The organism is Cyclobacterium roseum (assembly GCF_010119225.1).
GTDB classification, from domain to species: domain Bacteria; phylum Bacteroidota; class Bacteroidia; order Cytophagales; family Cyclobacteriaceae; genus Cyclobacterium; species Cyclobacterium roseum.
Genome location: NZ_WNKF01000001.1, coordinates 1 through 57,671, shown reverse-complemented (window position 1 = coordinate 57,671; position 57,671 = coordinate 1). Strand labels below are relative to the sequence as shown.

The window sequence follows — 57,671 nt, the reverse complement described above, 5'->3', positions numbered from 1 at the left end:
CCGAAAGCTTCTTCCCTGCGAAATTCTTGCGATAAACACGCCTGTAAAAGGAGCCCATGATAGCCAGAACGCCCAATAAAAGAAGGTCCAATCCATCAAAAAGGTATCCGGTACTTCCATCTTACCCATGTTCAGACTCATCGGAAAAAAATCGTACATATAAGCAACCAGTGCCTGTATAAAATTACCTGCCATTTGTCCGGTATTTCCGGCTAACAAGGTGACTAAAACTAAAAACAAGGCGGTGGCGATGTTAAAACGAGATACGTTTCGTATCCCTTTACTTAGTCCGGAAAAGGCTGAAATCGTGGCCAGGGACCCCAGAAAAAGAACGACATAGGCATTATTGGAATAACTCATTTCTACTTGCATAAAGAGCTGACTAAAGCCAGCCAGTAGCTGCCGACTTCCCAGCCCAACCGCCCCAACCACTCCAAATAAGGTGCTGAGAATGGTGATCACGTCTATCGGAACGATCAGCCAGGACCGCTGGTATCGCTCATTCAAAATGGAAGAACTAAGCATCTTACGGGACCGGCCGTATACCAGGTAGCCAATGATCAATCCAAACATCCCATAAAACGCCCAAGGTGTCAGGCCCCAATGAAAAAAGGTATACTCCAAAGCAAAGATATCGGCCGCCCAGTTCGAACTCCGCGGAGGCTGGGTATAATAGAAAGTGGGCTCCTGCACGGCCCGCAGCATCAGCCCTGCTCCCATGCCGGTACTGTAAAGCATGGCTACCCAAGAAAACCAACCATAGGTTACCGGACCCTCTCCCAACGTCTTTTTTCCCCAGGGAGAAAGGGCGATGCCCAACAGTACCAGGACCATAAATAGCCCCAGATACAAATAGAAGTTTCCGAAATAGTACAGCGTTAAGGAAGAGAAATCTTCAAGCCAATCCTTTAACCCAGTGGGAAATTGAAAAGCGACCACCAGAAAGAGCAGGCAGGTCAAAACAGTGGCCAGAAAAGTTGGTTGCGCTTTTAGTGTCACGGTAGTAAACTATTATTTCGCTGAATATACCAATCTATTACTTCCTTAGCTGTTATTTGGTTGTTTTTTTTTCTGATAAATCTTAATTTTCAGGATCAATGGAAAATCCAAGCTTTTCCAGCCCCCTGTTCACTTCTGGTGCCTGCATAAACAATTTCCATCCCAACCCGCTGCGGTGATTTTCAATCATCGCAACGAAACCATCGAGAATAAATGCCTCAATTCGATCGACACTTTCGTCACTTAGTTCTAAATGTGCCGTTTCTAAAAGCTTAGCCCTAAATAACCCAAATAGATAAAAGGAAAGCCTTCAGTTACCGGGAAAACCACCTGCTAAACAAATTATTTTTCCACCTCTTGGGCTTTACCCAATCTTCTTCCATTTCATACGGGAGTTTCCACACATTGCCATCGCTATCTCCAAAATACAGTCGGCTTTGACTGAATTCATTCGGGTCACCATCTGCCCAGAAATAATAGAAAGGATCCGAACCATTCACGACTCTGCGGATGTAGTTATGGTTTCGTTTACTCCCCTTTGTCAACTGCCGACTCATTTCCCAGGTTTTACCCTGGTCATTACTTTTCCATAGCTGCACTTCTCCACCAGCACCCCAAGCTTGCGGACGATTGGCCGTCGGGCCTATTACCGTCCATTCATTTTCTTCGACCCAGAGGCTCCCCATATCGTAATTTTGATCCGACTGAGTAATCAGGTGGTCTTGCCAACTGTTACCATCCCAATGCACCACATGCCAGGATCTGGGACCGTTTTCCGGGCCGGGCTGATGTCCGATTCCTTCCACATACAAACCAATTGGATTCCCATCCGCATCGAAATTCACATCCTTCAGATATACATTTCGTTTTTGACTAAAGTATTCCCTCACCAACCCCGAAGAGGTTAAATTTAAGACCGGAATTTCCACTTCATTCCCCTCACTATCGGTCCATGTTTGTCCAAAATCAGTGGTTTGGAAATAATACAAATTGGTTCGTAAATCCACATTTCCATTGGGATGCCAATTGCAAAAAAAACCGATTTTATTTCCTTGCTGCCCGGACACCTGATAATGACCGCTGTTCGGGTCTCCGTTACGTTTGATAGCTACTACCTTTTGATCAGGGCTCCATTCCAAGCCATCGGGACTTGTTTCCATGTATAACTCCCGAACGCCGGTGTATTTGGTGAACAAATTCAAAAAACCCTTCCCCGGTATAAATTTCGGTTGTGGGTAGGTCATTTCCTCCTCACTAATCAAATCAAAAGAATCAACACGGTAGGGTTCGCTGCTCCGGTATTTATACCCCATCCTTCTTCTACCCCTGCCACTTACAAAAACCCAGATATACCCTTGCTCATCAATGGCCAGGCTGGGGTTGTCATGCGGATCATCCACCCCCTCTTTATCATGGACCACTACTGGCTTCGACACCATTCCTGTTTCATGATCAAAAACCCCTATCATGCACAACAAATGCTTCTCTTCCGGAGAGCGGGTTCCCCCATAGACAAAAAAGGTTCGGTTAACTTCCGGTGCATGGATGGCCAGGGGGACGTGTTTGGCGGTATAGGTTCCCAGACCACCTGAATACTTGTCTCCAAAATCGGAAAACTGCCCCAAGGTAAACCAGATGCCCTTGTACCCATCGGCGGTGGGAAATTTCTCTTGGGCAAACAATTGTTGCCCAAAAGAACTAAAAATAAGAAATAAGCTGGAAAGGATAATTTGTTGCGATCGTTTCATACGTATTACTCTGATGAAACAACAATAATAGGGAAATATTCGCGCTTTAAATAAATCAAAACCCGAACAATTAAGGGGTCAAAGGTTAAATTTTTCTTTTAGTTGAATAAAATCCTGAATACTAAAGGGCTTTACCCAGAAATCTACAATTCTCGGGTAACTCTCTGCATGCTTCTTATCAGCCGCTTCTATGGACGAGGTAATGATAATCACTTTCAGGTCTTTGGGAACATTCATTTCACTGAGAGTATCCAGCACATCCCAGCCGGATAAACCTGGCATATTTATATCCAGAAACATCAAATGCGGTTCTTCAGGGGAACCATTTTTAGCTAAAAACTGCAGCGCGTCCTCCCCATTATTAAATGAATCAACCTGATGGGTAATCCCTGCTTTTTCCATCAGCTTTTTTTGTAATAATATGACGATAGGGTCATCGTCTACCAATAATATTTTCACCTGATACCAATTAATGTTGTCAATTTAAATCCAAAAAAAACAATCAAGTCCAATCGGGATTGAAACAAACAGACTTGAAAAATGGTATTTTTTTAACATGCATATTTGTATATATAAAATACATTTTTTCAAATGTAAACTAAGTGAAAGAAATTAAAAAATATTGATTGGTTTTTTTCGTAAAATTTTCCGGATTTCGAATATTGTACTAAAAAATATAGGTTCGGTTATAAATAAATTAAAAGTCGTTCCATTAATAACTTATTAACGATAGGTTACCATTGACCAGAGCTGTTGTCTTGTCGATTAGCTTTCAACGAAACTTTCATAATGAGGGCTATTGGCGAGAATACCGCCACTTTTTTGATAAAATTCCTCACCGGTGGGATAAACCCCCTCCCGGGTATGGACCCAGGCTGCCTCAGACATGGGGTGGTAACTAAGCATTTTATCCCAGTTTTTGTAATACTGGTGCCCGTTCGTTTCCTGCAATCCAATATTCATATCCGGAAACGGAGCTAACCGCGCAGCCACGTTTTTATTCCAGTCCACCAAAATGGGATTCACCGTTAAGTCTGCACAAAAACAGGGCACGTTTCGTTCGTAAGCCGCCTGCGCTATCTTCATGGTCATGCTCATGGTTTTAGCAATGGCCTTCACGGCTATTGCACCGTATCCCTGCTCTATCCGAGTCAATGCATCCTCTACCGTGTGAGCACTCTCATCAGCTGCAATGCGGACCCCCAGGTCCCCGACAAAGGTTTCATTGGCTTCACCAAACGGTTCCTCAATGACCGCAATCTGATCGAAGGCTCCGATTTTTTTGGCATGGTCCAGAAACCGCTCCAGGGTTTCCTTTTTCTCATACCGCTCGTTCACATCAAAATAGTACGGGATTTTCCCATTTTTGGTATAGGAAGTCTCCCGATTTCCCAGGGTCTTGTGAACTGCCGTCAAAAATTCTATGTCCTTTTCCAGCATTTCCCTCTGGGTACCCGGAGAGCCCGTTTTCAATTTCATAATGAAATGACCTTTGTCCGCGGCATCCTTTATGTCATTAATCGATGCACCCACACTGAACGAAGGAATACTGGCCACTTTATCGTGCTTATGAGACAGTCCCGGACGGTAGGCCTCCGGGATCATCTCATCAAAGGTCTGCAAGCCATTCTCCTCTCCGAATAACAACCAGGCTGCATTGTCTACGGGTACCAGGGCATTTAAGGCAAAGGTCTTTTTAAGATCCGGGTTTCCGGTAATTTTTACGCCATAGGCATAAACTTCCGGCAAAATATCTTCCAACAAGGTTACCGGATCGACAAAGTGGGTACCTTTGATGATTTGCAAGGCTCTCTCTGTCATGGCATACATCAGGGCATTACCTGCTGTAGTGGAATGGGCTTGAAACACCGCCTTATCGGACCATAAAGTCCCCTGGGTGCCGATACCAATTTTATGCCTGCCACTTTCGGCTTTCATCAAGGCCACCGTTTGCCAGGCTTCCGTAATGGCACTTCCCTTAAACCGATACGGAAATAGGGGTTCCCTTTCAAAATTTGAATCGGTATGGGTGATTTTGATTTTTTTATTCATGTTTGGTTCGATTGATGCACCGGCAAACCCGGAATGGGGAAGTCCAGCCATGCTTCCCAGGGCCATGACAGTCCCTGACCGTTGTAAAAAAGTCCTGCGACTCCACTCTTTTTTAGTATTATTTTTCATGGTACCGGTTTAGTTTGGAATGTTATTAAGCGTATACCAGGCCTCTGAAGACCACAGCGAACTACCCGTTTGACTTTTCAAATCCTCGGATAATTTAAAATAAATAACGTGCTTTTCAAGCAATCCCGGGATGGTTACTAGAAGCCTTTTCCCATCTCCGGATAGTTGCATGGATTCGGGAATTAGCTGCGTTAGATCCAACTTGGGACCACCGTAGGAAGCCGTGGGCTCGTACCGCCACTGCTGAATTTCCAGCAAGGCCGGATCCAGTACCTCTGCTGCTATTGGCTCGGTGAATTCTATTTCAAACCCATCCGGTTTTGCACGTATGGCCAGCATTTCAAAGGTGCTATCGCCGTTGTACATTATTTTTTCCAGGCCATATTGGTTTCCTTTCCAGCTCCAGCCACCTACCATTCCGACTTCTCCCACGTATAAGGCACCATCCGGTCCCCAAACCAGTCGATTGACCCCTGCTGTAAAGCCCTGAGAAAACCGGAATACGGCACCTTGGTAGGCACCGTTTACCTTTTCCAAAAAATCCCGCTTGATTCCCCCATTGGTTACATCTCCATGTAATAGCTGCCCCTGATAGGGCCCGTCTTTCATCAGAATAGGCTCAGAAGGAGAGTTTCCGATTTCTTTGTCCGGAAGCCAAATGGCAGGTGGAACCATGGCAGGAGGGTCCAACTCTTGTTCCGCCGAAAGCCCCCAGGCCATGCCATTATACGCTCCCTTTTGAACATGAATCAGTTTGTTTGCCGGTAGCCACTGCCCTTGATTATCGGTCACAAATAACTCCTCATCCATACCCACACCGATTCCATTGGGGGTTCGCAATCCATAATCAACCCATTCGTAATGACCGTCCCGATCGATCTTCAGGGTTCTGCCGCGGTCCGGGAGCTGCCGCTCGTTAGCCATCAGCCGCATGGCCATGGACAAGGTGATGTAAAAGTGATCTTCTTTATAAACCAGGCCAAAGGCAAACTCATGGAAATCATCCCGTACTCCCCATTCGTCACAGACTACCCGGTACTCATCGATCACATCATCACCGTCGTGATCGATTAACTGGGTCAACTCATGTTTTTGTAACACAAATATTTCTCCATCCACCACTTCCAAACCCAAGGGTTCTGCCAGTCCAGCTGCAATGCGCTTTACCGATACCGGATCCCTGTCCCCTTCCAGGATATTATCAACCAAATACAGGCCTCCTATGGAATCCCAGGTACTGACCAATAGCCTACCGTCTGGCAAAAAATCCAGCCCGCCGACCCTTGGCTGAAAAGATTCAGTATGTAAGGTCGTCAGATCGTAACTCGGATGCACTCCTTCCAATGCTGCACCATGGCCGGGCTTCGGAGATGGAGATTCTGTTTCAATTTCGGTAGCTGGCTTCTTTACATTTGCCTGACTTTCCCTGGTAAGGGTCGACTCCTTCGGTTTGTGGGTAAAAATATAATCCAGCATGGTTTTGATCTCGGCCGTAGACAAATCCGGATGCGGGTTCATGGGCGTATCTCCCCATACTCCGTTTCCCCCCTCTTTTATTTTGCCAGTCAACAAAGAGTAGCTCTCCCGATTTTTCGGGTACCGAGTGGCAATTTGCTCAAACGAAGGGCCAACGGTAGCGTTCTTTTCTTCATGGCAGGTGTAGCAGTCGCTATTTTCCATCCACAAAATGCCCAGGTGATCGTAACTATCCCCAATGGCAGGCGGAGATTGCTCCGGAAGTTGCTGAAAATAGTCAGCAGCCAAAAGATCTCCGGAAAGTGTCACCTGCACGTTATCATTTGCCGACCGCAGGGAAACTTCCAATCCCGCTGGAATGTCAGACCCAGCAAAGGAACGTTCGAAACCCGGTTGATCCTGTACATTCCGGACAAATTCCGGACGCTCGTTAATCTTAATCCGTGTTCCGTCTTCCAAAACCAGTTCAAACCTAATGGTGATGCGATTATCCTCCAAAACGTAGCCTTTGTACTGCATTTCGAAGGGAAGTTTTTCTCCATTTTTGGACACCGACCAGCGATTAGGCAGGGAATCCTCTCCATAATACGATGTCCCCCAGGAGCTGGGTTGAATATTTTTCTTATTGGTGAAAACCGTTCCTTCCCGAAGGACTCCCCCCTTCCACACCTTGTAGAGCTGTCCTTTGCCCAAATCATACGCGGCAAAACAGGCCGTATCCAGGGCCAGCGTCAACATTCGAGGGTGTTTATCCAATACGGAGCGAAATGCCCAGGGATCCATCGGTCGGGAGGGAATATCTTCCGGTTCGGAGTTACAGGAAATACCCATTATCAAAACTGCGGCCATGCCGAAAAGCACTCCTTTGACGCGTTTGACAAAATCCGTTATCGCCATCCTTGGGGTATCCATTAAAAGGGTCCTTTATTCGTAGTTGTCAATGCATCCGGTCCTCCCGGCATTTGCCCACGGGTCCTTTCTATGTCCAGGGCTTTTCCAGTTTCCTTATCGTACCAATCCTCCGTCAAATCACTCGGAACCGTATCATCGGTTTCTTCACTCCATTTCTCCAGTATTGCCCGCAGGTAATCCAGCATCCCTGTGCCGTCCCCTAAGGTGGCTCTGTTCAGAATCTGGTATTCATCCTCCTCAACCAGATAAAACTCTTCTGCGGGCCTTGGTGCCGCAAATACGTCTGCCTGTGCCGGATTGAGACTCCCCTCGTCTCGCACCCGTTTTAAATCCGCAAAGGCCTCTGAGGCATTCGAATCGGCAGGTCCCGGATTGCTGAATCCGGGCCGGTTGTTTTTAATGTACAGGTAATTTTTAGTCCGTACCATTCGGGCATGGGCCTCGTGGTCGTGCCAATTGTGTTCGGCGAATACAAATTTGCGAAAGGGCAGGCCCGGATTTTCTAACACCGCCCTGAAACTTTTCCCCTGAAAGGAATCAGGAGGGATCAATCCGGCAAGTTCCAGAAAAGTAGGTGCCAGATCGATGCTGCTCAGCATGCTTTCCGAAATGCTTCCTGCTTTGGAAATTCCCTCGGGCCATTTTACGATCAGCGGAGACTTGATCCCAGAATCAATTAAGCGCGTTTTACTTCTGGGGAAGGGCCTGCCGTTATCCGATAAGACCAGGATGATGGTGTTTTCCAACACCCCTTGCCGGTCCAATTCAGCTTCTACCTCTCCGATAAAGAAATCAAATCGGGAAATTTCGTCGTAGTAGCGTGCCAGATCTGTTTTGGTGGGCATTTCATCTGCGAGAAAAGGAGGCACCTGTACCGACTCCGGCGTATGGGTTCCTGAAAAAGAATTAGTACCCCAGGGTCTATGGGCATCCAGAGAGGCCAGCCAGAGGAAAAAAGGCTTGTCTTTGGGTCGCTCTTCCAGTAGGGGAACCCAGCTATCCTCTCCCCCATCACCCATCGTGGGGCCTTTATCGTAAATCACATCAAACCCCCTTCGTGGAGCGGGGCCCATGTGCCATTTTCCTGCCTGTCCGGTAAAATACCCGGCCTCCTTTAACAACTCCGGAAAAATAGTGATGGACTCCGGAAGTGTAGTATGTAATTCCGCCGCCCCGGTATTGTGTGGGTAGCGTCCGGAGATCATGCTGCACCGGCTGGGACTGCAGGAACTGGTAGTTAGATAGAAATTGGTAAAACGGAGTCCTTCCGCAGCAAAACGATCAATGATTGGGGTCTTTACCTGGGTATTCCCGTAAACCCCAATATCCTCATATCCAATATCATCTGCGATAATCATGACGATATTGGGCCGGGTATCCTGAGCCCAACCCGGGCTAATTCCTGTCAGCAATAAGACACTGAGGACAAACCAAAAACGCCATCTTCTTTTCATTCCTTAAAATCAGTTTCATAATCCGTATCGTTCACCCATCCGGTATTAAAGGATTCCCCCTCCATAAAACGCGTGTAAAAATCCCGTTGGCTCTCCTGAGCATACTCATAGGAATCAAAAACGTCTCCATTCCCGAACATTCGTGGATCTTCCTGTGCTTCCAACTGCTGGAATAACGCTTCCTTTAGGTTTTCTTTAATGGCCTGGTATTCGGGATGCAGGGCCAGATTATTCAGTCCTTCCGGGTCTTTTTGCCTGTCATAAAGCTCTTCCTGAGGCCGCTTGCCAAAGGAAAGATTCCAGAAATGAGTATTACCGTCTACCCTTCGCTGATTTAAAATAACCGTCTTGGTTGGGCTTCCATCGGTATTAAGGTAACCGGTTTCCGGATTTCCCGCCGGCCAGCGATCTGTTTCAAAGTTGTGAATGTAGGTAAAATCCTCCGTAACAATACCCCGAATCGGATAGCCCTGATCATTTGGCCTCCCGATATCGTGACGCTCTTTTCCTATTAATACGGCATTCCGTGTAGGATCTGTTTTGCCCGCTTGATCGGTTAGAAATATCGGTACTAAACTTTTTCCAGTCATGGGGGCCATACCGGAACCGTCCGCATCTATTTTTGCCAATTCCAGAAATGTAGGAGCAAAATCGGTGAAATTGACAAAATCATCGATGACCCTCCCGGGATTTTGGATGTTCGTGCCCCACATTATTGCCAGGGGCAGATGGTTAGAATACTCGTAGGCCTGCCCTTTGACGCGCGGAAATGGCATGCCATTGTCCGAGGTTACAACGACTACCGTATTCTCCAATTCGCCCCGTTTTTCCAGTTCCTGAAGCATGACCATCAGGTGTTGGTCAAAATATTCGACCTCATAGGCATAATCCAGCAAATCGTTTCTTACCGAATCATTATCTGGCCAGAACGCCGGAACATGGTCAATACTCTCAATGGATTTACCAGCGAGTTCCGCCCCGGAACCATAGGCATAGGCTCTATGGGGTTCGGTAGCACCATACCAAAAATAAAAGGGAGTCTCTTCCGGTTTTTCATCCAGAAACTGGCTGAAATTGGCTGCGTAATCTACCTTGCTTATCTGCTCTGTGGGAGGATCCAATTGGATATCACTGTACCGGGGCCCGGTAAGCATTCTGGGTTTTCCGTTCCGCTGACCGGGATTTCCGGGTGCCCAACCCTTTCCGGTAAAACCGGTGAAATAGCCATTTTCTCCCAGGATTTCTACATGGGAGGCAAAATTTTCCGGAAAAAACGGAACGTGATTGGCGGCTTCTTCCAGCTGCCAGGAGTTCCTTCCGGTAAGAATAATGGATCGCGAAGGAGAGCATTTTGCATTCGGAGTGTAAGCCCGGGAAAACAGCAAGCCTTCCCTAGCCACCCGGTCAAAAGCCGGTGTCTGAATCCAGTCAATACCGTAGACTCCCATATGCGGATAGGACAAATCATCTGCTATGGCAAACAGGATATTGGGTCTTCGGGAGCTTTCTGCTACTTTTTCCTGACAAGAAAATAGGAAACAGCAACCGAAAACATACAATAATAATAGGTTATTTTGGGCAGCCATACGTCTCGTTTAATTGGAGGATACACAACGGAATCCGGTATGCTCCAGTCCGGTATCTGCGGATGACTTCATCTTGGCACTCACCCGGTATCCCTCACAGTAAGAAACATTGCAGAGAAAAGAACCCCCTTTGACAACTTTCTTGGGAACAGTGGGCTCTTGCGGGTCATAGCTATCGGATGGGCCTTGTGGGTTTTCCTGGACTTCGTCGTTCAAGCGGGAATAGTAGTCTTCCCGGTACCAATCGTTGGTCCATTCCCAAACATTGCCGGCCATGTCGTACAAGCCATGGGGATTGGGCTCAAATGATTTAACCGGTGCCAGGCCTTGAAAACCGTCCTCGCCTTTATCCGTCACCGGAAACTCTCCCTGCCAGATATTGGCCATAAAACCACTTTTTTCTACCGGGTCGTCTCCCCAGGGAAAGGACTTTTCTTCCAAGCCTCCTCTGGCGGCAAATTCCCATTCTGCTTCTGTCGGTAGTCGCTTTCCTGCCCATTTGGCATAAGCCACGGCATCGTCCCAGGCTACGTGCACCACCGGATAATCTTCTTTGCCCTCAATGCTGCTTCCGGGACCTTGTGGCTGTCGCCAATTGGCTTCTGGTGTCCACTCCCACCAATGGGAGGCATTGTTTAAGGGAACCGACTGGTCAGGCGATCGGAACGTAAGGGAAGCCGCTACCAGTACTTCATCCGGTGGTTTGGGAGTGCCGGGTGGCAGTTGTTTTTTAATTTCTTCCCAATCTGGTTTTTTCTCCGCCACGGTTACGTAACCGGTAGCCTCCACAAATGCTGCAAATTCCCGGTTGGTCACTTCGGTTTCATCCATCCAGAAGCCATCAACTTTAACCGTGTGGGCAGGAAGTTCATCCTTTCTGCCCCGGCCATCCGTGGCACCTCGGGTAAAGGTTCCACCTTCTATCCAAATCATTCCTTCATGTGATTCCGGAGCATCTCGCTCAGGAATAGCATTTTCCGTAGCAGCATTGCCTGCGGAAAACCGGTCCGGGATGGTGCCATGGCAGTCCGTCATGTCTTCTGCGGTCTCTTCGTTTTCAGAAGAATCGGAAGAAGACGAGCAGGAAACTTGCCCTATTAAAATTAGTATTAGAAAAGGCCAAAGCCTAAAACGCATATTCATGTGAGTTGTATTTGTTTATCGGTTTCAATTTAATGAAGTTAGCCAAAAAGCCCTATGGATCGTATCAATTTTTGATGAACGCACCTTTCTTTCCATAAATCAGCCGTTTTACCAGGTGCCTTTGAGGTAAGCGAGTCTTCGCTCCACCTCCGGATTGGAAGCCCTAACGACCAGATCACCCGGATCAGACTGTGGCCTAAACCGGCTGTGATCAAGGAAATACACCAGTGTATTCAGGCCGATCAATGCTTCTACCGGATCCCGCGTACCCTGTATCCAGGAAAACAGGGCCGGAAAAGGATTGTCTATTTCAAGGATTCCCATCAACTCGATCGCCCGTAACTGCACCATGGCTTGCTCCTCTTCCCTCCAATCCGGGAATGACCCGTACGACGAGGCAATGCTTTTTCCAAAAGTTGCGGCCACCATATAGGCCCAGTACCTTTCCAGGTAGGAACCCGATTGCAGGGTCTGGAAGATGTTTTCCCGAACTTCCCTCCATGGTTGGGTCGCCCAGTCTGAAATACGGATCAATTTTACCAACTCCGGATGAAAAGCCTTTCCATAAACCACCGGATTATCCATGGCCTCGTTCACAAGCAGGTTTTCAGGTAAGAACCCCAGGTCGTTATGAGCGGAAAGCCATTGGTTTAAGCCTTCTCTCATTTCGTTCAGGACTGATATTCTTGCAGGATCTACGGCGAGATTTTTCGTTTCAAAAGGATCCTGCTCCAGATCGTAAAGCATTTCAACCGGCTTGGCTTCAAAAAAAGCTCCTTCGATTTCGTCCAGTTTTCCCTGTTCGTGTAAGGTTCTCCATTCTGCGAAAGCCATCATTTTGTACCGGTAATTATTTTGCAAGCCATCCGGATACCAGGGCTGGTAATGGCGGATGTATTTCCATTTGCCCTTGCGAAAGGAACGAACCATTTCGTACTTTTCATCAAACCGGTCCGCATGCCCGTAAGCCTCGTCCCTGGATTCCAGTTCGTCCTGGGCCAAACCCTCACCCAGAAAAGGCTTCCCATCCATGGGTTCCGGAATTTCTATTCCGGCCAGGCGAAGAACGGTGGGGGCAAAATCAATAAAACTAACGAAGGCTTCGGGTGAATCTCCTTTTTGATAGGGAACCAAATGGCTCCAGTTTTCAGGTATGCGAATCACCAAGGGTACGCTGAGGCCTGTTTCGTACAAATACCCCTTACTACCTGGCAAAACGCCTCCATGGTCACCAAAGTAAAAAACGAAGGTATCTTCCAATATGCCTGCCTCCTCCAGCTCCTTGATTTTCTGGGCCACCCAGTCATCAATTTCCCGAATTTTATCTCGATGGTAAGCCGTGGTATAACGAAATAAGGGTGTATCTGGAAAATGGGGAAATAGCTTAACCTGAGCCGGATCGTCCGTAGGAAGGTAGCTATTCATCCGTTCCTTGTCAAAATGCAAGCGACTTTCGTGAGATCCGGTAAAGGTTTCCTGATGAAAAAAGGGCATTTCCGCCTGGGGCTTGTTTTGCCAGGAAGCCAGTTTGGAAGACAGATCCCAAACCCCTTCGCCCTCCTGGGCATTGTAGTCCTTTTTAGCATTGTTGGTGGTATAATACCCCGCTTCTCGCAAATAGGCCGGAAACATTTCCAAGCCATCGGGCATGGGAGCAGACTTTATCTTCCGGTGAAGGTGAATTCCCGTTCTCGTGGCCAGGGTGCCCGTGATAAGCGTGCTTCGGGCCACCGAACATACCGGCGAATTCGAAAACGCGTGCCCGTAGCTCAGCCCGTGGTTTGCCATTTCTTCAATAGCCGGTGCGGACACTCCGTTTGGGTCAAAAAGCTTCATGAAGTGTTTTGAATTGTCCTCCGATATCAAAAAGACGATGTTTGGCTTAGCCGCCCTTCTTGACGGTTCTTTTTTGCCAAAAACCGTCAAAAAAGGAACATAAAAACACAAAAGGGTGATAAATAGATAACGAAAGGAAGGTAGCGAAAGGAAGGTAATGGGCATATTTGCGAATTTCAAGTGATTTGTAACGTTTGATGAAAAGGTGTAAACCCAGTTAGAAAAACAGTCGGAGCATCCTGTTTTGGTAAAGCTCCCCTTAGTTGCACCCAGCGGTGCTGATGCTGGCCAGGGCCAAAGTGAATGGCCGAACCAGCATGGGAGTATTTCCCCACCCCTTCTTTCAGATAATACGTGTCCTCCAGTTCTTCGTGAGGAACCGTCCCCACAAAGGTGCCCCCGGGTCTGAAAATAAGTTCCAGTGCCACCGGCACCCGCTCGGTGCCCTCAATGCTGATCTCCAACGAAAACCCCTGCTCCACTTCGCGAATGGTAACCCGACTGTAGAGTTCCTGGACTTCGGATTGAGGTCGTTCCGATCGGGGCATTTTAGACCAATCCCCATCCCCGGGGATTTTGTCCTTTGGAAAGGGCTGGTAATAGGGTCCTCTCAAATAGCTGCTGAGAATATAGCTGCTATTTTCTTCTTCCAGACTTTCCGATACAAATTGCCCTTTTCCGAAAAAAGCACTGGCAAACCGGATTCCCTGAAGTGCCAGCGAAGATTTGTGAAAGGTGAAAAACACCGGGCTACCCATCAGGATGGACGCATCGTAGTTCCCTCTACGTATTCGGGCCAGATTTGAATGTCGAAATACCCTGGCATAAGAAATTGGCAGTGGTTTCGGTTCCGGCAACTCTTTCCACAAGTCCTTGTCTTCCAGAAAATAATATAAGAATCCGGTAGTTTTCTCGAAAGCGGTCGCTTCAATAAGTCTACAGGCGGCCGCATATTGTCCGTTCCCATCCTTGAGTGCCATGTACCGATACGGATAATAATATTTTTCAAGCGTTCCAATAATAGAATTATCCTGCCTTCCGGAAGCTTCGGTGACAATCTCCCCGTTCGGGTGCAGGTAATAAAAATTCATGTCCAGATTTCGGCGCACATAGGCATACAGTTCCGGCTTATCGAATCCCCGTGCCGTGCTAATTAACACCCGGTTACTGAGAGATGAATAAATATAGCTGCTTTTTTCCTCATACTGACCGTCTGCATCCATATCAATTCCCTCGGAAAGCCAACGTTCGGCACGGGCCAAATAGGCCGGATCCTGCTCGATTTTGTATAATTCCGCTAGTGCCGAACACACTACCCAGCGATGGTTGGGGGTATGAATGCCGCCTACCTTTAGTGCCTCTCCAGCCTGCAACAGAAATTGCTTGAGGGGAACGGTGATGGTACTTTTTTCCGGCACGGAACTATTTTCCAGCAAACGCCAGACAGGTGCCAGCCATTTGACAATAAACCCGGTATCGGGAGTGGAATGAAAATTGGTTGACAGCAAATCAATGGTCCCGTCTTCATGCTGCAAACCGAAAAGAAATTCAGCTGCATGGCTCAACCTTTCCACCAGCCCGGCATCGGCATGGTAGGCAGATTCGGGACTTATCAGGGCGCAAATACCCGTTTTCAGAAAGCTTGTAGCGGCATGAGGCGAGGGCATTCCATACCCATCCAAAACGTCCCCGTAATGGGGAGAGTCCGGATCCGATACATACCGTTGCTGTACCCTTTCCAGGGAAGCGTCGTTATTGACGATCATTTTCTGGAGCCATTCCGGCTTTTCATCAGGCTGATTCCCTGCAGTAAAAAGGGAAGGTAAAGCGGCGGGTACCAAAGGAGCCAACAGGGCCACTTGTCCGTTTTTACGAATAAACGTTCTCCGTTTCATGAAACGAGGTTATTTTTGGGTATTTACCAAGATTTGAATATACCAATTTTTGCCTTCTGAAAAAGAAAGCTTTTCAAAAAATTATGGATAGGCCCAGCTTACCTGATCCCAGATTTCAGGGCCGTCGTTTTTTTGCTTCGGACCCGGTGTACTTCTACCCATTTTTATTAATGTAATCAGTTCTTGTTTTAAGTCCTCCACTCTCTCAGGATACCGATCCACCAGGTTATTTTCTTCTCCGGGATCGGTAGCCAGGTTGTATAGCTGAAAATCCGGTAAGTCTTCCAGGCCGTTTCTGGTAAGCGGTTCGGTCCAGCCCCCGGAACCGGGCCAACAAATCAGTTTCCAGTCCCCTCTGCGAATCGCAAAACGGCCTTCGATGGAATGGTGGACGATAGAAGTCCTTTCGGAATCCGAATTTCCCTGCATGAGGGTAGGGAAAAAGCTAAAGCTATCTTCACCTGCATTTTCCGGAAGTGGCTTCCCCAACATTTCGGCCGCTGTAGCCATTAGGTCGGTGGTGCAGATAAGCTGATCTGAAGTGCCGCCGGCAGCAATTTTCTCCGGCCAGTGCACCAAAAAGGGTACCCGGTGGCCTCCTTCGTATATATCCGCCTTGTGGCCCCGCCAGCCATTGCTGGGATCGTGCCCGACCTGCGCCAATTCGGGGTAATCTGCCCGTGGGGAGCAGCCATTATCCGAGGTGAAAATAATCATCGTATTCTCCAGCACCCCTTTTTCCTCCAGAGCCCCAATGATCTGTCCGACCACATCGTCTACCTGCAACATAAAATCACCGTACATATTCGAGTTGCTTTTACCCATAAATTCGGTAAGGGGTAATATTGGGGTATGTGGTGCAGGTAGTGCGAAATAAAGGAAGAACGGATCAGCCGAACTTGCCTGCCGGTCAATGTAGCTTACTGCTTTTTCAGTCAGGTGCGACAACGTTAACGTATGGTCAAAATCCGAACCGGTGGGTCCATCTCTCCAAAAGCCCTTTTCGTCTGCATTGACGGTTCTTCGGTCGGGCAGGGCGGTCACCCGATCGTTTTCCAGGTAGACGTAAGGAGGAATATCCAGCGAACTGCTGATACCATAGGAATAAATAAATCCCCTGTCGTTTGGACCATTTTGGATGGGCTGGGTATAATCCACCTCCAGGATCTTATTCAGGTTGTTTATATGCTCATATTCTTGTTTGAAGGACCAGTCCCATCCCAGGTGCCATTTTCCCACGAAGGCGGTATGGTAGCCAGCCTCCTGCAGGTAATCCCCTACTGTGAGCCGCTCATTTGAAATCAGGGGAGCCGAAAATCCACCCAACACCCCGTTTTTCAATTCCGAACGCCAGTTGTACCGGCCGGTCAGGATTCCATACCGGGTCGGCGTGCATACCGCAGAGCTGGTATGTGCATCCGTAAATTTCAACCCCTCACTTGCCAGGCGATCAATATTCGGCGTGGTAAAAGCGGCATCGGAGTTGTAACAGGAGGCATCGCCGATACCCATGTCGTCAGCAAGGATATAAACAATATTAGGTCGGGTGTTTTCCTGCGCCATGGCCTTAATGGCCAAACAAAAACAAAAAACGATAAGATACCTGAAATGCATCATGCTTTAATTGGTTTCAATAGAATGTACTCTCAATTAGAAAGAAAGATAGCCGATTACTTTTCCCAAATCAACCGGTTGTCCCGAATGTAGGAAAAAATTTCCCGGTACAGGACCAGTTGAATGTCCAGTAGTTCCTCGTAGTTGGTGCCGTCTTCCAGGGTTCCGTGTGGGCTTTCGAAGGTAAAGGCCATGGTTCCACTGGCATGGTGCAGGGCACTTACCAGGTTAAAGGAGGCCCTTGGAGGAAATTTCGGATCGTCGTCTTCCAGACTCAGTCCCCAGTTTTCGGGCCTGTGGGGCAGGTCGCCGGCAATAAAAGCCTGGTTCAGTTGTTGGGCAAAATCGGCAATCCGCTTTTTCATAAAAAGAGGGGCATGACTGTTCTGGATTACAAAAGGAGTGCAGGAGCAGGAGTGCAGGGAAACACTCAGGTCGGGGACCTCCTCTTTGGCCAACTGCATGATAGCTTTGGTTTCCGCGGCCATGGGATCAAAAAAATCGTCGTGCATGATATTGATGCCGTTGTCATTAAAGTAGGCACCCAAAATACCCAAATCTCCTTTCATGGGATGCAGTGATTTGGCTCCTGGCCAGCGCCAGAGTGTACCGTCCTGCCGGGTACCCTGCCCGTATTTGGTCATGATTTCTTCAGGGAGTCCTTTAAAGGTATCGTAGGGATTTCTTCTCCTTCCATCCGGATTGCCACTGGGAACGATGATTACCCGAAACTCGTCAAAGAAGGCCTGCAGCTCCGGCCATTCCCTGCCCCGGTAATCACTGCCCGTTTCGGCGATATGCAACAAGTTAACCAGACCGGAAATTCCTTCCCCTTCCTGCCCGTGAACCGGGCCGATAAAGTAAACCACCGGTTTGGTATCTGAGCTCTTTTCGGCAAAAAAGGCCGGATTCCGCGCCGCTACTGCCGAGTTATAATTCGCCTGACTACGAAAATCCTCCTTTTCTCCATAGAAAACGGCGTACAGGGGTAAGCCTCCTGCCGAGTAGGCAATGCGTTCGACTTTTCCTTTTTCGAGCAGCGCCAGTTCCGTTTCGATATCCGACAAGCGGGATTTATAAAAGTCGGGTATATCCGAAGGGTTTTCCGGATCTCCGGGCTCGGGTAAGGGCTGGGAGAACGTACTTCCGGCCAAAAAGCAGAAAGTCAACAGGAGAGCTGACAAAGAAAAGGCTGTGTTCATTGGGTTGGGTTTTAACATTCAAACAGTTAATTTCAAGGCAATTTATAGAAATATAAAGAGAACACCCCTAATAATACGTGGAATAGGTTTCGTATTAGACCTGACAGGTTTTAAAAACCTGTCAGGTCTATTCACGCTTGTTGACTACTATCCTTAGGGTTTTTTCCCTTCTAGCATATCCAGCATTATGGCTACCGCCTCCTTTGCAAAAGCCACATCATTAACCGGCAAGGCTACAGGGATGCATTCTATTTCCGGATCCAGATGGGTTTTCAGGGCCTTTTCAAAGGCCTTTACGCACTTTTCATCGTGAAAATAATTTCCCGGAGCATCCAACTGGGAAAAGCCTTTTGACGGAATGAGCACTTTTGTCTTTGCTTTGTTTTTGCTCCTATTAAGTTTTTCCGCGATCACTTTCCCGAGGGTAAAGTTCTCTTCTTCGTTGGTCCGCATCAACGTCACATCAGGTGCCCATTGGTAGAAAAGCCTGTCCTTGTAGGTTTCAGGAACGCTTTCCCTAGGGCCAAAATTGACCATGTCCAGACAACCGGGAGCCAGCAGGTTGGGAATACCCATTTCAGCTGCAGCCCTCAGTCGATCCGGTCCGGCACTTAAGATCCCGCCACACCGTTCGTCTGCCAATTCGGTAGTGGTTAGATCCAGTACCGCATCAAATACTCCTTCACGGATTAAGGCTTCCATGGCCTTCCCCCCCACTCCGTTAGCATGGAAAGCCATCACCTCATACCCCTTCTCTTGCAGCATCCGGGTGCATTCATTTACGCAGTCGGTGGTATTTCCAAACATGCTGATGGCGAGGGTTCCTTTGCCAGTGGTTTTCCTTTGCTTCGGAACCTTCGACATGGCAGACAGGGCGGCCGCTGCCTGATCGATGATTGGACGGATAATCGCATTCAAGCCCGCCACATCCACCACCGAAGGCATCAATACAATATCCTTCACTCCTACCAAATGCGATACATCCCGGGTAGCCAGGGTGGAAATGCAGATTTTGGGCAGGCCGAGGGGCAAGACCTGCATGGCTTTGAGTAACAGGTAGGTCCCTCCACCGCCTCCCATTCCGATAACGCCCTTGATTTGCCCCGGAAAACTGCGGAAAAGTTCACCGGCTCCCCGGGCCATCACCTCCAATGCAAGACCACGGTCATTTTTTTCACGGAGATCGTGAAGCGAGCTTCCTGCTAGATTGGCCAGGTAATCGGCTTCCACATCCACCGGAAACAAATCGGTACTGCCGAAAATTCCTGCGTTGATACAAAGGACGGATTCACCCCTTGCCAGAAGTTGTTCGCGCAAATGTGCAAATACTTCTCCTTTGGTATCAAAACATCCCAAAACGAAAAAGGCAGGAAAGGAAGGCGGCATAGGGCTAGGTTTTATTGCTTATCACATGAATATAGGAATAAAAATACATTCGAAAAAATCGGGTTCAAGTACATTTTATCCGGTAAGCAAAGCCTTCCATCGAATTTGTAACGGTTCTGTATTTTCATTCCATGCTGCCATCTGTTATATTTAAGTTTCCTATTTATTCACCAACCAGTCAACAAAAACATGGCCACGGACAACCCACTATTTAAAAAAACCAACGAGGACCTGAAATTTCTGACTCGCTGCTTCCAAAAAGTATTGCACCAACTTGGCGAATTTGAGCTGGAAAAGATCCTTACCCAAAAGCCCGAACTCCCCGAAATCAATTGGGAGGCGGGTGAGTTGGAAGAAAAGCACATACAGGTATTAAGTATCTACCTGCAATTAATGAATCTGATCGAAGAAAATGCCGCCGTGCAGGGCAGAAGAAATAGGATCAATGAAAAGGGTGTTGACTCTATTCGCGGATCCTGGGGCGAAACCCTGGCAAGATGGCAGGACCAGGGATGGACGGAAACCCAGATGCTGGATTGCATTAAAAACACCCAGGTTTATCCGGTTTTAACAGCCCATCCCACAGAGGCAAAGCGAAAATCCATTCTGGAACTACACCGGGAAATCTATCTGAATCTGGTGAAATTGGAGAACAACTCCTATTCCCGGCTGGAGAAGCAAGGGCTGGAAAGGGAAATCATGGCCTTACTGGAGCGCTGGTGGCGATCGGGAGAAGTATACCTGGAAAAGCCTACCCTGGAAATGGAGCGGAATAATGTGATGCATTATTTTTCAAGGGTTTTCCCCCGGGCTTTGCAGCAAGCTGACCAGCAACTTATGGAAAGCTGGATAGCGATGGGGTTTGACCCTGGCCGATTTGATACGGCAGCTTCTTTTCCTGACTTTCAACTGGGAAGTTGGGTCGGTGGGGATCGGGATGGACATCCCTATGTTACGGCTGACTTTACCAGAAGTACGCTGCTGGAACATCGCCAAACTGCTCTTGCACTGGTGAAAGAAAAATTGCAGCACCTGGGGGCCCAGATGAGCTTCTCGGATATCCGAAATCCGGTACCCCAGGGATTCAGGGAACAGATACGTGGCAAAGCCGAATTCCTCGGCGATGAAAGCGAATCTGCTTTGAAACGAAATCCGCGGGAACCCTGGAGGCAATTCATTAACCTGATGTTGGTACAAATGGAGCATACGATTCAGGAAAACGGGCAACCAGTGTATGCCGATTCCAAAGAGTTGATAAGCGATCTTCAAATTCTGCGAGAAAGCCTTCTTGAAATCGATGCAAGCAGCATTGTACAGCAATTTTTATTGCCGGTCGAAAGACACGTTGCCTGCTTTGGTTTTCACCTGGCCAGACTGGATATCCGGCAAAACAGCACCTTTCATGAAAAAGCCATCGATCAGATTCTGGCAGGTACGTTTTCCGAATTAACCCCTTATTCCACCTGGTCTGAACAAGAGCGGGTAGCATTTATTACTGAAGAACTCAAAAGCAACCGTCCTTTTGCCTTTTCTGGCAAAACCTTCGGGCCGGAGGCAGATAAGGTATTGGCGAGTTTTCAGTGTGTCAAAAATCACATCGATCAGTATGGAGACGAGGGCATCGGTTCCTTTATTGTCAGCATGACCCGCTCCCTGAGTGACCTCTCATTGGTATACCTCTTTTTGAGGGAAGCCGGTTTAGACCGAAACAGGTATCAGGTAGTCCCGCTTTTTGAAACCATTGAAGATCTGCAGCGATCGGACAGCGTTCTTGGGGAATTCCTTTCCCATGAATCCTACCCGGGAAATTTTTCCTTTCAGGAGGTAATGCTGGGATACAGCGATAGTAATAAGGACGGTGGGATCACGGCAAGCAGGTGGAACATCTATCAGGCCGAACAAAAACTTACCGACCTGGCCAAATCCCATGGTACGCGGCTGCGGTTTTTTCATGGAATCGGGGGAACCATCAGTCGCGGAGGAGGAAAATACCACCGTTTTTTGGAAAGCATGCCTCAGGGTAGCCTGCAGGGGTCCATCAAAATTACGGTTCAAGGAGAAACGATCTCCCAGCAATTTGCCAACCTGCTAACGGCTGGCTACAACCTGGAAATGCTGTTTTCAGGCACGGCCCTGCAGACGGGCTATTCCTTATTTCCGAGGGAAATTCCGGATTTCCCCATTGATGCGCTGCAGCAACTATCTGAATTTGCCCAAAATCACTATCAGCAATTAATACGCCATCCGGATTTTCTGGAATTTTATGGAGAGGCCACCCCTATTGATGTATTGGAACTTAGTAAAATCGGCTCGCGGCCAGCGCGAAGAACGGGCAAACGATCCCTGGAGGACCTTCGGGCCATTCCCTGGGTCTTTAGCTGGAGCCAATCCCGATTCAACCTCACCGGATGGTACGGCATTGGAAGTGCCATCAAAACCATAAGCGCGTCGCATCCGGACCTGTACCAAAAATTACAGGATACTACCCAATCCTGGCCGCTTCTGCGATACATCCTGATTCAGGTAGAAACAAACCTGCTGAATGCGGACCAGGAAATCATGAACCTGTATGCCTCCCTGGTTCAAAACCGGGATACCGGTGTGACCTTTACCAAATGGATTATGGACGAACACCAGCTAAGCCTGGAAGAAATCGGTAAACTCCTGGGCAACGAAAGGGAAAGCCGAAGAATAGGCTTGCTGGACAGCATCAACCGCAGGAAAAATGCGCTTCACGGATTGCACCAGTTGCAGTTAAAAAACCTGAAACTTTGGCGGGCATCCAAAGAACCGGATTCTCCCCTGGTAACACGCTTACTTAAAATTACTACTGCCCTTGCAAGCGGGTTAAAGAATACGGGCTGATGAATGCTAAAAAAGTGAAACCAATGCAGTATTTGAACAATAATTGAGTGTCCTTTATTAGGACGAGTTGCCTTCCCCGTTCTCTCAGGGGGCAGAGAGCTGGTCCAAACCAGAGTCGGGAGGAATTTTTCCGAATATTTTAAATTTATAATACCTTGTATTACTGGTTGCTGAAAATGGGATTTTTTGCTGAAATTGGGTAATGCAATCGGTCTAATAAACGCCAAGGTTTTTAAATTCCGTAAGCCCGAACGTGCACAAATCCCCCTTATCAAGGGGGCAAGGGGGATTTTTTCGTGCCCATACCATTTATACGCTTACTGATTTCTGTAAATTTCCGTTATGGCTAACGATAAATAAAATTTAAATCTGTAAACTTTTTTCAGGACGGGGCAATTTTCGTCTTTAAATCCCCCAGCCCCCTTTGGGAAAGGGGGATTTAGTTTCTGTCGGTTTGGCGTATACGTTCTAGGCTTTGTATATAGTTGGCCCGGTTGAATGATACCCAACTCCAGGGTTCGGCCTTAATCACGCATTTATCCTTATAATCGTAATATTCCGGATTAATTTCCCCATCCTTGCGGATATAGGGTAAGCCATCATCTTTTTCCGGGTCCGGCCACCAGTAGGTACCCATGCTAATATAATCGTGTTTGTCACCACTGGGTGGCACTTGTGTTTTATTTACCACAGAAAAGGGTCCCTCCGTCAGCTTTTCATTAGCCCGGTCCATCAGTTGTTTTAATTCAACCGGAAAAGCTTTATCCTGTTCTGAAGCTAATTTTTGTTTAACTCCCTTGAGCACATCTGCTTCAAGGATAATGAGTTGCTCTAGCCCTGGACTTTGTGAAATCCCCGGAAAAGGCGTGAAAAGGAGCATCCAAAAGACTACAATTCTTTTAACGATTGCATCATATTACTTTTTACCAATGCCCAAAACAATGAAACAGCATGATATAACGATTCTATTCGACATACTATTTCAGAAAAGAAAATTACAATGGATTTCAAAGGTGAAGCCCCATAGCTGGACTATTTTTTATCTCGGAAAGTCAGTACCAAACCAATAATCAGCAGTACGACGCTAACAATCACAGGTGTCCAATTGGCCGAGCTGACGGCAATATCCAAACCCAGTAGACTGAAACTTTCTGAGTCTTGCATCGCCTGGATGCCAAATACGATGGTGCCAACGGCCCCTAAAATCAATAAAATGATGCCTGCGGTTTTCATAGTGTTGGGTTAACCGGTAAATTATGTAAATAAGAAGAAAATAATTAACTATCAATTTAAAAAATTCCGTTGATAATTGGTACTATTTGATTATAAAGAATTTGAAAGCATACTATCCAATCAATGATAAATCTACGATCATAAAATCTGATAATGAAAATTATCAAAAACTAATCCAGATCTTTAAATACATATTCCAGATCAAGTCGGAATTCAGGGATACTATTGGATTCAATAACATCCCCTGAAGTGAAAAGCCGGGATGGAATATATTTCCCTGTGGTAAGGGTATAAGTCATGACGGTCTGCTCGTCAGGATGGATAATCCAATATTCCTTCACTCCACTTTCTTCAAATACTTCATATTTGTTTTTCAGTTCTTTTTTATTGCTTCCGGGAGATAAAATCTCTACAATCAAGTCTGGGGCACCGATGCATCCCATAACATCTAATTTGCTTTTATCACATATTACGCAAATGTCTGGTTGGACCACGGTATCAATGTCCTCATTTTTCTTTGATTTTACGGGCAACCTTACATCAAATGGCGCTTCGTAAACCTTGCAGGGATGCTTCTCCAGAAAATTAAACAACTTATTAAAAATCTTTCCGGAGATCTCCTGATGAATCCTTCTTGGCGCAGCCGCAGCAGACCTGAATACCTTGCCTTTAATCAATTCTACCATTTCATCCAGCTGCCAGGTCAGGTAATCGGCATAAGTATACCTACCATAATCGGTAAATGGTTCGTTGATTTTATTTTTGGTTTCCTTCCGCTCCATTTTACCAAAATACAAAAAAAGACCGAATTAAAATAGCCAATCCATTTCCAGCTAAGGGTTCAATTTGCCAGAAAATAAGTTTATCCGAGAAAGGTATATCCGTACCTATCATTTCGCTGAATCCAATGGTTTTACTAGGAACCAAAGTTCGATCTATTTTACGTAATAAGGTTCAACCCCTTCCGGGGTTGGAGGTTCGTTTTTGTTAGCTTTTTCCGTGGGTTGCACCCACGGTTATTGTTGTTCAGGCCCTTCAGGCCTGCTTTTACTGAGAGAATCATCAGCAGCCTAAATTGGTATCTATAGAAACTTCTTCCCTTTAGTCTAATCACATTATAATGAGGTCCCATATCACTTCCCAAGAAACAAGCTCCTACTCGACGTCGAAGCCTGGAGGGCTTTAACAAGAATAACCCCGGGCGAAACCCGGGGTATATGAGCGTATCTATCCTTCCAGCAACCCCGGAGAGGGTTGAACATTTTTTCCAAAAAAGCCCGGAATCAAGTACAAAACCGTTCAAACGAACCAAATTGCCATCTATTAAAATCGAACTCAGGTTAGGAATACCACATACCTAATCCAAATCCTCAAAAAGCTCCCTTACATCTAGGTGAAAACCTGCAATGCAGCTGGAAGATACGATATCTCCTACCGTAAAAAGTCTGGAAGGCACATATTTTCCCTCCCTGAGGCTGTATACCAATAAAGTCTGCTCCGAAGGATGAATGACCCAATATTCCTTAACACCAGATTCTTCATACACGTTGAATTTGTTATGGATTTCTTTCCTGTTGTTACCCGGAGAGAGTATCTCGACTATCAGATCTGGTGCCCCTATACATCCCGCCTCATCCAGCTTTGTCCTGTCACATACCACGCAGATGTCGGGTTGCACTACCGTGAAGATGTCTTCATTTTTTTCCGAATGAGCAGGTAGCCGAACATCAAACGGGGCCTCGAAAACCTTGCATGTCTTATTTTTCAACAAATAGTACAGCTGGGAAGCTATTTTCAGGGAGACTTCCTGGTGCTTTCTTCCCGGTGCGGCAGCTGCTTTAAATACTTTACCTTTAATCAACTCCACCATTTCATCTATCTGCCAGGTCAGGTAATCGGCATAGGAATACGTTCCATAATCGGTAAAGGGTTCCTTAATTTCATTTTTCGCTTCTTCCTGCTTCATCTGACTAAAATACAAAAAAGAATCAAGTACCTAAAATCCGCAAACCTGTACCGTTTTTCAACCAACAAGAAGCTTTGACTAGAAGAAACCTGACCGGTTTTACCGATTCTTAACCAATTGAATATGGGATTATACCAGGCCCGTTCTTATTCCGCATTCGGATATACCGGAACCATATGATTTTAAAATTTGACTGATTATTCCCAACTAACCGTGACACTTTTTTCAAAAAAACCATGCCCATAACTCAGCTTGAGCTGATCATTTTCCTCCAGTGGAAGTACGTGAGCTCCTATGCTAATTTCGGAATCCTGTATTTTTACCCTTCCCTCCACTGCCAGGGAAAAGGGAGCGGCTTCTTTCAATTCCACTGGGATGCTTTTACCGGCTTTATTGGTAAGCCAAACCCTGGCATGCTCCTCCTTATCCGGGTAAAAATTTATCGGAGCCTCCAAACGGATGATCAGGTCACCAGCATCGCTTTGCCTGCATTCCAGACGGGTATAATAATTGGCCATGTAAGCCATGCTCAAATTGAAAGCCGTATTGAATTGAACCCAGCCTTCGGTCCAGCCCAGGTCTCCAGCTTCCGGGTAGTTGGGGTAATGGAAAGATTTGGGTGATCCGTCAAACACGAATGGAACCTCGTCCAGCAAGCCAATGCCTCCCTTATGCCTGCTGTACCAACCCAGGTCCACTCCTTCTATTTCCTGCGGACCCTTAAATGAAAAATGCCTTCCCGTAGGATTTCTGCCAAAGGCATTTTCCAAATGTGACCAGGCCAACACCTCCATATCCCGGATCAACTCCTTGTCCTCCAGCAGGGTCATGGCAGCAAAAGCTGCCGCTGGAAACCCCAAGATATTTCCGGTTTCATTCCATCCCGGAGGGGTCCATTCGGCTTCATCGTATTTTCTAAAATCCCACATGTTGTCCGAGCGGGAAAGGGCTATTTTTGCCCAACCCCTTACTTTTTCTTTTAATCCTGCCGGTGCCCTGTCTGGAAACTCGGTATAAAAATAAGCAAATGCCCGCATGGTCATGTGTTCGGACATCCGTTGCCCCTTGGTGGTCATGGGATCTTCCCAGTCCAGGTTTTGGATCATCCATGCCATCTGCCGGTAAGCAGCATCAAAATACCTATCCGCATCCGGTTCCTTTTGACGCTTGCTCACTTCATACATCATAAGATTTGGGATCACCGAAAATCCGGGCGGCATTTCTCCCTTGGTGGTACCCAATTGGGTTTTAAGCGATAACAAATTATGCTCCGGGCTCTTATCGTACTGGGAAAGGGAATGCTCGGAAACCTCCCTTTTCTCCCAAACCGAACTTGCATATTCATACACCCGGTCAAAATTTTGTTCCGGCAACCACTTTTTTAGGTAGGGCCAGGCATAGAGGAAATGGGCCAATTCGGCCTTTTGCATTTCGTGGTCCAACTTTTGAGAGACCTTCACATCCGCATCCCAATGGATCAATTGGATAATGTCAGGAGTATTCGGTCCAAAAGGGGTTAAATCTCCCCATAAACCTTGATATTTTTCCGGAAAAGATTCATTCGGAACATACCGGGAAGTCACTTCCATCCTTTCATAGGCTTCCGGATTGGACAGGTACATGGCCACAAGACTCTGCATGGACCAATTGAAAAAATCTCCGTCTCTCCAGGCGAAGGATATGGGTCGGATATCATCCACATTGCCCACATAATGTCGGGCATCCAGCATAAAATCCACCATATTCCGGTACGTAACCCGCTCCAACCAATAAGGACCAATACGGAAAGGAAAAGAAGTCTTATCTCCTGAAACTACAAGATATTCCGAGGTTGACTTCGGGTCAAATTCCGAAAAATCACCTTTTTCTCCTTCAATTAATCCCGAAAATACTACCTGTCCACTACCCTTCTCCTGTATCAAAAAAGGAGTTTCATCGGCTACGCCGGGTGCGGTAAAGCGCTTTGGCCTACCAAGGTTATAACCGCTTTGATTAACCAACAGGGGCTTGACTTCGCCTGCATTGTCATCCACATACTGCTGTCCAAGGACTTGCAGTTCGGCAATGTGCAGGGCTTGTTTATCGGCAGCGATCAATCGTATCCGATCGGTAAGCAATACTTTTTCGAAGGTAACTGCCACCTCATCGTTTTGGTTTTCATTTACCGAATGATGGTTTCTCCAATCCCCGTTAAGTAAATATTGAAAATGAAAGCGTTCGTTAGGAACCGTCCCTTCCTGGAAAATTACCTTGAAACCGGCGATTTCGGTAGCACCCGGAAAACGTATCGCTATCCAGGGTTCCGTATCCCCGGCTGCACTTTCCCAATAGCTCCGGGTATCATTATCAATGGCCAGCTTTGCCTCCCGGTCCTCCTCTGAGGAACTACTGGAAATCATGCCCGAAGGAGCTAAATTTTGTTGCGCCAGGGCATCGTTAATATGACCCGTGGCCAGTAGAAAAAAGGAAGTGATTAATAATAAGATAGCTTTCATTTTCATAGATAATTAATAACACAAAATTCCAAACAAAGCGGCAGGGGTAGTAGCGGAAGGATGTTCCAGCCTGAATGTTAGCGATTTGGTTTTTAGGGGTTGATCCAGTTTCAGGGTGTAGCTGGACTGATGATTTTCCCGAACCTCGGACAGAAGTGTCCCATTCCCATCAAAAATGGAAAATTTTCTCACACAAAATGGCATCACGGACTCGGGATGCCCCATTAATGTAGATTCCATCGCATGATCAAAGTCGGTATCAAAAAACAATTTTATTTCACTGATTACTTGTGTTTTATCCCACTTCAACTCAACAAACGGTTGACTCTCATTTATGGCCGCCACCCAGGCATTGGTCCGAGTGGTAGGGCGGAAAAATCCATTGACCAATTGCTCGGAAGAATAGCAGTTCACCGGGCTTTCCAGCTCAAAACTCAGGTTATGTCCCGCAGGTCTGCGCTCGGGCAACCAGAAGTCAAATGCCTCCATACCAATGTTTTCGGGCGGTTCTTGCCTGCTACTGGTGGCTACTGCTTTATTAAACTTTTGAAAAACCGTCAATATGCCCGTCAAACGGGTTTCGGAGCATTTGATTTGCACCTTATCATTGGCAGAAAAGCCCACAAAATAATATTCTGAATTTTCTATATTACATTGTAAATCAACTGTTATAAACCGATCACCTAAAGTTAAATCAAATGTCTCTTCAGCCAAAATAACTTCAGGAGTAAAGTTTCCCCTCTTCAGACTTTTCAGAAGCCTAACGGTTATTTGGGTAGGTTCAGCCGCTTTAACCTGGAATCTAATCGCCGGAATTTTCCCTTTTTGTAAAGGCAGCATCTGGGCCATGGCAAATTCCAATGACTTCCAGGGGCCATCGGCGGGAAGGCCTTTGAGCGTAAATGTGTCCGATGTATTTATGGTGGCCTGCTGTGCCAATTCATCTGGATCCGACAATTTTATTCCGGGTATATACTGTCCGGATCTGATCAGGCGGCGCTGAAGCAGTTGCATGGTTGAACTGCCAGTTACTTCCGCAGGTGCCAGCTCTTTTTCCTTGCACAAAACGGCAGCCATGGCCACTGCCTGTGCATTGTGTCCGCAAGTCGCCATTACCCGGGTGGACCCGAATGCCACGTGGCTGCTACTTACTATTCGTCCCGCCAAAAACAGGTTTTTAACGTTTTTGCTGTACATGATCCGGTAGGGAATCTGATATACTCCCTTGGTATGCCATTGGGTACAACCGGGTTGATCTCCGTATACCCCATCAGCCGGATGCAGGTCCAACGCCCAACCCCCAAAGGAAACGGCATCGTCAAATTGCCGCTGTTGCACCAGGTCTTTTTGGGACAACATAAACGGCCCTTCAAAGCGCCTGCTCTCCCTTTTGCCTGGAATGGTTCCTACCCATTCCAGGGTATGGGTATCCATATCAGGAAACTCCCCTGAATTCTTAAGGTAATCCCAGATCCCGTAAATCACCCGCCAAAGTTCCCATTTGATATTTTCACTTTCGTGGATGGTGTCCCTCCTCCCCCCATACTCGACCCACCAAAGCCGGCAACCATGATCCTTGAGGTTAAAGGATTTAAAACGGGGTAATTTTGCTAGTTCTTTATTGGTGTAGGACGGGGCCACAAATCGAACAGGCTTTCCGGTATCCTTGCTGTAGAAATACAGGCTATGCCCCAGCAATTCCCCGTATTTGTGATCCGGAGCAAAGGGTTCGTCAAATTCATCGGCAGATTCAGCTCCCATCCGGAACGCGGCACCTGCCAGAAAGGCCATGATACCATCCCCGGAAGCATCTACGAATAAGGGGGATTTTAGATGGTATTGGGTGGAATTTTGACTGCAAAACGCCAACACATAGTCGATTTCATCGGCTCCCCTTTTGACCAAATCATACATGGCCGTGTTTAAAAGTAATTTAATGTTGGGTTCAAGGGATATTTTCTCGATCAGAATGGTATCCAATATCAATGGATTACCTTCCGGGTTGCGATAAAGGTTTTCCACCAAAATTTCATCCATGACCCCTCCTTCCCTGGCCCATCGGTTATTATTTCCCATATGAGAAGTGGCCCCCAGCATCCAAAGCCTGATTTCTGAGGACCCATTTCCGCCCAGTACCGGTCTGTCCTGCACGAGCGTTACGTTTAGCCCCTGTCTGGCAGCCGTGATGGCACAACAGGTGCCTGCCATTCCACCGCCCACAATCACCAAATCCGAAGTGATGCTGGCTGTTTTTAATCCTCTTTTTCCCGTATTAAAACCTTCCTTGATCATACCAAATATTTATTCCCTCAATTGATTTTACTATTAACTTCCCTTCCTATTCGTCCGTGTAAATTTCACCAGCCCCAAGCCTAATATTAAAATTATCACCCCCATCAATAGCGTATAGAAGATCCCCTTTTCTGCAATCAGGCCCAGCACCAAAAACATTATCCCTATGGAAATCAGGGCCAAACCGATCACCTTGATGCCAAAACGGTTTTGGATCTCGGCTTCTTTGTAATGGGAATCGTTTGGCTCTCCTTGCCGCTGTTTCCATTCTCTGTAAAACTGTAACCTATTACTAATTTTGCCTTTTCTAGAAGCATATACTTCATACGTAGCCAGAAGCAATAACGGCAGGACTACCCCCAGTACCATCTCCTCACTTCTATTTAGTGTAAATCCATTAAGCAAGGGTTGGATAAATTTAAAATGCAGATTAATCAGGAGACTGATGGCCGTAACGGTCAGAATACTGGTTCCGGTTTGCCTTTTTGAAAACAAGCCCCAGATGGCCGGGGCATACAAAGCACCACCTGTGACGGCCCCGATGCTCAGGACTACTTCCACGATTCCTCCTGCCATCGGCACCAGAAAGGCAACCCCAACCGTACCTAAGCCAAAAATCAACGTGGCCCAGCGGGCTACGCGCATCAAATGGATCGCCTTGGAACCCGGAAACAAGGGTTTGTATACATCGTTGGTCAACACTGCCGCTGCCAGGTTGAGGGAGGTATTGACTGAACTGGCCGTAGCAAAAATCATACCCCCCAACATCAAGCCCAGCATCCCCACCGGTAGCACATTCATACACATCATCAGGTAGGCACCCTCGGTTTCCAGGCCGACCAAACCCGGATCCACCACCCGGTAAATCATGGGCGGCAACATCCAAATCAAGGGACTGATCAAATACAGTGCGCCAAACAAGTAGCCGACTTTTTGCGCTGAACGGGTAACCGCCACGGAGGTATACCGCTGCACATACGCCCAATTCCCGCCAATAAATACGGTATTGTATCCCACAAAGGCTAAAATGAACCAAAAGTTATATTCCTCATTGAATAAATGGAAAAAGGTATCCGGAGCAGCCTGGACAAACTGCTGGAAACCACCTACTTTTTCCAGAGATAAGGGCAGTACAATCAATACCGCGGCCGTTAGAATGACAAACTGCAGCACGTCTGTGACCACCACCGCCCAAAGCCCCCCTACTGCCGTGTATATCATGATAATTGCACCCAATAACATGATCGCATGGTAAATATCAAAACCGGTAACCACATTGAGAATCTTAGCAACGGGATATAAAAAAGCTCCGGTATATCCCAGGGATAACACCAGAAAAACATAGGTGTAATACTGCTGCGTTTTCCTTCCAAATCTTTGGGTAAGGTATTCGGCAACGGTAAGCACCTGGGCATTTTTCCACTTTGGTGCGATATATGCCCCGATCAAAAAACCACTGATGCACATGGCCATCTGAATGGAAATGGCCACCCATCCCCATTCGTAAGCAATGGAACCCCAAACCACAAATGTTCCTGCTGAGAAAAAACTCATAAACAAGGACAACCCATTTATGGGCCATGGCACAGCCCCTCCCGCAGCAAAAAACGATTTCATATCCCCGCCCTGTTTTCCGAAAGACAGGCCGGCAATAAGGATAACTCCAGTAAAAATGCCGATCGTTAAAAAATCAAGTAGTTCCATGCAATCAATCCTGTGGCAAAGTCGGGAGGTTATGAATGCTTAATGGCGATTCAATAATGTCCATAAATTCGTTGAGGTGCAGGGTATATACCTCTCTGGGACTGGCATTGTTCTTCCTGGCCACATAAGCTGCATAGCCAACCGCTTCCCCCATCATCCCACAGGTTCTCATGACGCGGGTACTCCCGAAAGCCACATGGGTGGTACTGATATCCCTTCCCGCCATGTACAGGTTGTCTATATTTCTGGAATACAAACAACGGTAAGGGATGGTATAGGGCTGTACTTTGATGTGTTTGGTCGCGGCAAAGAACTCTTCCCCCTCGAAATACTGGGAGTTTTTCGCATCCGGAAAATGGAGGTCAATGGTCCAGGTGGCGGTCACACTTCCGTCCGGATACATGATTCCGTCCTGTATGTCCATCTGGGTCAAAACATGGTCGCCCATCAACCTTCTGGACTCTCGCTTACCTCCGATATAAGCTACCCAGGCAAGTTCATGGTGGCTGTACTTTTCCGGTTTCTCGTTTTTCAGGTACGACCAGTTGCCGTAAATCGCCCGCAAATTATGGTCGCGGATCTCCTCGGCTTCATAAATGGTATTGAAATTACCAAATCCGGTTTCCCATTGCCAGTCGGCTTTGTGATCGTCAATATGGTATTCGTCCGAAAACTGAATTGCCCAGGGCGTTTCTGGGAAATCAGAAGGCTCCTCCCGCTCCAGGGAGGCCCAAAGATTAGAGGTTCCCAGGGTGAAATCATCCGACTCTTCTGGGGCCAGGGATTCACCGGTCTCGGCCCGGCTTTCACGGCCCATTCGGTACTCTGCTCCTGCCAGGTAACCCAGCGTACCATCTCCGGTGCAATCGGAAAAATAAACCCCTTCAAAACGATATTCCTGATTGGTAGCGATGTCTCTGCCGATTACTGCTTTGATTGTATTGTCCTCCATTTCCACCTCGTAAACGTGGGTATTCAAGTGGAGGGAAATATTGGGCTCTGCCCGTACAATCTGCAATTTTCGCTCGTCTCCGTAACGATCCGCATCCGGATTGCCGTTTCCGGGATCTCCATTGTCCAATTCCCTGACAATCCGGCCCAATTTGGCATTATGGTTTTGATCCACCCGGCCCATCAGGTGCACTCGAATTTCGGAACTGTTATTACCTCCCAAAACCGGCCGGTTCTGGATCAATGCCACCTTCAATCCCATGCGCGCTCCGGAGATGGCTGCACAGGTGCCTGCCATTCCTCCACCGACAACAACCAGATCAAATTGCCCCACATCTTTGGCTTTTTCGGTCAGATTCAACAATTCTTTCCGGAAAGCCAGTAGTGCTTCATTGTCGTTGGTGGGTACATCTCCCTCCTCCGTAGAAAAATAAATGGCATCAAAACGGCCATTGAACCCCGTGAGATCCCTGGCTTCAAGGGTGTTTTCGCCCTTCTTCATGTCAACTTGCCCACCGTAGTACCAATCCCAGTCGGCAGAACCGCTTACTCCAAAAGAATCATCCAGCGGCTCCTCATTAATGGCAAGTTGAAATTCGCCCGGCCCGGTAGGAAAAGGTGCCCAATCTTTGGTCCTCACCCATACGTGGTACTTTCCTCCCTCTGAAAAATGGACCGTGGTCCGGGCATCTTCCACAGGTCTGCCCATTCCATGTGCCATGAGGTAAGAGGAATAGAGTACGTCAAAGGACTGTTGGTCGATTACCCAGCCTCCGATGTCTTCAAATGATTCTGCTTCTACCAATACCCTATTTTGGGCGAAGGATACCAGGGATATGCCTAGCAACAGGCAACAGGTTAGGATGATTCGTTTCATGTTTTGGGTTCGTTTATAGTATTTATCGATTATTTTTCAATGCTTTTTTTACCTCTTTCTCAGGTTTGTTCTGGATCTCCAATACCGCGAGCAATTCCTGCTCCCACAAGCCTTTACCCAGATAGGTCAATATCATTTCTTGCTGCGCCTTTCCCAGATTTTGTTGTTTTCGCAAAACCTCAAATAACCTCTTTCGTTGGGCAGGATTGCTTTCTTCTAATTGGGCCAATAGCTTCATTTGGCTTTCCGGCTTCAATTCCAGCGAAGCCATCTTTTCCAAAATATGCATCTGAAGGCGATAAGGGGATTCTTCGAAGGTTTCCCAGAGCCAGGCCTGCCGTCCCTGAGAATGAAACATCTCCGTTGGTAATTCTTTTAGAAGATGGGTAGCCAGGAAAATATTCTTTCCCCTGATCATTTGCAGCAAGGGCTCCGCAAAGCGGGGATCATTTTCAGCACCCTTTTCCTGAATTTTCTCCAGCGCCCAATATTGGTAAGGATGATGCCCGCTCTCTAAAAATCGAATTAGGGTCTTATCAGTATGCTGATCTTCTGTATGGGCTCTTGTCCTTTCAGCAAGATTGCCATGGGCCAGGTGCCAAAGGGTGTAACAGGAATAAACAGCTCCCGATATCACTTCATTCTGAATGGTTTTGGAGGTCGCACCCGTTACAGCATCTACCCCATTGGATTCTGCCGTGTTGGTGCTCCCTACCAAATCCGTGATGGAATAATCCCCCAGAATGGAATTTTCATTGCTGAGTATGGCTTCCAATTGCTCATAATCCTCCTCTTCAAAGGGAATATGATCCAGCTTGGTCAGGATCTCGCCTTCCGGCATTTCAAATTGCTGAAAATTACCCAACAGGTCCCAGTAAAAATTAATATACACCGGATAGCATTTATCGGTATGACAAACCGGAGTAAAAATTTCCGCCAGGTATTCCCTGGCAACCCCCTCAGCATCTTCTATGACAAACAGCTCGTAACGAATGGAGTCGGTTTCAACTACCTCAATTAAGCGCTTGTTTTCCACCTGATCCTCCTGCGGGTCTTGTAAGCTCGCAGCCAAACTGATCAACAGTGTTAGACTATAGGTCAATATTTTTAAACCAGGTTCAACCATTATTATTCAAAAACAAATAAGTGCCTTTATTCATAGGTAAATAGGGCTGTAGCAGTACATTTATTGTTCGCCACCAAGCGAACCCACCTGGCCTCCAGCTCCTCTGGAAAGGTCTCCAGATGTGTTTGACCCGGGGCTACTGTAACTTCTTTCCAATCCATCCAGGGACCATGGCCTATGGGTTCAAACTGTATGGTGAAGGTTACCTCTTCAGGAGAATCGTGCTTGATTTCCAATTTCCGCTGATCATAAAAGGCAAACAAATACGGGTCGGATGGAACCCCGGCTTCAACTGACGTACCGGCCCAGGGACCTCCCGTTCCTACCGGTTTGCCCAGTTTCCACAGGTCGTCGATCACCCCAGCCCAAACCGCCAGTTCGCCATCTTCAGAAAGAATGATGTGCTCATTGGCAGCAGCTGACTCAGGGTCAACCCCTGTCAGGAGCAACATGCCCCTGTAGGAGGCATAATCATTGACACGCAATTGATGGGAGGAGACGGGCCTGATCTTGGCAAATCCGTCGGCATTTTCTGCCGGCAATTCATAGAAAGTACCGTGACAATTGAATAAATCCCTTTCAGTGGCTACCTCTCTGGCAATGCGCAGCTTTCCTTTCAGCGATGGATCCGTAAAGGCTGCCTCTCCTTTGGGGAGCCGCCAGCTCCTGCCCTGATCATCTTTTATCAACACGGATGCTTCATCCACCTCGAACACCTTTTCCGGAATGGCAAAGCCCTCATTGATAAAAGCCTCTGTTTCGGGATCGTTCACTTTGACCAATTGAAGCTTCTCGTCCATTTCATAATAACCGGCATTTTCAGTGCTTTCTCCCTGATAACGCCTGGCAGCAATGCCGAGTTTCCGTCGGTTATCTCCTAATCCGTACAACAGTCCACCCATAAATTCATCTTCCTCAATGGAATGAATCCCTTGAAAAATATTCTCTTGATAGGCCGATCGGCTTTCCGGATTGGAAAAAGCCAAGTGCACGGTGGCCCGGGTAGCGGCATCGCTTTGGACCCGGATCCACTCTCCAGCAGTTTCCTGATTGAAGGAAAGCCAGCTACTTTCAGCTCCGTCCAGAGAAACTTGTTCCAGTTCTTCCCAATCTCCATTTCCCGACCGATCAATTTCAAGGGTAAAATTTACTGCCTTATCACCCTGGTTTTGCAGCCATACATTTTTCTCCTGCCAACCTGAAAACAACATGGGTTCGGAGGGTTCATTGGCACCTACCTGCTCCTCGAGCCAGAGGGCACCGTTGGCGGTGGCCGGTCCCAATTTATCCGGCATGTCCATATCGGTAAACCAAAGATTGGAGTTGGATTGCCCCGGGCCTTCGATGTTTCCTTTTGCACTTCGCTTGTTTAGAAATTCCCGCTGGGCAGAGTCATCGCAGCCAAAAACCAATCCGTCCTGCCAGCGGGTAAAATCACCAATGACCTTCAGGTAAGCAGAGCGTGGCCGGATACCGGCGGTCTGCCCCTTTTGGAAGGTCTCCGGAAATTTCCAAAACATGCCGTGCATGGTCATGAGGTAATCCGGTGCTTCCTCCGTGCCCACATCCCGGATGCGGGGCCATTCGGTATTCCAGCCATGTGCCCCATCATAGCTGTGACTGGCTTTGGGAAGTCGAAAAAACTCCCAACCTTCATCTGCGTCCCGTACCCCAAGGATTACCGATTTGTGATCCCATCCGGTGGCCCAAATCGGGTCGGTTTCGGGATTCGAATTACCATGGATTCCTCCTGGGCCCGTCACTTCTACAAATTGATTTCTTCTGATCAGATGCCAATCGGCTCCATCCCACTCGTACAGGGCTCCAGCTTCTATAGAAAAATCCTTCTTTGCTGCCTCACCGGTTTCTCCGTTGTTGGAATAAACCATTACCCCTTGTCCGGAATACAATCCTTTCCCATGGGCACCCAATAACAACTCCGCCTCCTGCTCCATTTCTCCTTCCTTACGGGTAACGTTCCCGTCTACATACAGGGTTTTGGTTTCCAGGCTGTGCACATCCACTTCGTAAAAACCCTCTTCCATGGTCCCGTAATAGATCTTATTGGCCGGATCCGTCAGGTGCCTTGCATTTCCGGTATGGCGGCCCGGCATGGTTTCATACGAGATGGCTCGCACATTACCGGTTTTGTCAATGGCATAGGGGCCAATAAACAGTTGCTCGCTTTCCTTGTGGATCATCCGGTTGGCCGGGGTTCCTCCTAGGCTTTCTTCCCGGGTGGTAAAACTCAGATCCGGATTGATCTCATAGAGTTTGTCCGATGAGCCGAAGGGGAAATGGGGACCATAGGTCACCACCCAAAGCTTATCCGCCCAGGGGACTACGGCACCGGTGCCACATTCGCCTTCCTCATTGTAATAAGCCAGGTGGGGATAGATGCCGCTGATGGAACGAGGTACCTCCGATTCAGGCGTATCGTCTGCCCTATTGCATCCAGAGAGAAATAGGCTTACCAAAGCCATGAATACCATCCATTTTTTCATTATCATCTCTTTATTAATTTAATGAATCATTTCTTATTTAACTAATTATTTAATAACTTATGTGCCCGTATTTTTTGTTGGGCATTTTGAATCACTGGCTTAAACTTGTCATTTTTCGCCAAATTATCAATTTCATCCGGATCTTTCTGCTGGTCATACAACTCAATGTGATTTATCGTATTCAACAAACTATCATTATAAGTTTCTATGTATCTATATCGGTTTGTGATGAATGCTAAATTGGGTTTTGCGCCTCCGTAGGTCCCCAATCCTTCGTATACAAATCCCTCCCGCCAATCATTACGCTCTCCTCTTAAAATGGGCACAAGGCTGCGACCATGAATGGACGGAGGAATGTCAATTCCAGCAAGCTCCAGAATCGTTGGGGCCATGTCAATATTGAGGACCAATTCCTGGTTAACACCTGGAGCCAGTTCTGGCCCTAGCACAAAAAAAGGTACGTGGGTGGAAGGCCGGTAGGGTAACACTTTACTCGTAAAACCATGTTCTCCCAGCATCCATCCATTATCACTCATAAAAAAAATATAGGTATTTTCTCGAAGGCCTAGCGTTTCTATGGATTCAAAAAGTTCGGATAAAAAATGATCCATTTCCGTAATTACTGCATAGTAATCTCTGGTATGACTCTTAATTGAGTCTGCATTAGGATAACCATAGCTTCTTGCCTGGGTTAAATTTCTAACCGTTTGAAGGTATTCAGGCTTATCGGCAAGATCATCCAGGCGACTGTGAGCCACTGGCATATTTTCAGATCTGTATTGAGCCTTGGTTTTTTCTTTGGCATCCCAAATCAAATCCCCATTCATGTGAGGCAATTGGGTATTGTGGAATAGGAAAAAGGGTTTATCGTTCGCTGCGGCATCTTTTAAGAAGTCAACTGAGCGGCTTGCACAGTACTGATCACAGTGAATTTCAGGAGTAATGGCCTTACCCTCATCATAAATCAACCTGTTGTAGTAATCGCCGTTGCTTGTAAAGAATACTGAAAAATCAAATCCTGTTTCCGACGGCTTTTTGCCAATATGCCATTTGCCTGACATTCCGGTAAGATAGCCCTCCTCCTTCAGGTACTGTGCTACCGTTTTTTCTCCCTGCTTTAAATCACTTCCCAATTCCAGCACGCCATTTGAGCTTCCATACCTACCCGTCAGAAATGCCGCCCGGCTGGGACTGCATAATGCAAATACAACATTGGCATTCGTAAATTGAATACCCTGACGGGCCAATAAATCCAACTCTGGGGTAATTATCACGGGATTTCCATTGGCACCCAATGCATCGTAGCGCTGATCGTCTGAATAAATAAATATAAAATTAGGCTTCTCTCCGCCCGGACCGCGATGCTGATAAGCAACAGCCAAGGGGGCGATACAAAGATATAATAATGCTAAGGAAAATACATTTTTCATAATCAATTGCAAAAACGGTTCACCGTCCTGGAAAGTAAAGGGAAAACACCAATATCTGGAAAGGGTATAAATTCTCTCATCCGGGCCAAATAGCGGCCTGAATGAGAGAATTATTTATTAAAAGGTTCGAAAATTAATACCCCGGGTTTTGATCCAGGTTGGCATTGATCAATATTTCCTTGGAAGGAATAGGCCAGAGGTACTGCTTAGGTGCTTCAAACCTTCTGATGGCCAGTCTTTTTACCAATCCTGCTTCATACATGGGAGAAAGGTCTGCGACCCCGTCTTCATCAATTTCCGGAGTCATGGGGAAAAACCAAAGATCCTGGTCCACTACTTTCTCCTTCAGTTCTTCTACATCCAGCATGCCATAAATATCCCTATTTAAGACTTTTTCTGCTATCTCCCATCGGATTATATCGCTGTAGCGAATTCCTTCAAAACCAAACTCCATCCTTCTTTCGGTTCTCAAAAGAGTTCGTAAAGCTACCTGATCTGTAGTAGTTATGGCGGGGTAAGCATCGGTTTGAGCCGGATCTACCCCGTATGCACGGGCCCGCACCGCGTTCATGGCCTCATGTACGCTGGGATCAATTTCTCCTAGTTCAATTTTTGCCTCGGCATACATCAGCAACACGTCTGCATAGCGCATTAAAATCTCGTCGTTCTCCGCCTGGAAATTGGGGAGCCATTCTTCATCTACTCCTTTTTTCATGAGTAGTCCATTGAATGAGGCAAACTGAGCAACCGAACGGGTATCATTATTCGTCTGCATGCTTCCTGTATTGAAATTCATTACCATGGTAGAATCCGGATGAGGCTGATAGGAAAAATCAAGGTGTCGGGATCCAAAGGGAACAATGGTGGCTGCACAGCGAGGATCCCTGTTGGCAAATGGGTTTTGAGGATCATAAAGGGGTGATTCGTCTATGGGCAAACCATCTGTGCATAAATAGGCATGGAACAGGTCCCAAGAGGGAGCTACGGCACCACCCCAGCCGCCTCGGTTTCTCGGAAGGTAATTTCTTACACCCCAGGTAACATTCAAGGCCCGGGATCTGGGCATGGCAAAGATCACTTCCTGGGGATTTCTTGTACTGGTCAGAAATAACTCCGAATAATCCGGATAGAGTTCGTATATCTCCAGGTCCATACAAGCCTTTGCCGCATCTCTGGCAATCGCGTAATCCCCCATTTGCAGGGCAAAGCGGGCTTTGAGCGCATAAGCAGCCCCTTTGGTGGCCAATTTATTTTCAGAAGACCCATAGGCTTCCGGCAATAATTCAGCAGCCCGGTTGAAATCTTCGTACACAGCTTCTTTTACCGTGTTTTTTTCGGTTCTGGACATGGTAAAGGCTTCATCCAGATCCAGGATAGTCGTGGAATGGACCACATCCCCGTATAGGAAAACCAATTCTCCATATTTGGCTGCCCGCACAAAATGGGCATTGCCCGCAAATTTATCAAGGGTTTGTTCCGGGACAGTACCTTCAATCTTATCCAGGTTTAAAAGAATGGTATTGGACCTGGCAATAACCTTGTAGGTATTGCTCCAGATAGAGTTTACCGTCCCCCATTCCCCATTGATAGTGGCATTGGTAACCGGAGTAAGTGCTTCCCTGTTGGTGTAATCATCCGTCCAGGAATCGCTATATCCGGGCCAAAAAACCATTCTGAACAGGTCATTAACAGACATTTCTACCTCTGTCTCATTGGAATACCAGGCTTCACTCGATCCTTCTGAAAGCGGATTCAAATCCAATTCAGCACAGGATACCCCGCCCAATACTATTCCAGTATATATGATTGATTTTAATTTCATGACTGACTTTAATTTAGAATTGTACAGAAACACCCATTAAAAAGGAAGTGGTTATCGGATATCCACTTGCCGAAACTTCCGGATCCCAACCTGGAGGGTAGCTGTTGACCGTCCAGACATCCGAAGCATTGGTGTAAACCCTAATATTTTGCATACCCAATCTTTCTACCACAGGCCTTGGCAGGGTATATCCCAGGGAAATGTTCTTTAGTCTGAAATAGGCACCGTTGATCAACCAGAAATCGGACATGGCAAAATTATTGCCATCACTGTTTCTGGAAAGTCTCGGATAACTCACTTCCCTGTTTTCCTGATCGGTGTTGTAGGTGCTCCAGAATTCACCGTCCAGAATTTTTGGAACATGGCCCCAATTTTCCATGATGGGTTGTACCATCAGTCCGGAAAGGCGCGAATTTTGTTTGCCTACCCCTTGAATCACCACACCAAAATCAACGTTTTTATAGTCCAGGCGGATATTGCCACCATACAGGAATCTTGGCATGCTACCTCCGAGTAATACCCGGTCGTACTCCGGGGAGATCCTCCCATCCGGTTCACCATTGGGGCCACTGATGTCCACATATTTCACATCCCCGGGACGTACATTTGCATTCATTACGGCAGAATTATTCACTTCTTCCTGACTCTGGTAAAGTCCATCAGAGACGTAACCATACCATTCGTCAAACTCGGAGCCTTCCATCCGTACCTGATTTCCCAGAAACTGTATGCCTCCAAGATCACCCATCACGGAACGAAAATCTGACAGATTGAAATTTACGGAATAACTCAGCTCGTTGATATCGTCGGCCCAGCCCATATCGAGTTCCCAGCCCTCGGTATACATTTCACCGGTATTTTGCTCCGGATTATCAAAGCCTATATAGTCTGGAATTTCCAGGGGCAGTAACATATCGCGGGTGGTCTTTTTAAAATACTCACCGGAAACACTCAGTCGGTAATTCAGGAAATTGGCATCCACTCCAATGTTATAGGAAGAAGTTTTTTCCCAGGAAATATCGGGTATGGCGTATTGCCATTGCGCAGCAGATTGGGAAGAAACCACGTTAGAACCCTGATGGAAAAGCACATTGCTAAAGCCTATGGTGGATTGATATGGATAATTCCCTATCCGTTCATTGCCCAAGGTCCCGTAAGACCCTCTGAGTTTAAGGAAGGAAATGGCACTTGCATCCTGCAAGAAACTTTCTTTGGTCAGTACCCATCCTGCTGAAAAAGATGGAAATGATCCCCATCGGTAATCCTGTGCAAATCGCGAGGAAGCATCGTATCGGATATTCCCCTGAAGAAAATATTTCTCTTCATAATTATAGGAAACCCTTCCGAACCAGGAATTATATGCATTTTCAAAGGCACTGCCACTATTGCCTCTGAATTCCAAGGGACCCAGGTTCAGGTAGGGATAATTGTCCAGCAAAAACTGATCTCTGGAGGCCCCCAGGTTTTCATAAAAGGCCTGAAAACTCTCATTCCCTGCCATTAAACTGAGGTTATGCTTTCCAATTACCTTATCGTAGTTTACCAATAACTGAGTCGTCAAATTATAATTATCGTTTCGTGACTCACTCAAGTTGGTTGAATTGGCCCATTGCAGGGTACCCAGCGTTGCGGAAGGATCATCCCAGGCGGAATAGGTGACCCTTTTTTGAAAATTCTTACCTTTATTAAAGCCAAAATTGGGAGAAGCAATGGCGGAAATCTTCAATCCCTCCATTACCTCATAATTAAGGCCCAGCCGACCTCCGACCTGGTTTTCCCAGTTTTGTCTGAATCCGCCATACTTTAATTGTCCGTAAATATTGGCTCCGGTTTTGCCTTCAGCTACCCTTCCGTCCTGCCATTCGGCAGCATATACAGGGGCAGAAATATTCATGTAATAGATGGGGTCGATGCTGGGCTGGTTGAGAATCTCCCTCCTTAAAAATATATCAGCAGTAAACCCTAACCTATCGGTAATGTTTCCATCGGTATTGACTCTGGCCGTAACCCTTTCAAATGTCCTTCCTTCGTATAAAGCATCAAATTTATCATAAACGATGGAAGCTTTGGTCCGGATGGCTTCACTCCCACCTGAAATGTCCAGCGCATGCCGTTGCCTGGGGGCATTACTTTTCAAAATCAAGCCCACCCAATCGGTATTAGGGTACAAATCAGGATTGGAAGCGTTCAGTTCCATGTAGTTTTCCACCATTTCCTGAGGGTAAAGAGGATATTCGTTGCCATCATTTCCATTGTCATTCCATCGCAATTCATTGACAATTTCCATATACCTCACCACATCCACATATTCCGGAATTCTGGTGGGTACTTCCGTTCCATATTCAAAGTTATAATTCAGACTCAACTCTCCCTTTTTTGCCCGTTTGGTGGTGACCAGAATCACTCCGGCTGCTGCCCGGGAACCGTATATGGAGGCTGATGCCGCGTCCTTCAGCACAGAAATACTTTCGATGTCATTTGGGTTGATATGGTCGATGCTATTAACCGGCACGCCATCCATGATGATCAACGGATTGCTATCCCCGATGGTGGTAACGCCCCTAATCCGGATATTGGCAGAGGAACCAGGCGCATTGTTATTTCGGGTCACCATGACACCTGATACCTGACCTTGCAAGGCCTGAGAGACGTTAGGGGTACGCCGGTCGGCCAAATCTCTTCCGCCGATTGTTGCTACCGCTCCCGTTAAGTCACTTTTCTTTTGGGTACCGTAACCTACGACCACTACTTCGCCCAATTCTGACATATCGGGCTGCAGGCTCACATCTATTACCTGCCTGTTATTTAATGACACCTCCTGGGTGATATACCCCAGAAATGAAAATACCAGGGTAGCACCCTGATTGGGCACATTAATTTGATATTCCCCATCAATATCAGTGACCGTTCCCGTACTGGTACCTTTGACCAGTATGCTGGCTCCCGGAAGTGGCTGATCGGATTCATCCAAAACAGTACCACTTACCTGGACCGATTGTCCAAATGCCAGGCCCACTCCTCCCATAAAGAGTAGCCCCAAACATAATAGTAATTTTGTTTTCATTTTTGGTTGATTTTAGGTTTCACAATATCATTAATTAAAATAATAGTTAATCAGAATATTATTCCAATATTAATAGGATTTTACGCTATAAAAAAGTTGAAAATCAATAATAATAGAATTATTATATTGTAAACGTTATCGAAAACGTTTACATTTAGTAAAAATTCAAAAAATCGGGTCTTTTGTTAACAAATTGTGTTTCTGCTGCATCTGATACTCATTATTCAGTAGTACCTTTAAAACATGGCCTTATGTTTGTGCTGATTTCAGTAATCTTTGACCCTTATGAAAAAACCCACCACCATCAAAGACATTGCCGAAAAGCTTCAGGTTTCCATTGCAACCGTATCCCGTGCACTGCGGAATTCCTCGGAAATCAAAAAGGAAACCAAAGAGGCCGTGCTGAAAATGGCCAAATCCATGGATTACCACCCCAACCTGCTGGCCAGTAGCCTGAGTAGCAAGAAATCCAAAATCATCGGCGTGGTCGTTCCGACCATCAACCGCTATTTCTGGTCCAATTCCATTTCAGGTATCGAAAACATGGCCTATCAGGAAGGCTATAAAGTGATGATTTTCCAATCCGGCGAATCCTATAAAAAAGAGGTGGAAATTGTGGAAACACTGGCCAATAGTAAGGTAGATGGCATTATCATCTCTTTTTCAAAGGAGACCTGGACTTTTGATCATGTACAACATGTAATCGATAGAGAGGTGCCGGTGGTGCTTTATGAACGGACCTGTGCCAATCTGGGAACCTCAAAAATCAAAACCGACGATGAATACGGTGCCTTTATCTTAACCAACCATTTAATTGAAAAAGGTAGAGAAAACATTGCCTATATCGGTGGCCCGCTTGCCCTGGGTGTCTGCCAGGACAGGCTGAAAGGCTACCAAAAGGCTTTAATTGCAGCTGGCTTACAGGTGAAACAACATTTGATCATTACCCTGGAAGATTTTACCTTTGACCTTGCCGGTGATGCCTTGCAACAGTTATGGGCCCATGCGGACAAACCGGATGGACTCGTTTGTTTTGCGGATATTCTGGCCATCGGAGCCATGCATGCCGCCCACCAACTGGGCATTCAGGTTCCGGAGCAATTGTCCATTGCCGGATTTGGAAACGACGAAACCAGCCGATTCATCAGTCCGGCCATTACCACCATGGCCCAACCCTCTTTTGAAATGGGGGAAATGGCCGCCCGGGTACTGCTGGAGGAGATCGCCTGCTCCGGGGAGGCCCATAAGAAAAGACACGAGGTCATCAAATCCAGGCTGATCGTCCGGGAAAGCACCTGATTTTTTTATCTCTTGAGTAAACCCGTAGCGTATTTATTGCATTTTTGCTTGTTGTTACCGTTAAAATCTCCAATGCTCTCTCGCGGCGGAGGGAATAGCTGAAATGCTGATTTGAAGGCATTTCTAGGGTTATATTAATCGTAAATTGACGGATAAAGTCTGTTGGCTAAAGTCAAGGAGGCTGCAATACCTTTATTGCCTACAGCTATTAGGCAATTGAGTGGGTAATTCAATCCCATTCATCCTCAATAGGAATGTGGCTTTTAGCCCATTCCCTGAAATTGAACCCCGTAAACCCCGGCTTTAGCCAAAATATATGAAATAGCAAAATGTGGATTCGATAGGTTTATGGATAAATGATTTGGCTAAAGCCTAGGAGAGGCTGTAATACCTATATTGCCTACAGCTAAAGCAGTAGGCAATTGAGGAAAAAATCCAGGTTCCAAATGATTACTCCTCAAATAGGAATGCGGCTTTAGCCCATTCCCTAATTAAATTCCTACTTTCGCTTTTCCCTTTTGGTCTTTTTTTCGAAATAGGAAACAATTTCCTCAGGGCTTAAATCCATGATGTCCTTTGAAATTCGATCTCTCTGCTCACGCATAAATTTTACCGCGTCAAACGATTTTTCCTTATTTTCTTCTTTAGTCTTCATATTCTAAAATTAGGTAATTCCATCGATTTTGTATATCTAAATCCGGAAGATTTGGCTAAAGCCAATGGGGCTGCAATATCTTTATTGCCTACAGCTATTAGGCAATTGAGTGGATAATTAAATCCCTTTTATCCTCAATAGGAATGTGGCTTTAGCCCATTCCCTGAAATTGAACCCCGTAAACCCCGGCTTTAGCCAAAATGGATGAACAGAAAACCTTTTGATATATACACATTCCGGGCGGAATTTTATTCCTGATTTTGATCGGGCTGGGAGAGCTTTGTCCCAGCCCTAAAAAAACTTTCGATGAAGGCCACCGAATAGCTGAAATAATCCTGCTTTTTTACTTTTTAAATGAATTCTGGTATCGGTAATTCACTTTTTGACCTGACATGGCACCTTAAGCGACCCAAAAATTCCGACTCAAACTCCATAAGCACTTCACCGGTTTCTCCGAAAAGATCGGGGCAGGCAGCTCAACAGCGTTTTCATGCTTGGCTTTACAAGCCGCACAGCATGACCCGCCAGACCGGGGAAAATTTAGTTGTTAGCTGATGTTTTTTATCTTTTTAATTCGAATTCCTTAAAAACTCCCTCACCCAAAAATTCAAATTTCTTCCTAAATAATGTTGAAAATTTCTTATTAGCTGTTGCAAAGAATATCTGTTTATTCTCCTTGACAATAAAATATCTTAAGAAATCCAAGAAAGATAAAGCATTAAAATCATCAATAAAAGTAACAGGATCATCAAATATTATAATATTCGGACCATTCTTCAGCTTTCGGTTAAGACTAATAAAAATTGATATTACTAATGCGGCTCTTTGTCCGGTACTTATTTGACTTACTGAATGCTTATCCTCATTTTTGTATAAAACCAATCTCTTATTCTCAAATTTTAAATCTGTAAATTCCTGAGGTGCGTGAATCGTCTTAAATATATCTTTTATTTCTTTCAAATTTTTATCAAAATAATCTGCTAAGACACTCTCTCCATCGTTTGATTTTAGTTCTTGAAGTACCTCTACAGCCTTTTTAAGACGAGTATGTTTAAGTGTATTTTCTGAAATGAAAGACTTTGCATCTTCCATTTCTTTTATAACTCTTTGTAGCTCTTTTTGCCTATTCTCAGAGTCTCTGAGAGATTTGATGTTTTCTTCTAAAACGTACAAATCTTTACTTAACTCTAATATAGATAGATCATCTTGAAGGTCTAAATATGTTTTAATCTTAATAAAGCTACGCTCTACAGCTTTTACCTTTTTGTCCTGGAATTTTATTTCATCTAATATTTCTGAAATATCATTTTTGGTTTCCTTAAGTTAGAGCGACTTATTTAAGTCCGAAATAAGTAAATCATTCTCTTGATTTAGATTTTCGACAGTATCGACTATTTTTTTAATATCATGTTCTAAGTATAATAAAAGCTTATCTATGTCAATTTTTTCAAAAGAAGTACTAGTATTCAAATATGTACCGATTTCTTCCCTTAATGAATTGAACTCCGAAACAGAACCTCCAATAGCTGTTACTTGGGCTAAAGTTTTTTCTATTTTTGTTTTCCCCTGTACTACTGATGCTTCTTCATTCAAAATAGAATTTAAGCGGACGCCAATTTCCTTTACAGATAATGTCTCATAACCCAAGACTTCTTCCTGAGCTATAAATTTTAAGGCATTTAACGTTTTTAATTCAGAGGTTAAGTTTGCCTCCTTGGTTTTTAACTCCGATAATATTTTTGATTTTCCTTCCAATATGCTCTTATCCACATTATTTTTGAAATCTTCATCTAATTTATCTGACAACTCTTTATGGGAAATTTGTTGCTCACATAGAGGACAGTTCTGGGAGTGTTCATTATGCGATAAAAAATCTCTACCCAATAATTTGATTTTATTGAGTATGTCTTCAACAGCTGAGAAATTTTCACTTAATATTCTTATTTCATTTTCTGTGTCTTTTCTATCGGAACTAACCTTTTGAAAATCTGCGTTTTTGGACTTTTGCAAATCCTCAAATCCTTTATTCTCATTCAAAAAAGAATCAAAATTTAATATAGAAAACTCTTTTCTAATCTTTTCTAATTTTGAAATTTTCAAATTATACTTTTGAAGTTGCTCCTCAATATCTTGCATGCTTCTAAGGTCTTCAATGGCAAAATATTTAAGTATTGATTTAATTTTATCACGTTTAACTTCTAAAGTCCTATGCTGGCTAAGAAAATCTATTCGTTGAGTAATTCTTTCATTATACTTATCCTTTAGAGTACTTACCGTATCTAATTGTTCATCAATCTGGCTTCTTAATTTATTAAGGGTGTTAAGGTCAAAAACGGAATTTTGATTAAGAATGTATTCGATTTCCGTCTTTATTTCATTGATATACAAATTTGAAATTGAATAATTATCTACAGATAAAGTATTTTTATATCTAAGGGTTCGAATATTAGCTTCTATATTTTTCTTAATATCTTCAAGATTTCTATCAGATTTTAAACTATTAATTAATTGTGTATGATATTTTATTAATTCTTTTTGTTCTTCTAATGTTCTTTCTAAACTATTTAGCTCGGGTCTTAATCTACCTTCAAAACCCTGAATTCTATCTCTCAAAAATGTGTATTCAGCACCAAGAATAATTTTTTCTAAAGATTCATTAATCTGATCTTCGTGGTCGGAAGATGCGAACTGATATGCAGCATCAGTATTAAAAAAGTTAAACTGATTAAATGATTGATAGCAATTGTTTCCTCTTACAAGATGATTACGACTATACCACTTGGTATCTCTGGCCTTATACTTACCATTATCGTATGGCGTATATACTTCTTCAATATCATTGTTTAAAATAGCACTTATAGATTCCGCTTCCTCATCTCTATCGCTATTTCTATTTGTTTTACCAGTTAAAATGAGTTCAATTGATTCGAGTAAACTTGTTTTTCCTGTTCCATTTACTCCATTAATCAGATTTACTGAGCCAAATTCAAAATTTCGCGCTAAAGGTAAATCTCTGTAATTATCTTTGAGACTAATATTTGTTATTCTTTCTATTGTTGGAGTACTTGGTAAGTCTCTTGATGCACCTTCGTTTACTTCCTTAATTGTTGAATTTTCAAGAAAGTTTGCAACAGCACCTACATAGGAAGCTTCACTATAAACTTCCTGTAAATCCACACTCTTGAGCTCCTTTTTCCATTCAGAAACTATATCGGGTAAAGGGGTTTTATTTGATCTTTCCAACTCAAAATAGTCCAGAAACTCATTTTCTTTGAAGAATAGCTTACGAGCATATTTATCGTTAGATAATATCTTTGATTTTAGTTCTTCATTAATAGTACTGTTAATGAAGAGTAAATATATATTCCATTGAAGGCTGTCTTCATTTTTGTAAAATTCATCAGCCAAATATTTATATTGAAGTTCTTCAAAATCTTCTTCGCTTATTCTTTCACTGAAGTTCAAAAAATAGATTCCAGCCAACTTATCGTTTATTTGATAGTTGCCCTTATACAAAGTATCATTAATCAGCTCAAAATGAGTAAATAATTCTCTCGATTTCTCTATAATTTGGGAAGTATCCATAATTTTTAAAGAATTGAACTATTATCATTAGAGGGAGTGGTAAAACTGCCTGCAGTTTCATCATATTTAGAACGTAAATCTGTTCCGTTTTTATAAAAAACAACTATTCTACGTTTACTTTCTGTCCCTTCGTCAAATAGTTTTTGTAGTTCATCATAGGTGTTTTTAACCTGACTAGCTGAAACATTACCTAAATAACAAACTGTTGCCATTTTTGTATCACCATTTTGATTCGTTAAATTATACTTGTATTTATAGGTAGATGCATCCTGAGAATACGAAAGAATAATATTATGATAAGCAAGATCTTTTATACTTTCTGGATATTGAGATTTATCTGGTAGAATTGTCTCATCCAATTCTATTAAATAAGTGCAATTAAGGGTTCTAATCATTTCACTTGATGTATATGTATCTTCCACATACGTCATTCTACAATTACACTCATCTGCTTCTTTCAGATTGAAGCTATTCAAATAAAGAACTTCACACCATTTGTTTTCAAGCTTACCAATGATTTTGCCAGTGGAAATATTTATTAGTCTTTCCTTATCCACAATTGAGTTATCCGCATTAAGTAAAAAGCTATTAGTAATCCCTCTTTGATTAAAAAATTCTATATGTTGATCATCTATGGATTGTTGTTCTGTAAAATTAGAAGTTCCCACATCAAATGCATAAACTATTTTAGCCTCAGGTCCTTCTCTTCTTCTTTGTTGAGCAACTCCTTCAATAATATCAACAGGCTTATTTTCAATCTTAATTAGTTCAATTGTGCCATTTAGAAAATAAACAAACTTATTTCTAATTATATGCAAGAAATAAAATCCTTTTTTGTGATTATTGATTATTGTATTGGGAGAATAGTCCAATTCAACATCTGATGTTTTAAAAAACACCCCACTTCTTGGTGTATTAATATCCTTTGGATACCAAGGTTTATTATTGAAAAATGTTTCTTTTCCCCAATTAAGAGATATGATTTCTTTCTTATTACCTTCAAAAATAAAATCTCTAAATCTGATAAATTCGATATGTGATGGGTTAGGATTAATTTGGGGATTAAGAATTAGAAAGGGCTTATCATTCCAATCAAGAATATTATCTTTAACATCTGGAGTTAGTTCTTGTCTAACATTCATTGCCTCCGAGCAAATAAAAGATACTAACCTAGTTGAACTATTTGAATTTTTAATAATATAAATATCATTACCCTCAATCAAATTATCAGCTTCCAATTTTCCACCGCCCCATACTCCCATATGCCTTGTTTTAAATTGGATAAGGATAATCAACTTAGGAATCCCACTATGTTCACCATTAAAAACATAATACAAAGGGTCTGAATATCTTTTATCCGTATTGGAAATTACGTCCTCACAATGTATAAGAATATCATCTTGATTAACTGCAAGTAATTGTGTTATTTCCTCTTTACTAATTGATTCTCCACCCAATACCCATACTTTATTTAATGGAGGATGCACCTTTTTATTACCAATGATGAAATCAATAACACTTTTAGGACAAGAGTATTCAGGAGACAAAACTAGGGCTATATTATCTTGTCTTGCTTTTTCTAAAACTTCTAAAAACTTCGTATGAGCACGTTTTTGATTAGCATTGCCTATCCTATCATTATCAGCAAAAAAGCCGCCTTTATGCTGGTATAATAGAAAGCTATTAGGTTGGGTATCTCGTTTTAAAACGTCAAGATCTGTTAATATGTTTAAATCAGATATATCTATAAAATTCATTTAATCTATGTTGTTTTTAAATATTAGCTAACGTTTCGCGTATATGACTTGTGGCGGTTTTCAAAGCCCTTTCTTGTCTGCTTGCTCCAAATTTATTTAAAAGCACAAAACTTGATTTTACCACTTTACCCGCCATAAGTTATATACGCTGTTGTATGCTATGCTTTACTTCAATAGAAAATATATTGGTTTATATCCACCCATGTAAGCAAAACGTGAATAGAAATCTAAGTTCATGCTTTCCATTTTTATTTTTCTAAATGCTTCAATTGCATTGTTTATATCGAATATTCTAGATTTTTTGTTTATCAATTGATGAATTTCATTGTAAGACGTTAAGACTTTTTCTGATAATGGTTTCTCAGGTTTAAAGGAATTTTCAAATTTGATTTGATATTCCAGTTTCGCACCTTTTTCAAAGTCTAGATTTAGCCATAAACATTCGGGGTTATTACTTAATTCCCAAAAATTTCGAACTAATGGTAAGCCTCCAATGATAGGAATTCCTTGAACTTGTCCGCTTCTTGCACCAAGAATTATTTGTTCACTTATTTTGATGAAAATGCTATCAGCTTCTTTAGTGGAAAGCTTTGGTCGTCTTGGATACAATCCAATTATCTTAAATTCATCATTTTTATGAACTAATTGAGAGATAATTCCTCCTTCTCTTGTCATCCAAGGAAATATAGGGACTACAAATTCAAACTCTTCTTCAAGAATTTTTTTGAACATTGGTACAATTGTCAATTCTACTGTATGTTCTCCGATAAAACTTGTAACTTTTGACATATTAGTTTAACTATCAATATATTATTTTTGCTACAGCTCTTACCAGCATTGCATACAACTTACATATCTGTTAACCAAAGGTATAGAGATCCATCATAGGTGTGATAAATCTGTATACCTTATCGGTGCTCACGAGAAAGCATCAACTCCACCAAACCCTCACCTTTCCGCTTTCAAATTAATCATTTCGGATTAGGAGGCAAGCCGCATTTTGATATTTTTTTGAATTCCACCTTTGCCTGGTTCCTTCATTTCCCGGGTATTTACCGGTTCTGTTGATACAGGAAGTTCTTCTATTGTCCTATACCTGGCTTAAAAACAGCCAAAACGGGCACTTCCAAAGTCCCCAAAGGCTGCTCCTATCCCCACCTGAGGACTTCAGAAATAAAGGCCCGGACTAAAAACTGACAAGCGTTTACCAAAAACTGACAGCGTTGAATTTAAAATATCGAACGTTTCGATTCCGAAGTCGACTTTTGAAGCTCAAAACCGAAGGATTTTACTAAAAACTGACAGTTCTTTATTTCCGAAACCAAAAGGCTGACATTTTTACCGGAAATTTTCGGTTTTATTTTAAAAATGGGGACTTCTGAACCCAAATCCTGCAGTTCAGAACCTCGCCTGTCAGTTTTTTATATGCAACGTTTCGATTTTGAGGTGAATCGTCGCAGGTTTTTGGCAGCCTTTTGCAGCTTTTTTATGCAAGGTTTCACCTAAAAGGTGCACCGTTGAATAAAATAAATGAGCGGTTGAAAGTAGGAATCGAACCGTTGCATTGCTGAATTGAAGCAGTGTGTTTCTGAACCGGAGCAGCGATGTTTATAACCGCAGATAAGGGGTTATGGAGTGGGCTAAACCATAAAAAAGGGTCTCGAAGTTTTCAAATCGGAAAGGGTGCAGCCTGGTAAGATCCAACTGCACCCTTTAATTTGTTTTAGGTGACATAAGCAACTTTTCTTTTTTTTACATTTCCGTTCCGTTATTCGATGGGCTTGCTGATCTGGAAAACCGCTGCCTCAGGTCCTCATAAATAACCTTGGCATCGGCTACATTTATTCTTGCCCCGTATTTGACAGAATTGTAATAGCTATCATAGGCTTCCGAACCTGCCATCATCACCGAGTCATTGAGGTTACTTTCCAGTTGTTGCAGGTCCCTAAGTACAGGCATCAGGTTTTTGACTGTCATCCAGTCCTTTTCCATTTCCTGCAATTGAACATAGGGTGGCAAAAACTGTCCGTCTTCCTGGGCATACTCCATGGCCTTTTCCACAAAGGGAATGGTGCCATCGCTCATTTTGGGAACCGTCTGCCGCCGGGCAGGCGTCAGGGCGATCAGGTAAGGACCCAGTGTAGTTTTAAGTGTGTTTAAGGCTTCCCTGATGGACGTTAACTCCGCCTCAGGAATCTGGATGGAAATTGAGTTGTTGGTACTCATAACAAATAAAGTTAAAGTTAAACAAAATTATACGTATGAAAATAACTTTTTTGATTTTAAAATACAACTATTTGCAGTTGGAATTTATTAAAAAGTTAATTTCAGTAAAAGGTCGGTAGTTATGAAAAATGGGCACCATGCCAGGCAATTGGTCGGATTTCATTGTCACAACGCTATCTGAATTTAAAAAATCCCCTTGGCCCTCCGCCGTGGAAGAGGGAAATAGCTGAAATGCTAATTGAATTGAAGCCATTGCAAGTCACTGAGCAAATCCCATGGTAATAACGTGTCCGTAAATCCTTACGTACCCAAATCCCCATTTCTAAGGGGGGAAAAGCGGGATTTTAATATGTCAACATTCTAATAATCAACCTATTAAAATTAAAAATGCACGAAAAAATCCCCCTTGCCCCCTTGAAAAGGGGGAATTGCTGAAATGCTTATTTTGATGCTGAAATGAAGCCATTGCAAAGCGATGAGCAAATCCCACGGTAATAACGTGTCCGTAAATCTTATGGGCCCAAATCCCTCCGCCGCGACGGAGGGAAAAAGAGGGATTTTATTACGGTAACATTTTAAATCAAGCCAGGTTACTATACTCACTTCAGGAATAAAAACCTACTCCAAACAAACCAGCGGGTACCTTCTTCTCGGGGTGTTTGAGCTGAAGCACAATTTTTTTAGCCCTGATAGCGGGGGCAAGGACAATCTCACACCTGCTTTGGTGGTTATTTTTTTCCTCAAAAAGCAGGCTGCCCCGCTCATCGAGCAGCCGAAACTCCCGCACACAAAAAGGCATCACCCGCTCCTCATGGCCCCTTAGGGTCGACTCCAGGGGGTGATCATAGTCCGTATCAAACCAAAGCAAAATTTTCCTGATTTCCTGCTGCAGCGGCCAGGAAAAAACGAGGGTAGGTTCGGGATCCGTTGGATCCGCTACCCAGGCATTGGTTTGGGTGGTTGGCCGAAACATCTCGTTAAGCAGGAATTCCGAGCGGTACAGATTTACTGCCGGCGTGCAGCCGATGGCCAGGTTATGCCCTCCCGGCCGCCTTTCGGGCAACCAAAAATCAAAAGCATCCACGCCCAGGCCTTCCGGCGGTTCCTGTCGGCTGCCTTTGGCAACATCCAAATTGACCCGGTTAAAAACCGTCAGCAAGCCGGTTAGCCTTAGCTGGCTAATGCCTACCTGAACAAAGGGATTTGCCTCAAAAGCTATAAAATAATACGCGGATGCATCCAGTAGTTGACCAAAATCCACTGTCAGTTCCTGTACCCCTTTGGAAACCGAAAACTCTTTTTCGGCCAATTGCCTGTCCGGGGTAAAGTTACCCGGTAGGCTACTGCCCAATAAGCGGAGTACCAGATGGCTTGCTTTCTTTGCCTTCACCTCAAAGGTAAAAACCGGAATCCTACCTGCTTCCAGTGGAAGCATTTGCGCCATGCTGCTGTCCAGGGCTTTCCATCCGGCATCTGCCGGTAACTGCTGCAAACTAAAAGTAGAAGAAACAGATAAAGAAGCCGTTTTGACCCGATTATCGGTATCCCGCAAATGCATTCCAGGCAGGTACTGCCCCATACCCATCAGTCGCTGCTGCAAATTATCCATCAGCTCCCCTTCCATCAGATCCCGGGGCAACAGACCCTCCGCTTTACAGAGCGCGGCAGCCATTCCTACTGCCTGGGCATTGTGGGCACAAGTGGCCATCACCCTTGAGGAACCAAAGGCCACATGGCTGGCACTGATGATCCTGCCTGCCAAAAACAGGTTGTCGATATTTCTACTGTAAAGGCAGCGGTAGGGAATGCCGTACACCCCTTTGGCATGCCATTGGGTGCAGCCGGGTAACTCCCCGTAAATGCCATCTGCCGGATGCAGGTCCAGGGCCCAGCCTCCGTAGGAAACCCTATCTGTAGGCCTACGCTGCTCCACTACATCCCGCTGGGAAAGCATGTAATCCCCCTCGAAACGCCGGCTTTCCCGCTTACCGGGGATCATGCCCACCCATTCCAGGGTATGGGTTTCCATCTCGGGGTAGTCTCCGGAATTTTTGATATGGTGCCAGATTCCATAGATGATGCGCCAAAGCTCCCATTTGATGGTTTCGGTGGCGTGTATGGTGTCCAATCGACCCCCGTATTCCACCCACCACAAGCGGCAACCCCTGTCGTACAGGTTAAAGGTATGAAAACGGGGCAGGCTGGCCAGGTCGGTGTTGGCAAATGCCGGAGGAAAAAACCGCACCGGCTTTCCCGTGTCCTTGCTGTGGAAATACAGGGAATGGCCCAAAAGCTCGCCATAGGCCTCTTCCGGAGCAAAGGCTTCGTCAAACTCCTCCCGGGATTCCGCTCCGATGCGAAAGGCTGCACCTGAAAGGTACCCCAGGATTCCATCTCCCGAAGCGTCTACGAACAAGGGTGCCTCCAGCCGGTACTGGGTGCTATTTTGGCTGCAAAAGGCCAGCACTTTGGCGATTCGGCTGCCGCCCGCTTTTTCACAGGCATGGACGGCCGTGTTCAGCAATAGGGTAATGTTTGGCTCCTGGGTTACTTTTTCCAGTAGCACCGTATCCAGAATCAGGGCATTGCCTTCCGGATTCCGGTATTGGTTTTCCAACAAGATTTCATCGATAATGCCCCCCTCCCTGGCCCAGCGGTTGTTATTGCCCATGCTGGAAGTGGCTCCCAGGATCCAGAGCCGGATCTCGGAAGAGGCGTTTCCCCCCAGCACCGGCCGGTCCTGTACCAGGACCACTTCCAAGCCCTGCCGGGCAGCTGTAATGGCGGCACAAATACCGGCCATCCCACCACCAACGACAACCAGGTCGGCAGAAAGGGTTTGGGAGGCTAGGAATCTATTCCCGGAAAAAGGAGCTTCAATAAGCATAGAGAAAGATTTTATGGATAATACTACTTTCTCGCAAGGTACATAACCCGATGCAATTCGAATTTTAGAATTCAATAAAAATAAGTAGTTTTAACAAAAAGTTATTTCCCAAAAACCTGATCTAAATGAAAACCTTATTCCTTCGCTCCCTTATCCTTGCATTGACCGCCTTCCTTACCCTTGCTGCCCAGGCGCAGCAGGAAATTCCCTCCGGATGGAAACTGGGCAGTCAGGCCTATACCTTTCGCCTCTTTTCCCTGGAAGAAACCCTTGAAAAACTTAACAGTATCGGCGTACGCTATGTGGAGCTGTACCCGGGGCAAAAAATCACCAAAACGGGTGATGCCACCACGCACTTTGCGGCATCACAGGAAGAAAAGGATAAAATCAAGTCCTTACTGCAACAGTACGATATCGAAGCTGTAGCCTATGGGGTAGCCAGCCCCAGTGATGAGGAATGGCCGGACTTGTTTGCATTTGCCAAAGAAATGGGCATAGGCATCCTGACCACCGAGCCCAGGCCCAATCAATTCGACCTGATCGAAAAGTTGGCCATAGAACACCAGATAAAAATTGCCCTGCACAACCACCCCCTGCCTTCCCTATACTGGCATCCGGAAGTGCCCTTGCGCTTTCTGGAAGGCCGGTCCGAACTGATGGGGGTCTGTGCGGATATCGGCCACTGGGTGCGCTCCGGCCTGGATCCGGTAGCAAGCCTGCGCAAACTGGAAGGAAGAATCATCAGCCTTCATATGAAAGACCTGAACAAAGCCGGTGTCCGGGATGCACACGATATCCCCTGGGGCACGGGCACTTGCAATGTAGCCGGGGTCCTGCACGAATTGAACCGGCAAGGGTTTGAAGGTGTCTTTTCCGCCGAATACGAACACAACTGGGAAAACAACCTGCCGGAAGTCAAAGAAAGCATGGATTATTTCAAGCGGGTAGCCGGGCAGTTTTAGGGTGGAAAGAGAAAAGGTAAAAAGCTATTTGATATAATTATAATAGTCAACTATGAAAGTAACTTTAGACATCAAAGACAGCAAAGCCGCCGCTTTTCTCAATTTCGTGAAAAGCCTGGATTTCATTCGTATCCATAGGATTTTGAGGAACCTAGCAAGCAGGAAATTCTGGAAAGTATCCGGCAGGGTATGAAAGAAGTAACGCTTCATCAGGAAGGTAAAATCTAAAAATCCCAACGTAAACAATTCCCCCTTTTTAAAAGGGGGTTGGGGGATTTTTTCGAGGATTTCAACTATTCAATATACTGAAATATTGATAGTTAAGTAAAAAAATCCCCCTTGCCCCCTTGATAAGGGGGATTTGTGCACGTTCGGGCTTACGGAATTTAAAAACCTTGGCGTTTATTAGCCCGATTGCATTACCCAATTTCAGCAAAAAATCACATTTTCAGCAATTCCCCCTTTCTAAAGGGGGTTGGGGGATTTTTTCGAGGATTTCAACTATTCAATATACTGAAATATTGATAGTTAAGTAAAAA

36 protein-coding genes (1 of these 36 running past the window's edge) are annotated in these 57,671 nt (G+C 45.2%); 3 read left to right on the top strand and 33 right to left on the bottom strand.

Features of this window, described 5'->3' with window-relative positions; all coding sequences use genetic code 11:
• From GJQ68_RS00180 to GJQ68_RS00120, 13 genes are all read right to left on the bottom strand, one after another.
• Positions 1–999: the 5' portion of a BCCT family transporter gene (locus GJQ68_RS00180; protein WP_162339882.1), read on the bottom strand. Its footprint begins 465 nt before the window's first position; the window shows 999 of its 1,464 coding nt (coding positions 1–999); it begins with the start codon at positions 997–999; its stop codon lies beyond the left edge, outside the window.
• 314 nt (positions 1,000–1,313) lie between these two features.
• Positions 1,314–2,747 (bottom strand): BNR-4 repeat-containing protein, encoded by a 1,434-nt coding sequence (locus GJQ68_RS00175; RefSeq protein ID WP_162415302.1) that lies wholly within the window; start codon positions 2,745–2,747, stop codon positions 1,314–1,316.
• Between the two features lie 78 nt (positions 2,748–2,825).
• Positions 2,826–3,206 carry a response regulator gene (locus tag GJQ68_RS00170; RefSeq protein WP_162415301.1) on the bottom strand — a complete coding sequence of 127 codons (381 nt, stop codon included), beginning with the start codon at positions 3,204–3,206 and terminating at the stop codon, positions 2,826–2,828.
• Positions 3,207–3,512: 306 nt separating this feature from the next.
• Positions 3,513–4,850, bottom strand: coding sequence for an enolase C-terminal domain-like protein (locus GJQ68_RS00165; RefSeq protein WP_394351266.1), 1,338 nt, complete (start codon positions 4,848–4,850; stop codon positions 3,513–3,515).
• 87 nt (positions 4,851–4,937) lie between these two features.
• Complete coding sequence (locus GJQ68_RS00160; protein WP_235940974.1) at positions 4,938–7,316, bottom strand: c-type cytochrome; 2,379 nt, start codon at positions 7,314–7,316, stop codon at positions 4,938–4,940.
• Positions 7,316–8,770 carry a sulfatase family protein gene (locus GJQ68_RS00155; protein ID WP_162415299.1) on the bottom strand — a complete coding sequence of 485 codons (1,455 nt, stop codon included), beginning with the start codon at positions 8,768–8,770 and terminating at the stop codon, positions 7,316–7,318. The genes GJQ68_RS00160 and GJQ68_RS00155 overlap by 1 nt, the downstream gene beginning before the upstream one ends.
• Complete coding sequence (locus GJQ68_RS00150; RefSeq protein ID WP_162415298.1) at positions 8,767–10,356, bottom strand: sulfatase family protein; 1,590 nt, start codon at positions 10,354–10,356, stop codon at positions 8,767–8,769. Before GJQ68_RS00150 ends, GJQ68_RS00155 begins: the two co-directional genes overlap by 4 nt.
• Before the next feature lie 9 nt (positions 10,357–10,365).
• Entirely contained in the window at positions 10,366–11,499 is a 1,134-nt protein-coding gene (locus GJQ68_RS00145) for a formylglycine-generating enzyme family protein (RefSeq protein WP_235940973.1), read from the bottom strand.
• A 108-nt stretch (positions 11,500–11,607) separates the two neighbouring features.
• On the bottom strand, positions 11,608–13,515 hold the full coding sequence (locus GJQ68_RS00140) for a sulfatase family protein (RefSeq protein ID WP_235940972.1): 1,908 nt from the start codon (positions 13,513–13,515) through the stop codon (positions 11,608–11,610).
• Positions 13,512–15,230: a hypothetical protein gene (locus GJQ68_RS00135; protein WP_162415297.1), complete on the bottom strand. Its 1,719-nt coding sequence runs from the start codon at positions 15,228–15,230 to the stop codon at positions 13,512–13,514. Before GJQ68_RS00135 ends, GJQ68_RS00140 begins: the two co-directional genes overlap by 4 nt.
• An 81-nt stretch (positions 15,231–15,311) precedes the next feature.
• Positions 15,312–16,847, bottom strand: coding sequence for a sulfatase family protein (locus GJQ68_RS00130; protein WP_162415296.1), 1,536 nt, complete (start codon positions 16,845–16,847; stop codon positions 15,312–15,314).
• Positions 16,848–16,900: 53 nt separating this feature from the next.
• A complete protein-coding gene (locus GJQ68_RS00125; protein ID WP_162415295.1) occupies positions 16,901–18,046 on the bottom strand; it encodes a M14 family zinc carboxypeptidase in 1,146 nt (381 codons plus the stop codon).
• A 153-nt stretch (positions 18,047–18,199) separates the two neighbouring features.
• Entirely contained in the window at positions 18,200–19,432 is a 1,233-nt protein-coding gene (locus GJQ68_RS00120) for a Tm-1-like ATP-binding domain-containing protein (protein WP_162415294.1), read from the bottom strand.
• Between the two features lie 189 nt (positions 19,433–19,621).
• Between GJQ68_RS00120 and GJQ68_RS00115 the strand changes: the two genes are divergently transcribed.
• Complete coding sequence (locus GJQ68_RS00115; protein WP_162415293.1) at positions 19,622–22,297, top strand: phosphoenolpyruvate carboxylase; 2,676 nt, start codon at positions 19,622–19,624, stop codon at positions 22,295–22,297.
• Between the two features lie 439 nt (positions 22,298–22,736).
• Here GJQ68_RS00115 and GJQ68_RS00110 read toward each other — a convergent pair whose 3' ends face one another.
• From GJQ68_RS00110 to GJQ68_RS00050, 13 genes are all read right to left on the bottom strand, one after another.
• Positions 22,737–23,177, bottom strand: coding sequence for an alginate lyase family protein (locus GJQ68_RS00110; protein WP_162415292.1), 441 nt, complete (start codon positions 23,175–23,177; stop codon positions 22,737–22,739).
• 152 nt (positions 23,178–23,329) lie between these two features.
• Entirely contained in the window at positions 23,330–23,530 is a 201-nt protein-coding gene (locus tag GJQ68_RS00105) for a hypothetical protein (protein WP_162415291.1), read from the bottom strand.
• Positions 23,531–23,700: 170 nt separating this feature from the next.
• Complete coding sequence (locus GJQ68_RS00100; protein WP_162415744.1) at positions 23,701–24,312, bottom strand: Uma2 family endonuclease; 612 nt, start codon at positions 24,310–24,312, stop codon at positions 23,701–23,703.
• Positions 24,313–24,887: 575 nt separating this feature from the next.
• Positions 24,888–25,496 (bottom strand): Uma2 family endonuclease, encoded by a 609-nt coding sequence (locus tag GJQ68_RS00095; RefSeq protein WP_162415290.1) that lies wholly within the window; start codon positions 25,494–25,496, stop codon positions 24,888–24,890.
• A gap of 197 nt (positions 25,497–25,693) precedes the next feature.
• On the bottom strand, positions 25,694–27,991 hold the full coding sequence (locus GJQ68_RS00090) for a discoidin domain-containing protein (RefSeq protein ID WP_162415289.1): 2,298 nt from the start codon (positions 27,989–27,991) through the stop codon (positions 25,694–25,696).
• A gap of 12 nt (positions 27,992–28,003) precedes the next feature.
• Positions 28,004–30,283 (bottom strand): FAD-dependent oxidoreductase, encoded by a 2,280-nt coding sequence (locus GJQ68_RS00085; protein WP_162339900.1) that lies wholly within the window; start codon positions 30,281–30,283, stop codon positions 28,004–28,006.
• A gap of 33 nt (positions 30,284–30,316) precedes the next feature.
• Entirely contained in the window at positions 30,317–31,900 is a 1,584-nt protein-coding gene (locus GJQ68_RS00080) for a sodium:solute symporter family protein (RefSeq protein ID WP_235940971.1), read from the bottom strand.
• A 91-nt stretch (positions 31,901–31,991) separates the two neighbouring features.
• On the bottom strand, positions 31,992–33,815 hold the full coding sequence (locus GJQ68_RS00075) for an FAD-dependent oxidoreductase (RefSeq protein WP_162415287.1): 1,824 nt from the start codon (positions 33,813–33,815) through the stop codon (positions 31,992–31,994).
• A gap of 22 nt (positions 33,816–33,837) precedes the next feature.
• Positions 33,838–34,917, bottom strand: coding sequence for a hypothetical protein (locus tag GJQ68_RS00070; protein WP_162415286.1), 1,080 nt, complete (start codon positions 34,915–34,917; stop codon positions 33,838–33,840).
• Positions 34,918–34,967: 50 nt separating this feature from the next.
• Complete coding sequence (locus tag GJQ68_RS00065) at positions 34,968–37,445, bottom strand: hypothetical protein (protein ID WP_202927848.1); 2,478 nt, start codon at positions 37,443–37,445, stop codon at positions 34,968–34,970.
• Between the two features lie 41 nt (positions 37,446–37,486).
• A complete protein-coding gene (locus GJQ68_RS00060; RefSeq protein WP_162415284.1) occupies positions 37,487–38,875 on the bottom strand; it encodes a sulfatase-like hydrolase/transferase in 1,389 nt (462 codons plus the stop codon).
• Positions 38,876–39,008: 133 nt separating this feature from the next.
• Positions 39,009–40,697 (bottom strand): RagB/SusD family nutrient uptake outer membrane protein, encoded by a 1,689-nt coding sequence (locus GJQ68_RS00055; protein WP_162415283.1) that lies wholly within the window; start codon positions 40,695–40,697, stop codon positions 39,009–39,011.
• Between the two features lie 13 nt (positions 40,698–40,710).
• The gene (locus GJQ68_RS00050; RefSeq protein ID WP_162415282.1) at positions 40,711–43,761 is read right to left on the bottom strand and encodes a SusC/RagA family TonB-linked outer membrane protein; all 3,051 of its coding nucleotides are present in this window, start codon (positions 43,759–43,761) and stop codon (positions 40,711–40,713) included.
• Between the two features lie 285 nt (positions 43,762–44,046).
• Between GJQ68_RS00050 and GJQ68_RS00045 the strand changes: the two genes are divergently transcribed.
• Positions 44,047–45,060: a LacI family DNA-binding transcriptional regulator gene (locus tag GJQ68_RS00045; RefSeq protein ID WP_162415281.1), complete on the top strand. Its 1,014-nt coding sequence runs from the start codon at positions 44,047–44,049 to the stop codon at positions 45,058–45,060.
• A gap of 499 nt (positions 45,061–45,559) precedes the next feature.
• On the opposite strand, the gene GJQ68_RS00040 is transcribed toward GJQ68_RS00045, so the two are convergent.
• From GJQ68_RS00040 to GJQ68_RS00010, 7 genes are all read right to left on the bottom strand, one after another.
• Positions 45,560–45,715: a hypothetical protein gene (locus tag GJQ68_RS00040; RefSeq protein WP_162415280.1), complete on the bottom strand. Its 156-nt coding sequence runs from the start codon at positions 45,713–45,715 to the stop codon at positions 45,560–45,562.
• 561 nt (positions 45,716–46,276) lie between these two features.
• Complete coding sequence (locus GJQ68_RS00035) at positions 46,277–46,888, bottom strand: ATP-binding cassette domain-containing protein (RefSeq protein WP_162415279.1); 612 nt, start codon at positions 46,886–46,888, stop codon at positions 46,277–46,279.
• A gap of 150 nt (positions 46,889–47,038) precedes the next feature.
• Positions 47,039–49,300, bottom strand: a complete 2,262-nt coding sequence (locus tag GJQ68_RS00030; protein WP_162415278.1) for an AAA family ATPase — start codon at positions 49,298–49,300, stop codon at positions 47,039–47,041.
• 5 nt (positions 49,301–49,305) lie between these two features.
• The gene (locus GJQ68_RS00025) at positions 49,306–51,057 is read right to left on the bottom strand and encodes a hypothetical protein (protein WP_162415277.1); all 1,752 of its coding nucleotides are present in this window, start codon (positions 51,055–51,057) and stop codon (positions 49,306–49,308) included.
• A 165-nt stretch (positions 51,058–51,222) separates the two neighbouring features.
• Positions 51,223–51,846, bottom strand: a complete 624-nt coding sequence (locus tag GJQ68_RS00020) for a hypothetical protein (RefSeq protein ID WP_162415276.1) — start codon at positions 51,844–51,846, stop codon at positions 51,223–51,225.
• A gap of 963 nt (positions 51,847–52,809) precedes the next feature.
• The gene (locus tag GJQ68_RS00015) at positions 52,810–53,283 is read right to left on the bottom strand and encodes a hypothetical protein (protein ID WP_202927847.1); all 474 of its coding nucleotides are present in this window, start codon (positions 53,281–53,283) and stop codon (positions 52,810–52,812) included.
• A 604-nt stretch (positions 53,284–53,887) separates the two neighbouring features.
• Positions 53,888–56,170 (bottom strand): FAD-dependent oxidoreductase, encoded by a 2,283-nt coding sequence (locus tag GJQ68_RS00010; RefSeq protein ID WP_162415275.1) that lies wholly within the window; start codon positions 56,168–56,170, stop codon positions 53,888–53,890.
• Positions 56,171–56,295: 125 nt separating this feature from the next.
• On the opposite strand from GJQ68_RS00010, the gene GJQ68_RS00005 reads away from it, so the two are divergent.
• Positions 56,296–57,132, top strand: a complete 837-nt coding sequence (locus tag GJQ68_RS00005; RefSeq protein ID WP_162339913.1) for a sugar phosphate isomerase/epimerase family protein — start codon at positions 56,296–56,298, stop codon at positions 57,130–57,132.
• The last annotated feature ends 539 nt before the right edge of the window (positions 57,133–57,671 follow it).

Excerpts from the sequence above, each read along its gene's own strand:
- GJQ68_RS00175 (WP_162415302.1), bottom strand. The coding sequence starts at position 2,747 with ATGAAACGATCGCAACAAATTATCCTTTCCAGCTTATTTCTTATTTTT.
- GJQ68_RS00165 (WP_394351266.1), bottom strand. The coding sequence starts at position 4,850 with ATGGCTGGACTTCCCCATTCCGGGTTTGCCGGTGCATCAATCGAACCA.
- GJQ68_RS00160 (WP_235940974.1), bottom strand. The coding sequence starts at position 7,316 with ATGGATACCCCAAGGATGGCGATAACGGATTTTGTCAAACGCGTCAAA.
- GJQ68_RS00155 (WP_162415299.1), bottom strand. The coding sequence starts at position 8,770 with ATGAAAAGAAGATGGCGTTTTTGGTTTGTCCTCAGTGTCTTATTGCTG.
- GJQ68_RS00150 (WP_162415298.1), bottom strand. The coding sequence starts at position 10,356 with ATGGCTGCCCAAAATAACCTATTATTATTGTATGTTTTCGGTTGCTGT.
- GJQ68_RS00145 (WP_235940973.1), bottom strand. The coding sequence starts at position 11,499 with ATGAATATGCGTTTTAGGCTTTGGCCTTTTCTAATACTAATTTTAATA.
- GJQ68_RS00135 (WP_162415297.1), bottom strand. The coding sequence starts at position 15,230 with ATGAAACGGAGAACGTTTATTCGTAAAAACGGACAAGTGGCCCTGTTG.
- GJQ68_RS00130 (WP_162415296.1), bottom strand. The coding sequence starts at position 16,847 with ATGATGCATTTCAGGTATCTTATCGTTTTTTGTTTTTGTTTGGCCATT.
- GJQ68_RS00125 (WP_162415295.1), bottom strand. The coding sequence starts at position 18,046 with ATGAACACAGCCTTTTCTTTGTCAGCTCTCCTGTTGACTTTCTGCTTT.
- GJQ68_RS00120 (WP_162415294.1), bottom strand. The coding sequence starts at position 19,432 with ATGCCGCCTTCCTTTCCTGCCTTTTTCGTTTTGGGATGTTTTGATACC.
- GJQ68_RS00115 (WP_162415293.1), top strand. The coding sequence starts at position 19,622 with ATGGCCACGGACAACCCACTATTTAAAAAAACCAACGAGGACCTGAAA.
- GJQ68_RS00110 (WP_162415292.1), bottom strand. The coding sequence starts at position 23,177 with ATGCTCCTTTTCACGCCTTTTCCGGGGATTTCACAAAGTCCAGGGCTA.
- GJQ68_RS00105 (WP_162415291.1), bottom strand. The coding sequence starts at position 23,530 with ATGAAAACCGCAGGCATCATTTTATTGATTTTAGGGGCCGTTGGCACC.
- GJQ68_RS00100 (WP_162415744.1), bottom strand. The coding sequence starts at position 24,312 with ATGGAGCGGAAGGAAACCAAAAATAAAATCAACGAACCATTTACCGAT.
- GJQ68_RS00095 (WP_162415290.1), bottom strand. The coding sequence starts at position 25,496 with ATGAAGCAGGAAGAAGCGAAAAATGAAATTAAGGAACCCTTTACCGAT.
- GJQ68_RS00090 (WP_162415289.1), bottom strand. The coding sequence starts at position 27,991 with ATGAAAGCTATCTTATTATTAATCACTTCCTTTTTTCTACTGGCCACG.
- GJQ68_RS00085 (WP_162339900.1), bottom strand. The coding sequence starts at position 30,283 with ATGATCAAGGAAGGTTTTAATACGGGAAAAAGAGGATTAAAAACAGCC.
- GJQ68_RS00080 (WP_235940971.1), bottom strand. The coding sequence starts at position 31,900 with ATGAAATCGTTTTTTGCTGCGGGAGGGGCTGTGCCATGGCCCATAAAT.
- GJQ68_RS00075 (WP_162415287.1), bottom strand. The coding sequence starts at position 33,815 with ATGAAACGAATCATCCTAACCTGTTGCCTGTTGCTAGGCATATCCCTG.
- GJQ68_RS00065 (WP_202927848.1), bottom strand. The coding sequence starts at position 37,445 with ATGAAAAAATGGATGGTATTCATGGCTTTGGTAAGCCTATTTCTCTCT.
- GJQ68_RS00060 (WP_162415284.1), bottom strand. The coding sequence starts at position 38,875 with ATGAAAAATGTATTTTCCTTAGCATTATTATATCTTTGTATCGCCCCC.
- GJQ68_RS00055 (WP_162415283.1), bottom strand. The coding sequence starts at position 40,697 with ATGAAATTAAAATCAATCATATATACTGGAATAGTATTGGGCGGGGTA.
- GJQ68_RS00050 (WP_162415282.1), bottom strand. The coding sequence starts at position 43,761 with ATGAAAACAAAATTACTATTATGTTTGGGGCTACTCTTTATGGGAGGA.
- GJQ68_RS00045 (WP_162415281.1), top strand. The coding sequence starts at position 44,047 with ATGAAAAAACCCACCACCATCAAAGACATTGCCGAAAAGCTTCAGGTT.
- GJQ68_RS00040 (WP_162415280.1), bottom strand. The coding sequence starts at position 45,715 with ATGAAGACTAAAGAAGAAAATAAGGAAAAATCGTTTGACGCGGTAAAA.
- GJQ68_RS00030 (WP_162415278.1), bottom strand. The coding sequence starts at position 49,300 with ATGGATACTTCCCAAATTATAGAGAAATCGAGAGAATTATTTACTCAT.
- GJQ68_RS00025 (WP_162415277.1), bottom strand. The coding sequence starts at position 51,057 with ATGAATTTTATAGATATATCTGATTTAAACATATTAACAGATCTTGAC.
- GJQ68_RS00020 (WP_162415276.1), bottom strand. The coding sequence starts at position 51,846 with ATGTCAAAAGTTACAAGTTTTATCGGAGAACATACAGTAGAATTGACA.
- GJQ68_RS00015 (WP_202927847.1), bottom strand. The coding sequence starts at position 53,283 with ATGAGTACCAACAACTCAATTTCCATCCAGATTCCTGAGGCGGAGTTA.
- GJQ68_RS00010 (WP_162415275.1), bottom strand. The coding sequence starts at position 56,170 with ATGCTTATTGAAGCTCCTTTTTCCGGGAATAGATTCCTAGCCTCCCAA.
- GJQ68_RS00005 (WP_162339913.1), top strand. The coding sequence starts at position 56,296 with ATGAAAACCTTATTCCTTCGCTCCCTTATCCTTGCATTGACCGCCTTC.